Annotated in this window: 48 protein-coding genes, 2 tRNA genes and 1 pseudogene (1 of these 51 running past the window's edge); 38 read left to right on the top strand and 13 right to left on the bottom strand. The window is 27.0% G+C overall.

Annotation, left to right across the window (positions count from 1 at the left end; all coding sequences use genetic code 11):
* From T324_RS0104110 to T324_RS18030, 3 genes are all read left to right on the top strand, one after another.
* Positions 1 to 729, top strand: partial view of a class I SAM-dependent methyltransferase gene (locus tag T324_RS0104110; RefSeq protein ID WP_028329090.1) — the 3' portion only. The gene continues 570 nt to the left of window position 1, outside the view; only the last 729 of its 1299 coding nucleotides appear in the window; its start codon lies beyond the left edge, outside the window; its stop codon occupies positions 727 to 729.
* A gap of 188 nt (positions 730 to 917) precedes the next feature.
* A complete protein-coding gene (locus T324_RS17680) occupies positions 918 to 1721 on the top strand; it encodes an FkbM family methyltransferase (RefSeq protein ID WP_051436787.1) in 804 nt (267 codons plus the stop codon).
* Between the two features lie 7 nt (positions 1722 to 1728).
* Positions 1729 to 1878 carry a hypothetical protein gene (locus T324_RS18030; RefSeq protein WP_156920145.1) on the top strand — a complete coding sequence of 50 codons (150 nt, stop codon included), beginning with the start codon at positions 1729 to 1731 and terminating at the stop codon, positions 1876 to 1878.
* A 164-nt stretch (positions 1879 to 2042) separates the two neighbouring features.
* Here T324_RS18030 and T324_RS0104095 read toward each other — a convergent pair whose 3' ends face one another.
* Entirely contained in the window at positions 2043 to 2957 is a 915-nt protein-coding gene (locus tag T324_RS0104095; protein WP_028329089.1) for a DUF4340 domain-containing protein, read from the bottom strand.
* Positions 2958 to 3250: 293 nt separating this feature from the next.
* On the opposite strand from T324_RS0104095, the gene T324_RS0104085 reads away from it, so the two are divergent.
* From T324_RS0104085 to T324_RS0104075, 3 genes are all read left to right on the top strand, one after another.
* Entirely contained in the window at positions 3251 to 3532 is a 282-nt protein-coding gene (locus T324_RS0104085; RefSeq protein WP_028329087.1) for a Bor/Iss family lipoprotein, read from the top strand.
* Between the two features lie 62 nt (positions 3533 to 3594).
* Positions 3595 to 4230 (top strand): hypothetical protein, encoded by a 636-nt coding sequence (locus tag T324_RS0104080; protein ID WP_028329086.1) that lies wholly within the window; start codon positions 3595 to 3597, stop codon positions 4228 to 4230.
* A gap of 2 nt (positions 4231 to 4232) precedes the next feature.
* A complete protein-coding gene (locus tag T324_RS0104075; RefSeq protein ID WP_028329085.1) occupies positions 4233 to 5231 on the top strand; it encodes a hypothetical protein in 999 nt (332 codons plus the stop codon).
* A gap of 120 nt (positions 5232 to 5351) precedes the next feature.
* On the opposite strand, the gene ruvX is transcribed toward T324_RS0104075, so the two are convergent.
* Positions 5352 to 5768: a Holliday junction resolvase RuvX gene (gene ruvX / locus T324_RS0104070; protein ID WP_028329084.1), complete on the bottom strand. Its 417-nt coding sequence runs from the start codon at positions 5766 to 5768 to the stop codon at positions 5352 to 5354.
* Between the two features lies 1 nt (position 5769).
* Entirely contained in the window at positions 5770 to 7002 is a 1233-nt protein-coding gene (locus T324_RS0104065) for a peptidase U32 family protein (RefSeq protein WP_028329083.1), read from the bottom strand.
* A gap of 148 nt (positions 7003 to 7150) precedes the next feature.
* Between T324_RS0104065 and T324_RS0104060 the strand changes: the two genes are divergently transcribed.
* The 6 genes from T324_RS0104060 (at position 7151) to groL (ending at position 11310) form a co-directional block, all read left to right on the top strand.
* Positions 7151 to 8041 (top strand): hypothetical protein, encoded by an 891-nt coding sequence (locus T324_RS0104060; protein ID WP_028329082.1) that lies wholly within the window; start codon positions 7151 to 7153, stop codon positions 8039 to 8041.
* 44 nt (positions 8042 to 8085) lie between these two features.
* Positions 8086 to 9021, top strand: a complete 936-nt coding sequence (locus T324_RS0104055; protein ID WP_028329081.1) for a hypothetical protein — start codon at positions 8086 to 8088, stop codon at positions 9019 to 9021.
* A gap of 51 nt (positions 9022 to 9072) precedes the next feature.
* A tRNA-Met gene (locus T324_RS0104050) sits at positions 9073 to 9145 on the top strand.
* Positions 9146 to 9179: 34 nt separating this feature from the next.
* Positions 9180 to 9253, top strand: a tRNA-Met gene (locus tag T324_RS0104045).
* Between the two features lie 20 nt (positions 9254 to 9273).
* Positions 9274 to 9492, top strand: a complete 219-nt coding sequence (rpsU, locus tag T324_RS0104040) for a 30S ribosomal protein S21 (RefSeq protein ID WP_245580622.1) — start codon at positions 9274 to 9276, stop codon at positions 9490 to 9492.
* Positions 9493 to 9678: 186 nt separating this feature from the next.
* Positions 9679 to 11310 carry a chaperonin GroEL gene (gene groL / locus T324_RS0104035; protein ID WP_028329079.1) on the top strand — a complete coding sequence of 544 codons (1632 nt, stop codon included), beginning with the start codon at positions 9679 to 9681 and terminating at the stop codon, positions 11308 to 11310.
* 92 nt (positions 11311 to 11402) lie between these two features.
* Here groL and uvrB read toward each other — a convergent pair whose 3' ends face one another.
* Positions 11403 to 13457 (bottom strand): excinuclease ABC subunit UvrB, encoded by a 2055-nt coding sequence (gene uvrB, locus T324_RS0104030; RefSeq protein ID WP_028329078.1) that lies wholly within the window; start codon positions 13455 to 13457, stop codon positions 11403 to 11405.
* Between the two features lie 127 nt (positions 13458 to 13584).
* A complete protein-coding gene (locus T324_RS0104025; RefSeq protein ID WP_028329077.1) occupies positions 13585 to 16764 on the bottom strand; it encodes an efflux RND transporter permease subunit in 3180 nt (1059 codons plus the stop codon).
* Between the two features lie 319 nt (positions 16765 to 17083).
* On the opposite strand from T324_RS0104025, the gene T324_RS0104020 reads away from it, so the two are divergent.
* From T324_RS0104020 to T324_RS0103955, 14 genes are all read left to right on the top strand, one after another.
* Complete coding sequence (locus T324_RS0104020; RefSeq protein WP_028329076.1) at positions 17084 to 17671, top strand: TetR/AcrR family transcriptional regulator C-terminal domain-containing protein; 588 nt, start codon at positions 17084 to 17086, stop codon at positions 17669 to 17671.
* Between the two features lie 143 nt (positions 17672 to 17814).
* Positions 17815 to 18345: a hypothetical protein gene (locus T324_RS0104015; protein ID WP_028329075.1), complete on the top strand. Its 531-nt coding sequence runs from the start codon at positions 17815 to 17817 to the stop codon at positions 18343 to 18345.
* 13 nt (positions 18346 to 18358) lie between these two features.
* Positions 18359 to 18874 (top strand): hypothetical protein, encoded by a 516-nt coding sequence (locus T324_RS0104010; protein ID WP_028329074.1) that lies wholly within the window; start codon positions 18359 to 18361, stop codon positions 18872 to 18874.
* Between the two features lie 89 nt (positions 18875 to 18963).
* Complete coding sequence (locus T324_RS0104005; protein WP_028329073.1) at positions 18964 to 19296, top strand: STAS domain-containing protein; 333 nt, start codon at positions 18964 to 18966, stop codon at positions 19294 to 19296.
* Between the two features lie 79 nt (positions 19297 to 19375).
* Complete coding sequence (locus T324_RS0104000; RefSeq protein ID WP_028329072.1) at positions 19376 to 26305, top strand: TolB-like translocation protein; 6930 nt, start codon at positions 19376 to 19378, stop codon at positions 26303 to 26305.
* 103 nt (positions 26306 to 26408) lie between these two features.
* Positions 26409 to 27134 (top strand): hypothetical protein, encoded by a 726-nt coding sequence (locus tag T324_RS0103995; protein ID WP_028329071.1) that lies wholly within the window; start codon positions 26409 to 26411, stop codon positions 27132 to 27134.
* 821 nt (positions 27135 to 27955) lie between these two features.
* Entirely contained in the window at positions 27956 to 28765 is an 810-nt protein-coding gene (uppP, locus tag T324_RS0103990) for an undecaprenyl-diphosphatase UppP (RefSeq protein WP_028329070.1), read from the top strand.
* A gap of 21 nt (positions 28766 to 28786) precedes the next feature.
* The gene (locus T324_RS0103985; RefSeq protein ID WP_038375017.1) at positions 28787 to 32275 is read left to right on the top strand and encodes a DNA translocase FtsK; all 3489 of its coding nucleotides are present in this window, start codon (positions 28787 to 28789) and stop codon (positions 32273 to 32275) included.
* Positions 32276 to 32460: 185 nt separating this feature from the next.
* Positions 32461 to 33474 (top strand): PTS sugar transporter subunit IIB, encoded by a 1014-nt coding sequence (locus tag T324_RS0103980; RefSeq protein ID WP_051436786.1) that lies wholly within the window; start codon positions 32461 to 32463, stop codon positions 33472 to 33474.
* A 61-nt stretch (positions 33475 to 33535) separates the two neighbouring features.
* Entirely contained in the window at positions 33536 to 34645 is a 1110-nt protein-coding gene (locus tag T324_RS0103975) for an ABC transporter ATP-binding protein (RefSeq protein ID WP_028329067.1), read from the top strand.
* Between the two features lie 67 nt (positions 34646 to 34712).
* Positions 34713 to 36599: a hypothetical protein gene (locus T324_RS0103970; protein WP_028329066.1), complete on the top strand. Its 1887-nt coding sequence runs from the start codon at positions 34713 to 34715 to the stop codon at positions 36597 to 36599.
* A 2-nt stretch (positions 36600 to 36601) separates the two neighbouring features.
* A complete protein-coding gene (locus T324_RS0103965; RefSeq protein ID WP_028329065.1) occupies positions 36602 to 37759 on the top strand; it encodes a hypothetical protein in 1158 nt (385 codons plus the stop codon).
* Positions 37760 to 37800: 41 nt separating this feature from the next.
* On the top strand, positions 37801 to 38502 hold the full coding sequence (locus tag T324_RS0103960; RefSeq protein ID WP_028329064.1) for a hypothetical protein: 702 nt from the start codon (positions 37801 to 37803) through the stop codon (positions 38500 to 38502).
* A gap of 17 nt (positions 38503 to 38519) precedes the next feature.
* A complete protein-coding gene (locus tag T324_RS0103955) occupies positions 38520 to 39203 on the top strand; it encodes a hypothetical protein (RefSeq protein WP_028329063.1) in 684 nt (227 codons plus the stop codon).
* 11 nt (positions 39204 to 39214) lie between these two features.
* Here T324_RS0103955 and T324_RS0103950 read toward each other — a convergent pair whose 3' ends face one another.
* Both T324_RS0103950 and T324_RS0103945 read right to left on the bottom strand, forming a co-directional pair.
* Positions 39215 to 40222 (bottom strand): aldose epimerase family protein, encoded by a 1008-nt coding sequence (locus T324_RS0103950; protein ID WP_028329062.1) that lies wholly within the window; start codon positions 40220 to 40222, stop codon positions 39215 to 39217.
* A 306-nt stretch (positions 40223 to 40528) separates the two neighbouring features.
* Complete coding sequence (locus tag T324_RS0103945; RefSeq protein WP_028329061.1) at positions 40529 to 40924, bottom strand: secondary thiamine-phosphate synthase enzyme YjbQ; 396 nt, start codon at positions 40922 to 40924, stop codon at positions 40529 to 40531.
* A gap of 156 nt (positions 40925 to 41080) precedes the next feature.
* On the opposite strand from T324_RS0103945, the gene T324_RS0103940 reads away from it, so the two are divergent.
* The 5 genes from T324_RS0103940 to T324_RS0103920 all read left to right on the top strand — a co-directional run bounded on the left by T324_RS0103940 (position 41081) and on the right by T324_RS0103920 (position 46175).
* Positions 41081 to 41572 (top strand): pyridoxamine 5'-phosphate oxidase family protein, encoded by a 492-nt coding sequence (locus T324_RS0103940; protein WP_028329060.1) that lies wholly within the window; start codon positions 41081 to 41083, stop codon positions 41570 to 41572.
* An 11-nt stretch (positions 41573 to 41583) separates the two neighbouring features.
* A complete protein-coding gene (locus T324_RS0103935) occupies positions 41584 to 42972 on the top strand; it encodes a TldD/PmbA family protein (RefSeq protein WP_038375016.1) in 1389 nt (462 codons plus the stop codon).
* Positions 42973 to 42974: 2 nt separating this feature from the next.
* Positions 42975 to 44327 (top strand): TldD/PmbA family protein, encoded by a 1353-nt coding sequence (locus T324_RS0103930; protein ID WP_028329058.1) that lies wholly within the window; start codon positions 42975 to 42977, stop codon positions 44325 to 44327.
* A 105-nt stretch (positions 44328 to 44432) separates the two neighbouring features.
* Entirely contained in the window at positions 44433 to 45230 is a 798-nt protein-coding gene (locus T324_RS0103925; protein WP_028329057.1) for a transketolase, read from the top strand.
* A 27-nt stretch (positions 45231 to 45257) separates the two neighbouring features.
* Complete coding sequence (locus T324_RS0103920; RefSeq protein WP_028329056.1) at positions 45258 to 46175, top strand: transketolase family protein; 918 nt, start codon at positions 45258 to 45260, stop codon at positions 46173 to 46175.
* A 63-nt stretch (positions 46176 to 46238) separates the two neighbouring features.
* On the opposite strand, the pseudogene T324_RS16690 reads toward T324_RS0103920, so the two are convergent.
* From T324_RS16690 to T324_RS0103900, 4 genes and pseudogenes are all read right to left on the bottom strand, one after another.
* Positions 46239 to 46402, bottom strand: a pseudogene (locus T324_RS16690) ((2Fe-2S)-binding protein).
* Positions 46395 to 46607: a (2Fe-2S)-binding protein gene (locus T324_RS0103910; protein WP_028329055.1), complete on the bottom strand. Its 213-nt coding sequence runs from the start codon at positions 46605 to 46607 to the stop codon at positions 46395 to 46397. Before T324_RS0103910 ends, T324_RS16690 begins: the two are co-directional and overlap by 8 nt.
* Before the next feature lie 72 nt (positions 46608 to 46679).
* On the bottom strand, positions 46680 to 47210 hold the full coding sequence (locus T324_RS0103905) for an HdeD family acid-resistance protein (RefSeq protein WP_028329054.1): 531 nt from the start codon (positions 47208 to 47210) through the stop codon (positions 46680 to 46682).
* A gap of 88 nt (positions 47211 to 47298) precedes the next feature.
* Positions 47299 to 47799 (bottom strand): DUF2147 domain-containing protein, encoded by a 501-nt coding sequence (locus tag T324_RS0103900; RefSeq protein ID WP_028329053.1) that lies wholly within the window; start codon positions 47797 to 47799, stop codon positions 47299 to 47301.
* A gap of 229 nt (positions 47800 to 48028) precedes the next feature.
* On the opposite strand from T324_RS0103900, the gene thrC reads away from it, so the two are divergent.
* Positions 48029 to 49084, top strand: a complete 1056-nt coding sequence (gene thrC, locus T324_RS0103895; protein ID WP_028329052.1) for a threonine synthase — start codon at positions 48029 to 48031, stop codon at positions 49082 to 49084.
* A gap of 2 nt (positions 49085 to 49086) precedes the next feature.
* Positions 49087 to 50052 (top strand): homoserine kinase, encoded by a 966-nt coding sequence (gene thrB / locus T324_RS0103890; protein ID WP_028329051.1) that lies wholly within the window; start codon positions 49087 to 49089, stop codon positions 50050 to 50052.
* 59 nt (positions 50053 to 50111) lie between these two features.
* Here the strand turns inward: thrB and recN are convergent, their stop codons facing one another.
* Together recN and T324_RS0103880 are read right to left on the bottom strand one after the other, a co-directional pair.
* Positions 50112 to 51833 carry a DNA repair protein RecN gene (recN, locus tag T324_RS0103885; protein ID WP_028329050.1) on the bottom strand — a complete coding sequence of 574 codons (1722 nt, stop codon included), beginning with the start codon at positions 51831 to 51833 and terminating at the stop codon, positions 50112 to 50114.
* Positions 51833 to 52720 carry an NAD(+)/NADH kinase gene (locus tag T324_RS0103880; protein WP_028329049.1) on the bottom strand — a complete coding sequence of 296 codons (888 nt, stop codon included), beginning with the start codon at positions 52718 to 52720 and terminating at the stop codon, positions 51833 to 51835. The genes recN and T324_RS0103880 overlap by 1 nt, the downstream gene beginning before the upstream one ends.
* 105 nt (positions 52721 to 52825) lie before the next feature.
* Between T324_RS0103880 and T324_RS0103875 the strand changes: the two genes are divergently transcribed.
* From T324_RS0103875 to T324_RS0103855, 5 genes are all read left to right on the top strand, one after another.
* Positions 52826 to 53563 carry a lysophospholipid acyltransferase family protein gene (locus tag T324_RS0103875; protein WP_028329048.1) on the top strand — a complete coding sequence of 246 codons (738 nt, stop codon included), beginning with the start codon at positions 52826 to 52828 and terminating at the stop codon, positions 53561 to 53563.
* A gap of 69 nt (positions 53564 to 53632) precedes the next feature.
* Positions 53633 to 53923: a hypothetical protein gene (locus T324_RS0103870; protein WP_028329047.1), complete on the top strand. Its 291-nt coding sequence runs from the start codon at positions 53633 to 53635 to the stop codon at positions 53921 to 53923.
* Positions 53920 to 54237: a hypothetical protein gene (locus tag T324_RS0103865; RefSeq protein WP_028329046.1), complete on the top strand. Its 318-nt coding sequence runs from the start codon at positions 53920 to 53922 to the stop codon at positions 54235 to 54237. Before T324_RS0103870 ends, T324_RS0103865 begins: the two co-directional genes overlap by 4 nt.
* A 79-nt stretch (positions 54238 to 54316) precedes the next feature.
* On the top strand, positions 54317 to 56473 hold the full coding sequence (locus T324_RS0103860) for an ankyrin repeat domain-containing protein (RefSeq protein ID WP_028329045.1): 2157 nt from the start codon (positions 54317 to 54319) through the stop codon (positions 56471 to 56473).
* A 57-nt stretch (positions 56474 to 56530) separates the two neighbouring features.
* Complete coding sequence (locus T324_RS0103855; protein ID WP_028329044.1) at positions 56531 to 57415, top strand: Rpn family recombination-promoting nuclease/putative transposase; 885 nt, start codon at positions 56531 to 56533, stop codon at positions 57413 to 57415.
* The last annotated feature ends 256 nt before the right edge of the window (positions 57416 to 57671 follow it).

The following is a 57671-nucleotide window of genomic DNA, read 5'->3' as shown; positions in this document are numbered from 1 at the left end:
ATGATTTTCTTAGAAGTACCAAATTCTAATAAGTATATTGAATTTTATCAATACCCGTATCATTTTTTTAATTATGAACATATAACGCATTTTACTTATACATCAATTTATAATTTAATAAAAATACTTGATTTACAAATAATAGATTCTATGGAATGTTTAAGTTTAAATTTTCCATCTATTAGATTTATTATCAAAAAAAATAAAAAAATTATGCAAAAGTCAAATAATAATGAATTATACAAGTATATAGAAAAATCTAAATCTTCAAATAGAATTATAGAAAAATTTATATTTTCACATGAAAAAATTATATTATGGGGTATAGGTTCTTCAAGTTTACAATTATTATCATTAGGATTAGAAAAATGTAATATAGTTAATATAGTAGACTCTTCACCAACAAAACAAGGAAATTATATTTTAAATTATAAAATCAATTCACCTGATAGTATATTTGATTATCCAGATGCTACAATATTAGTTTTGCCAAGTGTATATTCACTTCAAATTATGGAGCAAATAAAAGAAATGGGATTAAAAAATAAAGTTAAATTTTTAACAGACAGACAGACAGACAGACAGACAGACAGACAGACAGACAGACAGACAGACAGACAGACAGACAGACAGACAGACAGACAGACATGTAAAGAATACATATACTTAAATAATAATATATTAACAGATAAATTACAAGCTATGCGACAATATTATAATGCCGCATAAACTTTTTATTTTTTATAAAAGTAATTAATATAAAAAATTATAATATTAATATCAAAGGATAACATTATGAATTTTAATATTCGAAAAATATATCATAACGAAATTAATAAAATTAATAATTTAATAGATAAAAATACAAGAATAGCTTTTTTGGAGCTGGAGCATATGGTAAATTATGCCTATCATATATGCAAGAAAATAATTACAATGTTGTATGCTTTATAGACAATGATAAGAATAAACAAAACTCATATATAGAGAACATTCCTATTATATCTATGAATACTACATTTGAGTATGATATTATATTAATAACATCATTTTCTATTAATATAATAGATGAAATATTAAAATATAAACTGGATAAACCAATAATATCATTTAATAAATGGTTTATTTTCAAAAATATTGATTTATTTACTGAATTAAGAAATATTTTATATGATGATAAGTCAATAAAAGTACTTGATTCATTATTATATTCCAAAATAGAGAATGATAATAAAGTTATATATAATATTTATGAAGATAAACAATATTTTGCTATACATAATTTTTTATGTTCTAATTCTAATTCTAATTCTAATGAAATATTTTTAGATGCAGGGGCTTATGTTGGGGATACAGTTGAAAAATTTATATATAGTATGGATGGAATATTCGATAAAATATACGCTTTTGAGCCAGGTGAAAAACAATTTAAAGCGCTTGAGTATAGAACAGATAGACTTATAAAAGAATGGTCTATAAATAAAAATAATATCATTTTACAAAAATATGGATTATCAAATTATAATGGGGAAAGTTATTTTAATGAAACAACCCAAATAGCTATTAATGCTATAAGCAAAATAAATACAAATAATAAAATAGAAGTAAAAACTATAGATAGTTTCTTAAATGGCGATTCAATAACATTTCTAAAAGCTGATATAGAAGGTGAAGAATTAAATATGTTTAAAAGGAGCAGAAAATACTATAACAAAATATAAACCTAAAATGGCTATATCTGTTTACCATAGACCTGATGATTTATTAACAATACCAAAATTTATTAAAGAACTTGTTCCAGAATATAATTTAGCATTAAGGCATCATTCTGTAAAATTATCAGAAACAGTTCTATATTGCTGGACAGTCCAGTATTAATATGTAGAGAATACATATATCTTAATAATAATATAAGAATAATAGAAAAATTACAACCTATGTTTCAAGATAAACTTGCAGCATAGTTTTTTTATAGGCAAAAAAACTATTACATGTAAATATATTTTGTTAAATATAAGTTAGGATTTATTAATAAAAATTAATCATAAAATCTTATTAATAGCTTCAGCAAAATTATTAAAAGAAGCTTCAGATAAATAGTATCTATTGCTGTCATTTTCTAATGTAATTTCATAGTTTCCATTATCCATTTTGTTTAGAATGCTATATGATAAAGCAGTACCTTCTGTTGTTTGTATAGTTATTTTGTATATAGGCTGATTTTTAGATGCATTATTATCGTCTATTAAACCGTCAGCTTTTAAGTTAGCCATTAGAAATACACTTGAATAGGCATCATTTAAAGAAATTGTGTTATTATTCCATGCTTTAACCCAACTGTTTTCATCATCTTTTGATTTTTCTAAAGTGTATGAGTTATTATTATATTTAATAGTTATTTTTTGTATATTATCATGGCGTACAGAAGATATTGTCTTATTTATAAAATCATTTTCAGTTTTATCGAATGCATCTTTAGGATTTGAAGATGTATTTCCAAGTAAATATATGTTTTTATCATTTCCTATTTGTCCGTAAACAGTGTTTCCAATAGTAGATTTCATTCCAAACTTTATATTTCTAACCTCTTTTGAAGAGCTGTCCAATGCTGTAACAGTTAATATTTCATCATCAGATAATTTATATTTCTGTAAGGCTTCAGCATCCCCTCTTGAAACTATTTCTACAGGCTGTATAGTATTTAATATATTAGTAATAGATTCTATTATAGAATTATCTGCATTATATTTGTCATTTATAGTCCATTTATCATCTGTTAATTTTATTGATATATTTTCTTTATTTGCTCTGTTTATTGTAATCTCTGTTATATTTGAGTTTATTGCTTTTAAATTAGGTAATGAATATCCTTTATTTTTTAAGAATATAGTCGTTATTAATATTACAGTTAAAATTATTATTATAGATATTAAAATGGTATATTTTTTATTTATCATTTAAATATTTTCCTTTTTCTAATGATACATTATACTAAAAAAGATATAATTGTAAAGTATTTTAATTATAAAAACAGTATTTATTAATAATAGTAAATTCAAATTATTAAAAAATAATATATCATTTTTAACCATAAAAATTCTTTTAATATAAAAAATCTCTAATTTACTGTATATATCACCATATTCATATATATAGTGCATTGTTTTTTGATCCTCTTTATATGTTTAACATTTTTTGTCTCTGAATATAAAATTAAGATATTAATAAAAAGGAGAGAGCAAATGAAAAAATGCTTGTTTTAGTATTTATAGTTGCTTTGTTTGCTACATTATGTATAGCACAGCATAAGCACGTAGTTGGAAATGGTCCTCAAACAGGAGTATCAGTATCAAGAAAACAGTGGTATGCATTATGGGGATTAGTTCCAGTTGGTTTTGTTGATACACATCAATTAGCCGGAAATGCTCAAAACTATGAGATATATACCAGATCAAATGCTGGCGACTTTTTCTTAAATCTTTTAACTGGAATAGTATCTTTCACAAGCAGAACTGTAACAGTTACAAAGTAAAAATCAATCATAATTTCATGAGGGCTATTATAATTTAATAGCCCTAAAATAAACGGATGTATATGAATAAATATTTATTAATTTTAACTACTTTACTATTTGTGTTATTTACAATAAGATGCCATGATAAAAAAGATGGTATTACAGATAATAGTTTATCTTCTTATGATTCTAAATATATCTTTTCAAACAGGGATATCACTTTTAAAAACCTTGAATTGGAGGAAGATAATAATTCAATAAAAAATACTAATGAATATTCTGTTACAAATGTTGGAGTTAGATTTTCACCTCCTATAAATTGTATAAGATTATCAGATAAAGAGAAAGAAGATATAATATCTCAAACAGGATATGGCAAAGATTATTTTTATACAGACAGTATGTTTATAGATGAAAAAATCAAAATAACATGTTTGGCTGCTTATATGAAAAAAGATGATTCTTCATTGGATAATTTCATTAGCTTTATTAGAGCTATGAAAAATGGTAATAACTTTACAGAAGAATATTATATAATAAATGGCAGAAAGAATATTCAATTTAAAATCAATATGGATAATAATACATTTTTATTGTATACAATTTTTGAGTCTAAAAATGATTATTATTTTATATTGAATTATACTTTTCCAGTATCCTATTTACAGGATTCAGTTATTAGAATAGGAAATTCTTTAAATTCAGTTAGATTTTAATTATGAAATATAAATTTATAATATTATTAATATTAATATTTGCAAGTGAATTATATTCTCAAAGTAATTCATTTAAAGATAGAATGGATTTGCATTCGCATGAAGTAAAATCTAAATGGAGCTTTAATCCTTTAAGAGTTTACGATACTGATAAATATTTGTACGGCTGGCTTGACCCGGAAGTTTATAACTGTAAATATTGGATAGGGGATATATTCAATGTGGATGAGATGTATAATAGAGGAAATTACCGTTTTGATAAAATGTCATTTTTTCATCAGCCGAGTTTAGCTACCGAAATAAATCCTGTAGTATTTGATTATAAAGACAAGCATAGATTCAAAATAGGAGTGGGTTTTTTAACACAATTTTTTTTATCAGTTTATAATCCAGACTATAAAATATTTTATGGTGAAAGTTTATTCTATGGTACCTATATGCAAGTAGAAATGTACTTTGATTATATATACAATGAAGTTTTGAGATTTAGATTTACACCAATACGTTATATATGTACCCATATAGGAGGCGACATATTAGGAGATAATGAACTTTATGATAAAAATATTGAGGAGTTTAGAGATTCTAGTATAGAGTTAATGCATTTTTCTCTTCATTATAAATATGGCTATTTTACATTTTATGGAGGATTATCATTTGCTATGACTGGATTTGATGAATCTAATTTTATAAATCTATTTGGAATGTATTACGGTACAGATTTTAGATATCCATTATGGGGAGAAATAAGTTTAATAACAGGTTTTTATTTAGGTGCAAGCTATGACAGAATTAATACTGTAGAGAGAAAAAATAATATGGATGGATATAATATAATAAGCAGTTATGATAAATGGTTTCCTTCAATTTCAGTTGGTATAGGTATAGAGATTTATAGATTTGTAATAGGTGTAAAATATGAATATATGCGTTCAAGACAATTATATTCATATAGGAAAATGGAAAACAAATTGGGTTTGGAAGTATCTCTTTTCTTTTAATTTACTTATTTGAAAACTTATTATATACTTTTTAATTATGATTGATTAATGATAAAATAATACAAAGCTCTTTATTAATTTTTTAAATTAAAACACTATAATAATTAATTTAATTTTTTATTATAGTGTTTTATTTAATGTATTTAAATAATTTTCTAATATTAAGACAGCTGCAATTAAATCATTAGCCTTTTTTTTAACATTTTTCTTTTTACCTCTAAGTATAAAGTCTGCTTCCTTAGAAGTTCCATACTCATCAACAAATATAATATTAACTTTTACACTTTTTAAAAGAAATTCAGAAAAACGCCTTATCTCAGAGCACCATTCGTTTTCTTTGCCTTCATCAGATAAAGGAATCCCAAAAACAACAGTATCTATTTTTTTTTCTTCAATTATATCCATCAAAGCACGCTTTACTTTTCTAGCATTGCTTTCCTCTATAAGTCTGCATGGAAATGGAATTTTTATTTCCATGTCCATAAAAGCAGTTCCTGTTCTTTTTCTTCCAAAATCTACACCAAGTACAGTTCCCATATTATTCTTCTATTGTTATTATATCGTATTTTTTGAAATCATGAGCACCAGATTTTATATAAGCATTATCTATGTTTCTGATATTATCAACTTCTATAAATTCATTTTCTTCTGTTTTTATAAATAGTTTAAATCTGTTATCATTATGATTAATGAAATCTTTTCCTATGTATACTAAATTATCACCGTTTTTTATAGTGTTGTATACTGTAATTTTTGCATATTCTTCGCTATCATCAGCAATCATACCCATAAGTCTTCTGCCTTTTAGATAACCTTTAAGTGTTGGTTTTATATTATCTCTTCCGAAATAGAATCCTGTATCGCTTTCTCTTCTGCTTATTGTGTCAAGCTCTTTCAAGTAGCTTGCTATAGGCTCTTTCTTTATTGCTTCAGGATATGATTCATAACCAATTCTATCAAGTAAGTCTAATAATACTCTATAAACTCTAACTGTATTTGCTACATAATAAACACTTTTCATTCTTCCTTCTATTTTAATAGAGTCAATTCCTGCTTTTTGAAGTAAATGCAGATATTCAGCCATTTGTAAGTCTCTGCTGCTTAATATCGTAGAATGATCATCTCCTTCTTCTATCTCCATAAATTCTCCAGGTCTTGTTTTCTCTTCTATATATGTTTTGAAATTCCATCTGCAAACCTGAGAGCATTCTCCTCCGTTAGCATCTCTATTGTTTAAAAAGTTAGAAAGAAGACATCTTCCCGAATACGACATACATACTGCACCATGCACAAAACTTTCTAATTCTAAATCAGTATTTGCTCTAATCTCTTTTATCTCATCTAAAGAAAGTTCTCTAGCTAATATTATTCTGCTCGCTCCTAGACTTTCATACATTTTGCATGAATAGCTATTTGTAACAGAAGCCTGTGTGCTTATATGAATAATAGCTTCAGGTATTGTTTCTTTTACTATTCCAAGTACTCCTAAATCAGATACTATGAATGCATCTATATTTAAATTTTGTATTTCTTTTAGATATGCTTTTAAATTATCTTTATCATATTCATGCAGGAAAGCATTTAAAGTTAAATACATTTTTTTATTTAACTTTTTAGCAAGTTCGGCACATTCAGCAAGTTCTTCTATGGTTGTGTTTTTACTTTGATGCCTTAAATTAAATAATGCTCCTCCTATATAGGCAGCATCAGCTCCGTAATGATATGCTACTTCTAATTTTTCTTTATTTCCAGCAGGTGCTAAAAGTTCCATCTTATAATATATCCTATTAGTTTTATTTCAATCATTCTATATTAAAATCTATAAAAAGTATATATCAATTTAAAATTATTACATATACTATTATTTTTAAATATATTGTATAATATATTTAAATGAAATTTACAATTTGGGGTTGTTTATGGATGCTAAAGAGATAAAACATTTAAGGGATGAGTTATTTAATGGTGAATATTCAAATATATTAAAGCCATTATCAGCTGGTAATACTTTCTTAGCTAGATCTACATTAGAATCTTATATAAGAGAGTTTACATCTAAAAGAAAATTGCATGCTATAGAATTATTCACCTCTGAGAATTCAAAATTAAATTATGAGGATGATGGAAGTGTTTTGAGAGTTATAAAAGAATTAATAGATAATAAAAATATATCAGGTATTGAAAGTATTGATTTTGATTTAACAGCTAATAATGCTCTGCTTTATGGTGATTTTGTAAGGTTTATTTATGCTTTTTATTTTGGAGGTTATAAAGAAGAACTTAATTTATTAGTGAAAAGTGTGTATGAGGCTATTTCAAAAATATCTCATAATTTAGTAAGTAATTTTCTTGATACTAATTATATTAATAGAGTGAGTATAGTTATAACTTCATCAATATATAGAAGTATATTAGATGTATTATCTGATTTTTCAGAAATTGCAGGGGATGCAAGATCTAGGGCAGAAGTCATGTATTATAAAAGTTATATTACATGCAATGTTATGGCTAATTACAGAGGTTTGGTTGGTCCTGATATGATAAAGACGGGATTGTGTTTTGAAGAGATAGAAGATTTTGAAAAAGCAGAAAATATATATGAAGCTATTATAAGTGATTTTGAATGCGTATTATCAGGTATTACATATAAATTTGATACTTATGACCCAAAAGATAAAGCAGAGGATTATGTTTCTCTAGTTTCATTGTGGCAGGCTTGCGATGGTATAAATAGAATAGAAAATATTAATAAATATGATGCTAAAATGGAAGCTATAGAAGAAGCTATAAAGAAGCTTAATACTATATAAAATTTCATATTGATATATAAGCGTTTTTGTGTTAATATACGTACATGTTCAACAGATTTGATATAAAATTGTTTGATAATATAAATGTGCTGAAGGAATTGGCTAAAACTTGGCATGCATATTATAATTTCAGAATGTCTTGTTTATCATTAAAAAATTCAGAATATCTTTTAAGTATATTATCATTGATACTTAATCCTGCAAATCATTATGAATATAAAGATATTGGCATGATATCATATAATATTTTGGAAGAGTATCATTCTAAACATAAAGAATTTGCCATATTAAAAGAATTTTTAGATTCAGAATATAATTCGGTAATATTTTCAAAGATAGTCAGTTTATTAGAAGGCAGAGATGTAGCTATTGATAAAAGTTATGATGAAGATATTAATTATATAGATAATTTGGATTTAGATCCAATACTTAAATTATTAGTATATCAAAAAATATCTTATGAATATGTAAAAGATTACCAAAATAGTTTTATAATATGCAGAGTTATATTTAATATATATTCTTATAAATTAAAATTATTAGATACTCCAATATTATATCCATATCAATTTTTTAAGTCTACTATGTATGATTCATCTAATGAAGAATCTATAATAAGATATTTAAAATTTTTACGCGGTATATGCTTGTATGCTGTAGATACTATTAGTTTTGTACATAAGAATTTATCAATATTAAAAAACAGATTATTACTAAATAAAAATTTTAAGAAATTAACAGATTCTAATGTATTTTCTATTATTTTTATAACTCCTTATATAAGAATAGTAGATTTAATGAATATGTTTGATTGGAAAAGGGATAAGGCGGCAAGGTTATTATCAAAATTGAGAGAGGAAGGATTATTTATAGAAACAAAGGCTAAAAAAGAAAAAATATTTTTTAATAAGTATATAATAAGTTTATTTGAATCAGGAGAAAATATCAAACCGGACGAGTTTTTGAGTAAGTTTGTATAAAAACACTTGACATTTTTTTTAAAACATGTAGAATAGATTAAACATTTATATCGCGGGGTGGAGCAGTTGGTAGCTCGTTGGGCTCATAACCCAAAGGTCGTAGGTTCAAGTCCTGCCCCCGCTAATAGCCGAAAAATAGTTTAGGCTTATTGTTTTTTGGCGGCGTGGCTCAGGTGGTTAGAGCATGCGGCTCATATCCGCAGTGTCAGGGGTTCAAATCCCTTCGCCGCTAATATTTTTATAAAAAGGCAGGTGAGTTACTTGGTACGTGTTTTCGCTAATGAAGGTGAGCAAATAGAAAGCGTTATTAAAAGATTCCGTAGAGCTTGTGAGAATGAAAGTATTTTACAAGACTTAAAAGAAAAACAATTCTACAAAAAACCTTCTCTTGAAAAGAAACTTCAAAGAGAAAAAGCTCTTAAAAGAATGAAAAGAAAAATTAAAAAAGAACGCAGACTTGGTTTGCTTTAATTTTCATCTATCTTTTTATATAAAAGCATTGATATTTCATTATATCAATGCTTTTTTAATTTAAGTATTGCATACTTGAAAATATTTGTATTTAGTGTATAATTGATACAATTTTAAAATGAAATAATTTTAAAAGTTTAATATGTTAATAATTTTTATTTATAATATTTTAAGGAGAGAAAAAATATGGCAGCAAAACAGCTATTATTTGATGAAGAAGCTAGACGTGCCCTTATGCGTGGGGTTGATGCTTTAGCTAATGCCGTAAAGGTAACTTTAGGACCTCGTGGACGTAACGTTGTTATAGACAAAAAATTCGGTCCTCCTACTATAATAAATGATGGTGTAACTATCGCTAAAGAAATAGAATTAGAAGATCCATTTGAAAATATGGGTGCTCAAATAGTTAAAGAAGTAGCTACTAAAACTAATGATGTTGCTGGTGACGGTACTACTACAGCTACAGTTTTAGCTCAAGCTATGGTAAAAGAAGGTTTGAAAAATGTAACTAGCGGTGCTAATCCTATGCTTATTAAAAGAGGTATAGAAAAAGCAGTTAATGAAATAGTTGCTCATATTAAATCTGAAGCTAAACAAATTAAAGGTAAAGAAGAAATTGCTCAGGTTGCTACTATTTCTGCTAATAATGATAAAGAAATTGGTACTTTAATCAGCGATGCTATGGACAAAGTTGGTAAAGAAGGTGTTATTACTGTTGAAGAAGCTAAATCTTTAGAAACTAGCCTTTCATTAGTTGAAGGTATGCAGTTCGACAGAGGTTATATTTCTCCTTATTTCGTAACTAACGGAGACAGTATGACTGCTGAATTAGAAGATGCTTTACTTCTTATCTATGATAAAAAAATATCTAATATGCAGGAACTTCTTCCTATACTTGAAAAAATAGTACAAACTGGAAGACCATTCTTAATTCTTGCTGAAGACATTGAAAATGAAGGATTAGCTACTTTAGTATTAAACAAAATGAAAGGTGTTTTAAAAGTTTGTGCTGTTAAAGCTCCTGGTTTCGGCGACAGAAGAAAAGCTATGTTGGAAGACGTTGCTATTCTTACTGGCGGACAAGTTATCAGTGAAGATTTAGGTATGAAGCTTGAAAATGCTACTATAGAACAGCTTGGTAAAGCTAAAAAAATCACTGTAGATAAAGAAAATACTACTATAGTTGAAGGTGCTGGAAGCAAAGCTGATGTTCAGGCTAGAGTTGCTACTATTAAAAAACAAATAGAAGAAACTGACAGCGATTATGACAGAGAAAAATTACAAGAAAGATTAGCTAAACTTTCAGGCGGTGTTGCTGTTATCAATATAGGTGCTGCTACAGAAGTAGAGATGAAAGAGAAAAAAGCTAGAGTAGAAGACGCTTTATCTGCTACTAGAGCTGCTGTTGAAGAAGGTGTAATTCCTGGCGGCGGTATCACTTACTTACATGCTCAGCACAAATTAGAATCTTTAACTGTAGAAAATCCTGATGAACAAGTTGGTGTTAATATAGTTAAAAGAGCTATTGAAGAGCCTATAAGAATGATAGCTACAAATGCTGGTTTAGACGGTTCTGTTGTTGCTATTGAAGCTAAAAAACAAAAAGGCAATATGGGTTTCAACGCTCTTACTAATGAGTGGGTTGATATGTTAAAAGCTGGTATTATTGATCCTGCTAAAGTTTCAAGAAGTGCTTTACAAAATGCTGCTTCTATTGCCAGCCAAGTATTAACTGCTGAAGTTATTATTACTGATATACCTGAACCTGAAAAACCAATGCCTCCAATGCCTGGCGGCGGAATGGGCGGTATGTATTAATAAATAGCCTGTTTTATATTAGAATAAAAAATTATAATATAAATAAAAAAGCCTCAGTATTATTACTGGGGCTTTTATTTTTTTACTAAAAATTACTTTTTATGTTGTTTTCCATTAGGATTTTTGGAAGTTACGTTTTTATGAACATTTTTCTTTTGAGGTTTTAATTGTTTTAGTTGATTTATTTTCTCTCTTATTTCAATAGCCTTTTCAAACTCTAAGCTGTCAGAAGCTTTTTTCATTTCTTTTTCAAGCTCTTTTATATAATCATCACTTTTCTGCTCTGGATCGATTTTTACTCTTTCATTGAATCGTCTGAAATCAAAATGAAGTTCATAAGATGTTTCAACTTTTTCTTCTCGTTCAATTATATCCTGTATCTTTTTAATGATTGTTTTAGGAGTTATATTATGTTCTTTATTGTACTCCATTTGTATATTTCTTCTTCTTTCCGTTTCTTCTATAGCAACTCTCATAGCATCGCTTATACTGTCAGCAAACATTATAACTCTGCCGTTAGCGTTTCTTGCAGCACGTCCAATAGTTTGTATTAGGGTAGTGGTGTTCCTTAAAAAACCTGTTTTATCAGCATCAAGTATTAATATGAGAGATACCTCAGGTACATCAAGTCCTTCTCTAAGTAAGTTAATACCTACAAGTACATCGAAAGCACCAAGCCTTAAATCTCTTATTATTTCAACACGTTCTACTGTTTGTATATCAGAATGCAAATATCTTGTTCTTACTCCATTTTCATTTAAATATTTTGTAAGATCTTCTGCCATTTTTTTTGTAAGAGTTGTTATGAATATTCTTTCATTATTTGAAACAGTCTTTTTTATCTCTTCAAGTATTCTGTCTATTTGTCCGTCAATAGGGTATACTTCTATAATTGGATCAAGCAATCCTGTAGGACGAATTATCTGCTCTACAACCTGACTGCTTTTCTTTAATTCATATTCTGCAGGAGTGGCGCTAATATATATAGTGTCATTGGTAAGTTTTTCAAATTCTTCAAAAAATAATGGCCTGTTGTCAAGTGCTGAAGGAAGTCTGAAGCCGTACTTTACTAAAGTTTCTTTTCTGCTTCTGTCTCCGAAAAACATTCCTCTAATCTGAGGCACACTTACATGCGATTCATCTATTATAGTTAAAAAGTCTTCAGGAAAATAGTCTATCAAACAAGCAGGTCTGTCTCCTTCTTTTCTTCCTGATAATGGGCGTGAATAATTTTCTATACCGGCACAATATCCAACTTCTCTAAGCATTTCTAAATCATATTTTGTTCTTCCGTATATTCTTTCTGCTTCTACTAGTTTTCCCTCTGATTTGAATTTATTATACTGCTCTTCAAGTTCTTCTTCTATTAATTTTATACCTGCTGCTAATTTATCTCCTCCTGTAACGAAGTGCTTTGCCGGATATATAACAACTCTGTCCTGTTCTGCTAATTTTTGTCTTGTTATAGGATTTATTTTCATTATACGTTCAACAGTATCTCCGAAAAATTCAACTCTTATAACTTCATCAGAATATGCACTCATTATTTCTAAAGTATCGCCTATTACTTTAAATCTCGCCCTTTCAAGTACATCTTTTACACGTTCATATTGTATTGAAACCAATTTTTCAATTATTTCATCTCTGTCATACTCACCGTCTTTTTCTATTGAAATATATAATTTTCTGTAATCTTCAGGAGAACCCAAGCCGTATATACATGAAACAGAAGCCACTATTATAACATCTCTTCTTTCAAGTAATGATGTAGTTGCTTTAAGTCTTAATCTGTCAATTTCATCATTAACAGAAGCATCTTTATCAATATATAAATCCTTTGCAGGAACATAAGCTTCGGGCTGATAATAATCGTAGTATGAAACGAAGTATTCAACAGCATTGTTTGGAAAAAAATCTTTAAGCTCTCTGTAAAGCTGAGCCGCCAAAGTTTTGTTATGAGACATTACTAGAGTAGGGCGGTTAGCTTTTTCTATAACATTTGCTATAGTAAATGTTTTTCCACTTGCTGTAACTCCCAAAAGAGTTTGATATTTATTTTTATTTTCTAAACCTTTTACTAGAGATTCTATAGCTGTTACTTGATCTCCAGAGGGTTTGAAATTTGATTCTATTTTAAAATTTCCCATACTTTGAATTGTACTTTCCTTATGAATAAATATAATAATACATCGAAATTGTATACTATTTTAACTATAGTATATAATATTTTTTATTTTAAGTATAGTTTTATTTTTATAGTGAAAAATAAAACTATTATTTCAATTTTATTAATTTAAAATCTATTGCAATCATAAAGACACATGGTAAAAATATTAAAGTTATAAGTGTAGAAAATATCAAACCATAAGCCAAACTCATAACTATAGGTACTATCAAGTCAGCACGTCCTCCTATACCGTACACTGTAGGAAGAAGTCCGCCGACAGTTGTTATAGTTGTTAAAAATATTGGAAGAAGTCTTTGAGTTGCACCTTCTACTATTGAATTGAATGCAAATTTCTTAGGGTTATTTAAAGCATCTGGATTTGTTTTTCCTGATTCAATTATCTTATTTATTAAGTCTATCATTATTATTCCGTCATTAACAAGAACTCCGCATAATCCGACTATTCCTATAAATCCTATAAATGACATAGGCATACCATGTACATAAAATGCTATAAATACTCCAGTTAATGTAAATGGTATCAAAAACATTATCATTAAAGGCTGAATAAATTTCTTGAATTGCAGTAACAGTATTAAATATATTAACACTATGGCTATTAATAATGTAGCTGTAAGTCCGTCTAATGCTCCTACAGTTTGGTCAGCTTCACCGCCAAAACCTATTATTATACCTGGATACTTTTGACTAATATCTTTAAATTTATTTTGTATTGCAAACATAACCTGTATTGATGTATTTTTACCTTGAATTAAATCGGCTGTTATGGTTATACATCTTTGTCCATTATAGTGTCTTATAGCAGATACTCCGTTTGTATTGATTATATTGGCAACATTTTTTAAATATAAAAGTCTATTATAAGTATTTGGTATAACTAGATTATTCAATACATTAGTGTCAAATATATAATTTCTATCCAACTGCACTCTAAAATCTAATCTGTAATCTAGTTCCTGAATATATGTAGCAACTGTTCCGCTGTATGCAGTTCTTAATTCGTTTGCAACATTGGCAACATTCATTCCTAATTGTGCTATTTCATCATAATTGAATATAACTCTTAATTCATCTTTTCCTATTTTATCATCATCATAATAATTTATTACTCCGTCTAAGCTAAGCAAATAAGCTTTTACTTCATCTCTAACTTTTCTAGTTTTTTCTATATCATTTCCTACTATTTTTATATCTACTGCTTTTCCAGGATCCATTGGAAGTTTAACAGATACCATTAAAGCATCTAATTCCTTTCTTAAACTTGTTTTTTCTATCTCCGCATTTATATCATCCATTATATCATATGCTGTTTTTTTTCTTTCTGTTGATGGTATTAGATAAACTGTTATACCAGCAAGATTCGCAGATTCCTCTGAAATATCAACTATGTTTTGATTTACTTGTTTTCCTACCACACTATTAACTGCAATTAAGTTCTCAGGATCAACTGATTTGTATATTATATTTTCTATTTGTTCAACGTATTTCATTGTATTTTTGATAGAATTTCCTATTCCAGAGTCAATATTTATCATTATACTGTCAGAGCTTGTATCATATATAAGTATGAATTTCTGCAGACTTTCTTTAGCCAAAAAAAATGAAAATATTAAAAGAACTACAAAAAATAAAACGACTAAATATCTGAATTTTAATAATATTTTTAATGCCTTATTAAAAGGATTTTTCATTGCATTAAAAAGTTTTTCTTTATCGAAATCTAATGGATTTTTAATATTCTTAAAAAAATTAAATTTTGAATTTTTCTTTGTTTTGTCCTGCAAATTGTTAGGGAGAATAAATATTGCTTGAAATAAACTAGCAAGCAAAGCTGCAACTACAACTTTAGGAAAAGGTGCAATTAATTTACCTACAACATCTTTAGTTAAAAGCATTGGTATAAAAGCAACAACAGTAGTCATTGTAGCAACCATTATAGGACTTACAACATCTCTTACAGCTTCAACAGTTCCTTCTAATCCTGTTTTTCCTGATTTTTGAAAATCATATATGTTTTCGCATACTACAATACTATTATCAACAACCATTCCTATAACAGTAATTATTCCAGCAAGGGATATTATATTAAATGTTAATTCAGAAAAATGTATATATGAAAATGTTATAAATATTACAACTATCATTCCTATGCTTGTGAACAATGCACTTTTGAAATCTAAAAATATTATTAGAACTATTAATATTATTATAAAGCCGAATATTAAATTGCTTGTAGCTACATTAGTTAATGCTAATACCATTCTTGAAGTCTCTCCCATAGTGGTAACTTCTACATTTTCAGGTATTAGATTTTTATTATTTTTTAGAAATTCATTTATGTTTTCTGTTGTTTTAACTATATCAGCATTTTCTTTTTTCAGTATATTTAATGAATATCCTTCTACACTGTTTATTCTTACATAAATAGATTTTTCAACAAAACCTCTATCTACTTTTGCCAAATCTTGTATTCTTACCCTTTGTCCATTAAAAGTGGAGCGTACTACAACATTAGTAGCTTCAATAGGGTCATCAAATTGTCCCATTGTAACAACAGTTTTTTCTTCTTCATTTTCTTCTAAATCCATGTATAAAGGTTTTTTGAAATCTCCGCTTGTTGCTCTTATATTTCTTGCTGAAAGAGAATTGACTATATCTGTAAGAGATATATAATATTCCTGCAATTTTTTAGGGTCTGCTAATATTTTTATTTCAGGATCCGTTCTTCCTTGAACTCTTATATCAGCAACTCCGTCTACATATTTTAATTGTCTTTCTAATTCTTTACTAAAATCATATAAAATCTTTTCATCTCCATTATATCCTTTCTTAAAATGAATGCCTATATTATATATTGGAGTTAATTTTGGGTTTATGTCTGTTATTTCTATGGTTTCGACTTCTTCCGCCATATCAGGTACACTTTGCATTTTTCTGAAAATATCATCTTTAGCTTTACTTGTATCTATTTCCATATCTAATTGTACAAATATTATAGCAGCATTTTCTGTTATTATTGATGTAAATTCATCTATACCAGATATAGTTCTTAATTGGTCTTCTATTTGTATAACAGCATTTTGTTCAACATCTAATGGAGATGCCCCAGGATATACAACTTGCAAAATCATTAATTCTAAATCAGTAGATGGGAATGATTCTTTATCTATATTATAATATGAATATAAACCTAGCATAATGGAAACAAATATGATAATGTTTACAAGCATTCTATTATTAGCAAAAAAATATATTAAATTTTTCATAGTATAAAAAATCTCTAAATAATTATTCCTATTAAAATAGTATAATAAATTTTTGTATGAATTTATACCTCTTATTATTAAAAAAAATATTATGTTATTGTTTTTATATAATATTTTTATAAATTAGTATGTTTTTTTACTAATTTATAGACATAAATATTATAGTGTTGATTATATAAGCATTATAATATAATTTTTTTTTCATTTATCATTTATTATTGTTATATTAACAGTTTACATTTTACAAGATTATAATATAATATGATGTAGTATTGAAAATTAATTATATTTTCGTTTATAGTTTATAGGAACATTGTATATGAAAAATGATTCAAATAAAAATAATGCAAGAGTAAGAAAAACTAAAAAATTACTTGAAGATTCTTTAGGACTATTATTGGAAGAGAAACCTTTTGAAGATATTAGAGTAATAGATATATGTGCAAAAGCTAATATGCATAGAAGCACTTTTTATACTTATTACAATGATAAATATGAACTATTAAAGTCGAAATTAGATGAATATGAAGCTAAGTTCTTGGAAGATTTAAATAGATATAAAATAGAAAATAAATTAAAAGATTCTCATGTAGATATAATGGAAAAAATACTTCAATATTTTTATTTGAATAGAAAATATTTAAAGATCATATTTAAAAATAACAAAGATGGTAGCATTACAAAAATTTTACGGGAATATTTAGCCTCTTATGTTATAGAAGGTATAAAAGATTTCAAAACTATACGTCCTGATAAAGAAAATGTTATGAGAATAATGGGCAGTTTTTATTCAGGAGCTTTCATATCAGTTCTCACAGATTGGATTTTAAATGATTGTTTTATATCTGTTGAAGATTTGGCTGTATACATATCAGATATAATAATGCAGAGAGTTTTTGCTGAATAAATTATAATCAATTTAAATTAAGATGTCTATATTGTATTAAATTTGTCGATAATATAAAAAGATTAAAATAATTATTTTACATTTATATCTTTTAATTTGATTTAATAAATTAGGTATATTTGTAAAAAGGAGAATACCAAATTATGAAGAAAATAATAATATTATTTATATTATTGATATTATCATTTAATTTATTGAACGCTCAAAATATTACTAAAGATAGTGATTATTCAAAAAATTGGGTTAACTTTGTTTTTAAGAAAACAATAGATATGAAAGGTGCTTTATATGAGGGAAGACCAGGAGGTGATTTAGAATTAATTTCTGGAAGAACTCCTATGCTGCTAGTAAAAATGTATAAATTTTTAGGTGCAAGATCTGATTCTCATGCTTATTATACTCATCAAGTTCCTATTTCTATGTTCTATGATAATGCTCCTGCTTTAGGTGTTAATTTAGTAGAAGGTTATTCTATTGAAGATGGTAAAGTTATGAGATATTCAAAATATATAAGAAGTTATCAAGGTAAATTGGATTCATGGAAAAAAGCTAATTCTACTTTTACTAATGAAAGATGGGTGGCAAATTCTGATGCAGATTGGGATTCTTATCCTGTACCACAGCCTGAAGATGTTAATTGGTCTGAAGGGGAATATGCTGGAGAGTTATATTAATTAAAAACTGTAAATGCAATATATTTTTATTATTTTATCTATTGTATTGCTTCTTGTAGTTTTATTATTTATAAGTAATAAGAAAATTATATCTTATGATAATGAATGGGTAAAACTTGTAAGAAATAGAACTGTTAATGCTGATAAACGTTATTTGTTTAAAGATGATGCTGAGCTTATAATAGATAATAAAAAGAAATTAACATTTATTAAAGCTAAATATAATAATATGGCTGTATATAGTAATACAGATTATTTAAATAAATTTATGTTGATTTTTTCTGGTTATTCTTCCATAAAGGCTACTTTTATGGAAGGATATATTGTTGAAAATAATAAATTGTATTACACTTATGCTTATAAATCGTCTTATTATGACAGACTTCATAATTGGATGGAGCTTAATGGTGTTTTTCAGTCTAAAGAAGTTTGGGTGGCTAAAAAAAATATAAAATGGAATACTTTTCCTTCTCCTCAGTATAACGATATAAATTGGGAAAAAAAAGCAATGATTGGAGTATTATCATAAATAATAATATATTAATATTCTAAATATTGACTTAAACATTTTTATTTGTTATAATTTTAAAAAGTTATAATTATGAAGAAGGAGTATATATGAGTTTAAATATAGAAGATAAAGGTAAAGCTAAAGTAATTAGACTAGAAGGAAAGTTGGACGTTAATTTATCTATTTCTATAGAAACAGAATTAGAACAATTAGTTGAATCAGGTTCTAATAAATTAATATTAGAATTGTCAGGTGTTGAATATTTGAGTTCCAGCGGAATTAGAGTATTCATTTCTATAATGAGAAAAATAAAATCAAAAGATGGAAAATTAGTATTGGCTTGTGTTCCAGATATTATTAAAAAAATCTTAAAAACTGTAGAATTAGAAGATTTATTTGAAGTTTATGAATCAGTAGATGATGCATTAAATGCATTTTAATTTTTTGTAATATTGCTTTATTAGTATTTTTTTGTATAATATAATAATATATAAAAAAATACTAATATTAGAATATTTTATGAAGATAATAAATTTTGTAGAATTTAAGATTTTAATTTTGATTTCTTTTGTACTATTTGCATGTGCATCCAGTCAAAAGAATTCAGACTCAGTATTCAGCAGCAGACCATTTTTAAGAGAGTATAAGAGATATTCTCTTACATCAGGAGAGTCTAATCCGGCTTTAGATGCTGTAATAGATAGAGAAGGTACTTGGATATATTATGCAAGAGAAAATGCAGGAAATACTGATATTTTTGCAGTAGATTCGTATACTCTTGAAGATTACAGACTTACTAGAAGTCCTGGTATAGATACTTCTGTTTCCATTGATGATAAATCTAGATATTTAGTATTCTCTTCTACTAGAGATGATGCATTTGGAGATATTTATCTATATAAACTAGTAAATATTTTTGGTGTAAGAACTGCAAAAAAAGATTTAGAAAATTTAGAACAAAATATTGTAAGACTTACAGATTATAAAGGTTATGATGAGGATCCAGTAGTTTCACATAAAGGAAATATGATAGCTTTTGTATCAGATAGGGACGCTGGAACTAAAAAGTTATTTACCATGAGAGCTAATGGTAAAGAATTAAAGAAATTATCAGATATAGAGGCAAGTTCTCCAACTTTTTCTTTTGATGATAGTAAAATAGCTTTTATAACTTCAAAAATAGGAGAGAAACATTCTCAATTAGTTGTTTTAGATTTAAATGCTGACACTAATGCAGAAACAAATTTAACTATTCTTACTGATACTAAAACATTCAAATTTAACCCTACATTTTATAATGATGACACAATAATATTCTTTGAAATAGAAAGAGATTCAGACAGAGACGGTAATTTAACTTATTATGATAAAAGACGTCTAATGTCATATTCTTTATCCACTCATCAGTATTATGTATTGGATGAAGATACAAAATTGAGTACTTTTAATGTAGCGTATCCTTCTGCTTTAGTAGGAGCTTATGTTGTAAGTGAAGGATCTACAAGTATAGTAACAATGGGTTCTACAAAAGAGTATTTTATAAAAGATGCCAATGCTAATACTATGTATAGTACATTTACAGAACTTCCTTATGAAAGAAAACTTGATGTTATAGATAGATTTTCAGAATATTTTCCTTTTTATGATGATCAAAGCAGTGTAGCCAAGGCGTATTTTAATATAATGATATCATCATATACAAATACAAATACTACTGAATATAATAGAGCGGTTAAAGTGCTTACAGATGAATATCAAGAAACTTTTGCAGGATTTTTAGCATCTAGAATAAATCAGAATTTTAATACTAATGATAATTGGCTTGATATAAAATATTATACTAATGATTACTTTTTAACTAATAACGGTAGTGATGAAATTATTAATTTCGTTTCTTGGGCTGGATACATATCAGCAAATGAAAAATATAAAGCTAATAATAGAAATGCAAGTACATTAACTATGTTGAGTAATATTATAACATTAAATACTCAAAAAGATTTATACATGCTGATAGCGAAATTATATTCCCGCTCAGCTGAAGGTAATGGATATAAATATCCTCTTAATGAAAATATTTATAATAATCCTTATAGAAGGAAAGATTTAATATTTTCTGAAAGATTAGAGATAGCTAAAGATTTTATAAAAGATACAAAAATTCCTTATGATTCGATATTAACTAATGCGCATCCTTATGCTCCATTATCAGTTGCAGCAAGACTAAAATATTTAGATAGTTTAATACTCTCAAGAAACTATAATGATGCTACAAATTTATTTAAACCTTATATTGAATCCAGAAATGATATAATGCTTGCTTTAGGATATTATGCAAATGCTAAAGTTCTTTTGGCACAAAAAGATGATGGTTCTTATGCTTTGTTTAAGAATGCTTTAACTTCAGGAGGAAATAATTTTAATTCTACATCTGAAGCTAATGAATGTAAAATTATTTTAGCTAATTATTATAAGTCATTAGCAGATAGTGCATACAATGAAGGAAGATATGCAGTTGCTTATGATAATTATCAGGAAGTATTAAAATATAATCCTAATGATGCTTCTTCATCATCAAAATTAATAGAAAGCGGACTTAGGGCATATAGTACTATAGATTCTCTTGAAAAAACTATTGTCGAAAGAGAAAAAAATATCATATCTACAAGATATTCGGATCATGAGGCACATGCTGAGCTTGCTAATGCCTATTATTATTTAGCTAATAGATATTATTCTATGGCTATAGGAAAACAATATAGTCCTGATAGATACGTTTTAAGTGAGAAGAAAAGAGAAGATGGCTTTTATTTGTATTTGAATAAGTCTTTTAATGCTATAGTTGATAAGGCTAAATCATATATTGATTTTGCAATATTCTTATATCCGGATAATGAAGATTATTATATAAAAAAAGCTGAAATGCTTACATTTGCACAAGCATTGAAGATGCAGGTTTTACAGGATCAGAAAACATATAAGAGTGTAATAGAACTTGTACCTGCATATAAAGATGATGCTGTAACCAATGATAAATATATGGGTTATAACATGCTGGCATTTCAAACCGCTAATTTAGATTCTGAAATAATAGATTCTCTTATAATGGCTAAAAGTAAGGTTAGAACTAAGCCTAATGTGGTTTCTCTAATGCTTGCTAACTCATATTTAATAAACGGCAGATATTCGGATGCTGCTAATGAATATAAAGAGGCAGAAAAATTAATTAGACAAGCTGGAAGTGATAAAAGTATGGCTTGGTATCATTTCTTCCATGGTTATTCGCTTTGGATGAATAATGATGTAAATGGAGCTTACAGAGAATATGAATCGGCACGTAAATTATTTGAAAAATTGGGCGATAAAGAGTCTGTTTATAAAATAGTAGGATATACTTCAATAGCAGCAATAGAGCAGGAAGATTATAAAAAAGCTATAGAGTCTTTATTAGAGAGAGATAAGCTTACACAAAATGATGTTGATAAAAATGAACTTAATCAGCTATTGCTTGCGGCATGTTATTTAAAATTAGAAAATTATAATAATGCATTAATGTATTGCGATAATGTAAAAGCTAAAATTGACAGTTTAGATTCTTCTTTATATACTCCCAATTATTTGAGTATAACTTTTTATGGTGCTAATATTAATATAATAAATTTGGGTTTGGCATCTTTAGGAGGATATATACCTGGAGAACCTTTGAATGTTGATAAACAGCAGATGCTTTATTCTATATACCAGGAATTGTATGAGAAGATGGGCAGATATTCTGAGGCAAGAGAGGCTTTATCTTCTTATAGAAATTATATTATTAAAGATAAGCCTAAAAAATCTATTCAGCCTTTGATGTTAGCTACATATTACAATAATGAAGGTTATTTATATTATCAGCAGGGCGAACAGTCAAATTCTATTATGTCTTTCAAGGCTTCTATAGAAGAGTATAAAAAAACTTTGGATGAAAAAACACTTGCAAATAATCCTAGTTTGCAGTATCAAAATGCTGAGAATGATGCTAAGAATTATCTTAGTTTATCATCTTTATATTTAAGATATTTATCAGAAAATGATTTAACTTCTATTAGAAGAGAATTTTTTATAGAGCTTTTTAATACCACAAAAACTCTTCAAATATTGTCAACTAATAATTCCGTAAGTACAAAAGATAGATTATTATTATATTCTCATATAGCAGCATTTAAATATATAATGGCATTTAAACTTACAGCGGATAATAGTATAGAATATAATCGAAAGAAAAATGATGACCCTACAGATATGACGGATTATGACATAAATATACAAAGATTATCAATGCTTAAAGATGCTATTGACAGATATAAATATATTCTTTCCTCAAATTCTAATTTTCCAGTTGATTTGAAAACAGAAATAATAATAAGATATAATTTAGCTAAGGCTTATGAGCTTGCAGGTTATATTGAAGAGGCAGCAAGGGAATATATGTCAGCATTCTCTAAGGCACAGGTTTCTGCTTTTGCTGTTGAGGAAATAGCTATTCTTACAACATTGATTGATTTTAGTACTAAATATAGAGATAGATATCCTGATAGTTTGGATTATCCTGTGCAGTATGTATTTAGAATACTTCAAAGACTTAGAGAAAGTGTATTCATGATAACTTTTGTTGAAGGAAATAATTTTATATTAAGACAAGCAAAATATAAAGTTATAGAATTCCTTCAAGATAAATACCCGGATGCTAGTTTGAATATACTTGCCATGTTTGATGCTATTGATATGAGAAGAAAGTTTTTGGATAGAAGACTTTATACATTAGGAGAGAATAATTATTATTTAAGAGAATACTATAAACTTTATGAAAAAGCTCTTTATTCATATCAAAGATATTTAAATGCTGTGGCAACTCCTTATGACAGTAAAACAGAGTCTGCAATGCTTAAAGAAATTTTGAGTTATGAAAAAGAGGCTATATCGCAATTTTCTGGTACTCCTATAGAATCAATAGTTATATGCGATGTTAAGCCTGAAGATATTGACAGATCTATGCGTAAAGATGAGACTTTAATTTGGGATACTTATTTAGGATATAGATTTGTAAGAGAAAATGGAAAAACCTCATTCTATATACAGAGCAATGCTATGCCTAAGACAAAAAATTATGTTACTCATATAGGATTTAGACCTATTAGTATAAGTAATAGAAATATTTTTGTAAGGGAGCTTTATGATTCTACAGAGTATATGCTTCCTCCTAAAACTGCATATATAGATACTAAATTAATCTCATTCTTTAGAACGGCAAGAAATACTGAAAAAGAAATAAATACTATGAGTATGTCAAGTAATACTAACTCTACAAATAATACTTATAGTTATAATACTAATAATTTAGCTGTGAATGTAGCTTATAATAGTGATACCAATACTGTATCTTCAAATGATTCTGCATCTACTAATAGAAGGAGAAGAAGAGGTAATTTTAAATTTATAGAACTTAAAGATATAGTTACAAATTCTTATGTTCCTTTAGTTGTTGATATAACAGGTGCGAGTGCTTCTGATATATCAAATGTTATGAGTAAGAATCTTTATATTGTATATAGTGATAAGGAAACATTTGATAAAAATAGAAGAGTTTTGAGAAATATTAATAATATAGCTTTAGTTGTTGGTAATAGCGGTAAAGATTCGAGAATGATGTTCTATACAAATTACTTTAGAAGATTATCAACTAATTCATTAGAAGAAACAATGAAAGGATATGATAATAATTTATTTACTATATATGGTAAACCCGATTATAGTATGTCATCATTGTCTAATGCAGCTTATGAATTTAAGACAAGACTTTATACATCTTATGATAATAATGCCAATCCTTCTATTACTATGATGTCTAATGTTATAGCATATTCTCAAAGCGATGATGAGAAAATGTTTAATTATGCTAAGATTGTTGAAGATAGATATAATGCAAAAGATACAAACACAGCATACATATTTTCTGAAGAAGGATACAAATTCTTTGCTAGTTCATATAGTAATATAAGTGATTCAAATGCTTATAAATTTATTAAATCGATGCTTCCTGTTTATAGAAGAATGGGAGAAGAAGGTGCTGTTAAAGGAGCAAACAGAGCATTGCATTTTATATATTTATATACTAATAACAATTATGATTTGATTGATGAATATTTTACTCCTAGAACTTTATCAAGATTCTTGAAAGCTAGAGATAATGCAAAAGAAAATGTAAGATATTTAAATTATATAGCAAATAAAGTTGATGGAGATAATAAAGATAAAATTCTTGAAGTTGCTGTTCTATATGATTTGATATATGCTAAGACACCTATTGATACAGTAACTAATTTCTTGAGCAGAATGAAAAATACTAATGAGATATTAACAGTTGCAAATACAATATTAGATAATAAAGTTACAAATGAGAATGATATATTCAGAACAATGAATTATATTTATGGAAATCAATATATATTTGAAACAGAAACCGTATCATCATTTGCCGATAGATTCTATTCATTATATAAAACTAATTCGGCGTATATATACGGTCTTTTGAATAAAATAAGAGTTCCTGAGAGTGACTTTGATAATAATATAGAAAATGCTTATGAAATATTTTCTAATGAGAATACTAATACAATGTTTATATTCTATGCTTATGAGAATAATAAATATGTTGCTTACAGTTATGTTGTAGGTGATTCTGAAGTTAAGAAAGCTAATTTAATTGATATGAAAAAATTAGGCAGTTATTTAGAAAGCTTTACTAATGCTTCAAAGGCAAGGGATAGAAGAAATGCATTAAAATCTATTGAAGGCGGAATGCTGTCATCAGATATAATTAAAGATTCTCAAAGAGTAGAGAGAATTTATATAACAGGTTCTTATGCTAATTTATTTACAGTTCCTTTTGCATATTTGAATGCTTTTAAAAATAATGATGTAATAAAAATAAGAGAGTTTAAATATTCTCCTAGTTATATTTTAAATATTGGAAAGCCTACTGTTAAATTGAATATTGGAACTAATTTCTATACCTCATTAGAAACTGCAGCAGTTCAGTCTTTTAATGAACCTAAAGGAAATATTGGATTAACTCATTACATAGGTATAGATACTAACAGAAATAAGCCTTTTAATGATATAGATTTATTCTTATCTCCTGCTAGAAATGCTGATATTTTTGGATATTTAAGAGCAAGAAGTGAAACTAAACTTATGTTTACTTATACAACCAATAATTCAGGTGATTATTATACAGTTATGAAATACCTATATAATAATTTTGGAGACGGAATAATAGATGCTTATAGATTTATAAAAACTAATAGAGTTCCTATAAATACTATAAATACAAGTGATAGAAATATGCTTTATATGGCTAATTATGCCTTATTTGATTATATATTACCCGGAATACCAAGAGATAAATAATTTTTACATTGTGTATTTTTTAGTAAAAATTATTTACTTTTTCTTGACATTTTGTTTACAATATATTATAATATAAGTATAACAAATGAATACGGGGGATATTATGAAAAAGATATCTATTATAATCAGTATAATTTTTTTAACCCAAATATCAAATCTTTTTGCAGATTTTAATGCAGGAATAGGTTTGTATATACCGCTTGGGGCATCTATTTCACAGAGCTATCAGGATTATAAATTAGGTGTTAATAATAATGATGGTAAATTAACATCAGGAGCTGGCTTTGAATGGGGTATAGGAATAACACCTGGTATTTATTCTGGATTTGATGATTATATGGGATTTTCTGTAGCATTAGATATAGCTTATCATAGAGATGTTTATTCATATAAAGAAAGTAAAGCTGCAGGTACTGGAGGAGCATATCAGTCAGTTAATACATCATACTATTTTGATAGCTTGCTTATAGGTATTTTGCCTAAATTTAATATAGCTAACTTTTTTATAGGAATAGGTGCTGGAGTAAAAATTCCATTAGCAGGCGGAGAATCAACACAAAATTATAATACTACATATAATCAATTTGAAAATGCTAATTATTATTATAATTTGAGTGCTTTAAAAGGCAAATATTCTAGTTCTGTAATACCGTATATTAAACTTACTTTAGATTATTTGTTTTTCTTTAGTGATGATACAGCTATGGGCATTGGATTTTATGCTGGGTATGATTTCGGACCAAAAATTAATGATTCAAGATTTACTAAAAATGATTTAGGAGCTGTTGATTTAGGAGGTCAAATAAGTTTCTATTTTGTTGATAATTAATTATATATCTTATAAATAGTTTAAGGCTTTCTCTTTATTAGAGAAAGCCTTAATTGTTTTTATGCTGTTTTTTAAGTATTTTACAAATGTTTTATTCTATACAATTGATTTTGTCAAGTACTTTTGAAAAAGGCCTAAAAAATAAAAAATGTCTTGAAAAAAATAAAAAATGTATTATCTTATAAAGAAGTTATTTGATATTTGTATGTAAACTACACAGTAGATAGGAAAAAATATAATCGCTTAAAAAAGCGGTATTGATACCCTGTTGCTTATGGCTTAAAGAATGGTTTTATTGAATTTTTCTGGATATACAGGAAAGCAATATTCAGTCTCTTAATCCTGATATAATTATGTCTAGATACCCTACTCAAAAGTTTGTGCCTTTGGCTATAAAAAAATAAGCGGATGATAACTTTATCTTTCAGTGATATTTTTTTATTAGTTATGTAGGAAAGCTGGATTTCGGTGGCTAGGAAAACATGCTTTTTCCAGGTCTCGATACCCTGTTGCTTATGGCTTAAAGAATGGTTTTAGTGAACTTTTCTGGATATACAGGAAAGCGGGATATAAACTATTTTCAGTTTTATGCTTAAATATTTATTTATTGTATTTTACATACAAATTTCTCTTATAATTAATATTTCATTATAAATTGATTAAATAATAACTATAATCATATTGTTAATATAATTGAAAAGTTATTTCAAAACATATATAAGGTAACTTGTTCTAATGTAGTTGACATAATTTTTTCTATTGCTTTTTTAAAACTATCCGAGAATTATTATAGTATTATGTAAACAAAACGGGGTAGTTTAATGATTAAAGCGATAATTTTAGGTTTGGTGCAGGCTATAACTGAATTTTTACCGGTATCAAGTTCCGGGCATCTAAGAATAATTGAGCATTTTCTTAATTTTCATGCAGAGAATATATTATCATTTGAGGTGGCACTTCATTTTGGAACTTTCTTAGCTACTTGTTTTATATTTCATAAAGATATCATAAAAGCTATAACAGGTTTTTTTACAGGTTTAAAAGATGTTAAGAATTCCAGTAAAAATGATGAAGGATTTAGAACATCGCTTATGGTTATTATAGCATCTATTCCAGTTGCTATAGTTGGACTTCTTTTAGAAAAGTATTTAAGCAATTTAGAATTACAAAGGATAGGACTTAATCTTATAATAACAGGATGTATACTTCTTTTAACTAGAAAATTGGATAAAAACACTTACAGTAATGATTTAAAAAATATATTTACAATGACATATTATAATGCATTTGTAATAGGTTTAGCACAGGCAGTTGCAGTTTTTCCGGGTATTTCAAGATCCGGTATGACCATAAGTGCTGCTTTATTTTTAGGATTAAATAGAGATTTGGCTGGTAGATTTTCATTTTTAATATCTCTTCCTGCTATATTTGGAGCTTTGCTTCTTTCTATAAAGGATATTGCTGATTTTAACCTTACTTATGCTTTAGTAGGATTTATTACAGCATTTGTTTTTGGTATTATAGCATTGAAGTTTTTGCTTGTATTTTTGAAAAAGGGTAAACTTTTCTGTTTTGGTTTTTACTGCATGATAGTAGGAATAGCTGTTTTTCTATATTTCATAAAAGTGTGATTTAGGTATTGGAGTTTTATTATGGGATTATTTAAAAGAAAATTAGCAATACAAAAAAGAGCCGAAGAAAAAGGACTTGAAAATAAATCTTTTGAAGAAGAATATGAAAATAGAAATATATTTTTTGATATAGTCGGTTTTTTATGCCTTTTATTTGCAGGAATACTTCTTCTTTCATATTTTAGTATGAATATGGAGGATTTAAATTCTGGAAAAGATATAACAAATTTATTAGGAATATTTGGTGCTTATATATCTTCTTATTCTTTTTTAGCATTTGGTTTTTCATCATATATAATACCAGCATTTTTTATATATGCGGGTGTTAATATTATATTAAAAAACTCTGCTGATAAGGTGCTTATATCTGCATTATCGTCATCTGTATTAATGATACTTCTTAGTGTATTATTGAATATATTTTTAGGTGATTTAGATTTTTATAATAAAGGCGGTATGATGGGAGAGTTTATTGGAGGCTCTTTGGTATCTATATTTGGAAAAACAGGCGCCTTTATGATAGTAATATCAGCATTATTAATAACTGCTATAGTATTTACTAAAGTGTCTATAATGGATTTGGTAAATTATTTTAGAAATATGCTTAAAAATGTAGATTTAGAAAAAATAAAAGATATAGAGAAAAAAGTTGTTAATGGAATAAAAGATTTAGAAATAAAAAATACTAAAACTAAAGAAAATAATAATATAGAAAATAATAATGATGAAAAATTTTATACAAAAGATTATTTGCCTTTATTTTATACTAAAGAGGTAAGCGAATTAGAGTTTAAAACTACACCTTTTATAGAAAAAAGAGATGCAAATTATTATGGTTTTGATGAAAAAAAATATAGGGAAGATTTATCTAAAAAAAGCAGTATTATGAATGATTTTTTTAATAAAAGTGATTCAGAAAATAGAGAAATAGATAATATAGTATCAAATTTAAAAAATAGTCATTTTACCGGTATCAATGTAAATATAATGGAGACTAAAGAGGAAGATTTAGGATTAACTTTAGCAGAAACTGTATTTGGAAGAGAGAGAGTGCATAATAATAGTAGTTATAATACGCCAGTGTATGAAAGTTCTATGGAAAAGGAAGACAATTTTTATAGAGATTATTATAATGACTTTATAAATAAAAAAAAAAATGAAGATGTAGAAGAATATATTGGCGAACTTGATTATAATATAAATTATTTAAGAAAATCTGATTTTAAAAGAGCTGCTTATGAAGATTCTGTTGACAATTATGCTAAATATAATGTAGGAGAAAAATATATAAAATATAAATATCCTGAAGAAGAAAATCTTGAAATAGAAAGAATTATTGAAGCTAAAGAAGATGAGAAAGAAGAAAATAATCAATATATAATAAATGAATCATACGAATTAAATGAAAATAATAAATTATATGAAGATGAAAAAATAATAGAAGAAAATAAAAAAGAAGAATATGTTTCCGCATATAATAAAGCACCTGAAATAAATAAAAAGAAGAGAGAAGCATTTGAATTTGGTATGGGTTATGCTTCAAAAAGAGAATACAACAGAGCGGATCATATACCAAATTATAATCATTATACTGACAGTAAAATAGATGAATTTGATTTAGATGAAGAAGAACTTTACCATGCTAATGATGAGGATATTGAAGATACTAGAATTAATTATGAATCTGATAATTATATAATAGATGATGATATGTATTCAGAATATTTGAATAATTTACAAGAGCATAATAAATTAGAAAACATTGCTAATATAAATAAAAATTCAGAAAAATATGAATCAGAAATTATCAAAGAATCGGAAGAATTAAAAAATATAGAACCAGCAGAAAAAAGCGAAGAAGTAAAAGAGATAGAAGAAACAAAAAAAACAGAAGAAATAAATAATTCTGCAGAAGAAGCATCAGGTTTTATAAATATGGAATCACCAAAGACTGTAGATACATTGCAAAAGCCTAAGAAAGTTATAATTGGTACTAAAAGTATTAAAAATATGGATACAGAATGTATACAGTCTAATTTTGATACTAAATATGTTGATAAACATTATAAGCATCCGCCTTTTGATTTATTAAATAGATCCATACCTGTAAATGACGGTGCTATGATGGAGTCTATTAAACAAACAGCAATGCAGCTTGAACATACTTTATTAGACTTTAATATTGAAGCAAAAGTAACAGGAGTATCAAGAGGACCTGTTATTACTAGATATGAACTTGAGATTGCATCCGGAATAAGAGTTTCAAAAATTTCTAACCTTACAGATAATATTGCATTAGCTTTAGCATCCGAAAGTGTAAGGATAATAGCACCTATACCAGGACGTTCTGTTATAGGAATAGAGATACCTAATAAAGTTAGAAATGCAGTTTTCTTAAGAGATGTTTTAGAAAGTACTGATTTCAGACAATCTAAATTAGATATACCATTCGTACTTGGAAAAGGTATTTATGGTAATAATGTTGTGTCTGATATGTCAGAAGCTCCTCACTTATTGGTTGCTGGTACTACAGGTTCCGGTAAAAGTGTTTGCTTATCTACAATAATACTTTCACTTTTATATAAGTTTAGACCGGATGAACTTAAATTTATATTTGTTGATAAAAAGAGAGTAGAGCTTTCTATTTATAATGGAATACCTCATTTGATGTCTCCTGTAGTTTCTGATGAGAAGAAAGCCACAATAGTATTAAGATACATTGTAGATATAATGGAAAAGAGATATGAGAGAATGGAAAGATTCTTTGTTAGAAATGTTAAAACTTATAATGAAAAGGTAAGACAATTACTTAAAGAGGGTGAAACAGAATTTAACGGAGAGCCTTTAGAGTTGTTCCCATATATAGTGCTTGTAATAGATGAGCTTCATAACTTAATGGTTGTTGCTTCAAAAGAGGTAGAAGATTTAATATCACGTTTGGCTGGTATGAGTAGAGCAGTTGGTATACATTTAATTATAGCTACACAAAGACCTTCTGCTGATGTTGTTACAGGAGTTATAAAAGCTAATCTTCCAACAAGAATAGCATTCCAAGTACCTAACAAAACAAACTCAAGAATTATAATTGATATGTCAGGTGCTGAACAGTTATTGGGTAAAGGAGATGCTTTATTCTGTGCTTCCGGAAGTCAAATGCCGGATAGAGTACAGGGTGCTTTTGTTTCTGATAATGAAGTTAAAAAGGTTGTTGATTATTTATCCGGACAAATGTCGCCTATGTTTGATGAGAGTTTAATTGCTGCTTTAGAGGGTAGTGATGCTGATGATAAAAATACAGATGAGGAAGATATACTTGATGAAGAGCTTTGGGAGGATGCAGTTCAGTTGGTTGCTAGAACAGGTAAAGCTAGTGCTTCATTCTTACAACGCCGTTTAAAAATAGGATATAACAGAGCTGCTAGAATAGTAGAGATAATGGAGCGTCAGGGAATAGTTGGACCAGAGAATGGAAGTAAGCCTAGGGAGGTTTTAATAACTTTAGATGAATAATTAATATAGAAACTATCAAATTTATATATATGTTTATACCTATCTACAAAAGACAGGAGAGTTAAGTAATTAATTCTCTTGTCTTTTATATTATTTACTTCGAATAAAATTATTTTTTATTTAAACTAGAAAAAAATTAATATTGTGTTAGTATTATAGCGTTATAAAAATTATGAGGTTTAATAATGTTATTTAATTTATTTAATAAAAAAGAAAAAACAGATGGTCATTCTAATGAAGAAGAGGTGAGTTTTTTAATACCATTAATCGGCGGAAGAGAAAATATTGTAAAAATAAATAATTGTGCTACTAGGTTAAGATTAGTATTGAAAGATACTAATAAAATAAATACAGAAGAAATAAAAAAATATTACCCAGCAGTACAAAAGATTGATGATAAAGAAGTGCATATAGTTGTTGGTACTAATGCAAGTATTATCGCAGAATTATTAAGAAAGATTATAGATTCAGATGACAGCCCTTGTAATAGAGCATTAATGCTTATTCCATTAATTGGCGGAAGAGAAAATATTATAGAGATAAACAATTGTGCTACTAGATTAAGATTACAATTAAAAGATGTTAATAAAATAAATACAGAAGAAATAAAAAAATATTATCCTGCAGTACAAAAAATTGATGATAAAGAAGTACATATAATTGTTGGTACAAAAGCTGATTTTCTTGCTGAGGAATTAAAGAATTTAGTTTCAAATAATACATCTGATTTTAATAAAGCATTATTGATTCTTCCTTTATTAGGCGGTATTGATAATATTATAAAGGTTGGTTATTGTGCTACTAGATTAAGATTAGAAGTAAAAGATGTTAATAAAATAAATGCAGATGAGATAAAAAAATATTATCCTGTTGTACAAAAGATTAATGATAAAGAAGTGCATGTAGTTGTTGGTACAAAGGCTGATTTTCTTGCTGAGGAATTGAAAAAGTTATTAGGAAGTCAAAGCATTAAAACTTCATTGATTCTTCCTTTATTAGGTGGTATTGATAATATTACAAAAGTTGGTTATTGTGCTACTAGATTGAGATTACAAGTAAAAGATGCAGATAAAGTAAATACAAAAGAGATAAAAAAATATTATCCTGCTTTAGAGAAAATTAATAATAATGAAGTACATATAGTTGTTGGTACCGATGCTAATTTGCTAGCAGATGAGTTTAAAAAATTTGTTATATGATTTAAAAATTAATATACCTATCATATTTTAATAAATTAATTACAATATAAAGAAGGAAGTTATGTCAAGCATTAAATTTGAACATATTAGAAAGGTATATGATAATAATGTTGAAGTTGTTAAAGATTTCAATTTATATATAGAGGATAAAGAATTTGTAATATTGGTAGGTCCGTCAGGATGCGGTAAATCCACAACTTTGCGTATGATAGCCGGACTTGAAGATATAACAGACGGCAGGCTTTATATAGGTGATAAATTAGTAAATGATACGGCACCTAAGGACAGGGATATAGCTATGGTTTTTCAAAATTATGCTTTATATCCTCACATGTCTGTATTTAAAAATATGGCTTTTGGTTTGGAGCTTAGAAAAACTCCGAAAGAAGAGATAAAGAAACGCGTTGAATGGGCTGCCAAAGTTCTTGATATATCTCATTTATTAAACAGAAAACCTAAAGCATTATCCGGAGGTCAGCGTCAGAGAGTAGCTTTAGGAAGAGCTATGGTAAGAAATCCGTCAGTATTTTTATTGGATGAGCCTTTATCCAATCTTGATGCTAAATTAAGAGTTCAAATGCGTACAGAATTAATTAAACTTCATAAGCAGCTTCAAACTACTTTTGTATATGTTACGCATGATCAAATTGAAGCTATGACGATGGGTACTAGAATCGTTGTTATGAAAGATGGGGATATAATGCAGGCTGATGATGCTAAAACTCTTTATAATAGCCCTAAGAACTTATTTGTAGCAGGATTTATCGGTGCACCTCAAATGAATTTTATTAATGCTTTATTAAATAAAAATAATGATAAGTGGCATGCGAATTTTGAGGGGTATAAAATAGAATTGAATAATGATAAAATATCTAAATTAGATAATTCATATAGTGGAAAAGAAGTTATATTAGGAATAAGACCTGAAAATATTACTTTATATAAAGATAACTCTTTAGCATCTTCATCAAATATGATGGAGGGTGTTATAGATGTTATAGAGATGATAGGCTCTGAAAGTTACTTATATATGAAATTTGGAAATTCTCAAATAGTCATACGTACAAATAGTTCTGATGATTATCAAAGAGAACAGCATGTTTTTATTGAATTTGATTTAAATAAGATTCATATTTTTGATAAATATACAGAAGAAAACATTTTAATATAAAAATTATCTATACTTGTAAAAAAGTATTTTATATATATAATAGTACAAACATTTTATTGGGGTTACTATGTTTAAAAAAGTATTTTGTATAGTTTCTATTGTTATTTTGGTATTGGTTTTTCATGGATGCAAAAATGCTGCTAATGATTCTGAAAAAGAAAATTTAAGTTTAAATAATGGAAAAAAGAAATATACATACTTTTTTGATATGAAATATGTTTATAAAGCTGTTAGAGGAGATAAAAATAATTTCACTAATGCACTTACTAATTATTATTATGATGAATCTTACAGCAACATTTTAAATAGAAATAAAGACTTTCTTAATAGGAAACTTGTCGGCGATAATGATATAAAAAAATATTCAATAGATTTTATATCTAATGCCTATCATAATCAATATGAAGCTAAAATAGATGGATTAGATTTGTACGGGGATGATTTTTCTTCATATTATGCTTCCGAATATATATATGTTGAAAGAAATTTGGCTTTGAAAAAGGCAAGAGATTTACTTTTAACTATTAAAAATAAAGATGCTGATATTTATTTTGCTTTATTTTTATCTCATATGGCTACAGATTCATTATATTATTTTTTAGATATTCAGAATTATTTAAAAGAATGGAAAAAATCAGGCGGTACTAATATTAACATGATGGTCGGCATAGTTAATGAACATGATAATATAAATGAAGTTTATTCTAATAAAATGAATTTAATTAATTATATAATAGAGGCACCGGAAGATTTAAAAGTTGAACAATTAATTGCTGATGCTTATGAAAAGAATTTTCTAAAATATATATATAAAACAGCAGGTTATTTAGATGTTTATAATGAGAACAATTATAATCTTGCTTCTATAATTTATGAAGGTACAGCCCATATTTCATATATTGGTGTTATAAATGATACTGTTAATACTAATATAATGAATAGATATGTAAAGACTTATATTCCAAGAAGCAGATCATCTAACTATAAAGATTTTTATAATCTTGAGAATTCATCTCCTAAAGAAAAGTATGATGAATTATCAGATTTATATTTTTTAGAGTTTAATAAGAATACTTTTGTTTATGCTGTTTACGAAGATAAATTAAAAGAGGTATATTGTTTTAATCCTATGTATATTGGAAATACAAGATATGCATCTTATGATACAGAAGAAACATTTAATTTTAGATTGGGAGATGATAAAAAATTAAATTCAGCTAATATAACTATGATAAAAACAAATGATTTAAAAGATTTTGTTACTAATTCAAAGTTTATATCTAATGGAAAATTTAACAGAGATGAATACGCTGAATATTTATATGATATATTATATTTCCCTATATATTATCCAAACTTTTTCTTATGCGATATAAATAATGACGGTAAAGAAGAAATAATGCTTACAGGTACTTATGAACATTCAGGAGGAAGAGGAGGTACAGCATCATATACCGTACTTTTGAAGGATAATTTAGAATTGGATTTGGAAAGCGTATTAGGAAAATCTTTAAATGGCAGCAGCAGACAAGGATTAAATACTTCTCAAAGATTATATGAAGAGAATGGAAAAAATAAAATACTTCTTATTGATATGTATGCCAATATGGCTCAGGATATATTTTCTGAAAATGGTGTTGTTAATGTAGATGAGTTTGCGTATAAGACTTATAAGTTTAAACCGAAATCATTATGGAAAGAAGATATGCTTTACGGACTTTTGAAAACTGATGCTGGTTTCGATATGCTTCATTTAGCAAATAATTATGAAAAGGCTGTAATATCAGATAAAACTTTGAGAATAGCGGATAAACTTTATTATCAAGAACTTGAAAAATCTAATACTGATAAAGATGATAAAGCTTTAGAAGATAAATATTCTCAGATTAAAGATAGTTCCGATATAATGCAGATAGAAAATGAAATGATTAATATATTGGGTATAGATAATTAATCGTGAATAATATAGATGTAAATAATACCAATACTATTGCCTATAAAAATATAGTTAGAAATTTTAATATTATTATAGGTATTAGTTTTATAGTGATTATATCTCTTATATATATAATATCCTTATTTAATATTAATATTCCAAATTTAAATTATAATACAGATTTATCATCATTAGAAAATATTGTTAAAGAAGATTTTGTATTTTATATCAGAATATTATTTTCTTTTTTAATACCTTTAACTTTTTTTATATTTATTTTTCTTTTTGTACTTAATCCAATTAGTATTAAATCAATATTAATATCATTTGTATTAATATTTTTGACTGCTTTTTATTTGTATAAACTTGATTATAATATATTAACATATCCATTTGATGATTTAAATTCTTTTATTAAATTAATAATACATATAGTATCAGCTAATTTTATTATGCTTTTTATATCCGGTATGGCGTACATAAGATATAATATAAAAAAAATGCACACTTTGTACGATTTTTATACTATGATTGCTGAAATGATTATATGGTCTTTTTTAATATTTTTTATTATTTCTTTGATAATGCTTTCAATATTTGCATTTTTTTATTTTAATGGAAAAATAGAAATAAGAAGGCTTATAAGATTTTTTATTAATGATAATATGAAAAAATTGAAAATAAGCATTTCTATTTTTATAATTTTAAAAACTTCTGTGATATATTTTTCTTATGTTATTTATAATAAAATGATTAATACGAAATTATCAGTTAGTGTTTCTAGGGTATTAACATTATTTTTAAGTATTATATCAATTTTTATGATTATATATTACTTTATGAATGATAAGCATTCATCTTTTTTATTATTAGGTTATTTTATATTTTCTGTAATTCTTTTAGTTAATATATTTCTATTTAGAATAGATAAAGAAAACAATAAAGTGTATTTTATTATATATATTATTTCAAATATAATAGGCTGTTTATTTTCTATATTTTGTTTCAAAGAATGTATGGCCAGATTTTCTAATATATTTTTTAATATTTTGAACATTATAATGATTATTAATTTTATGTATAATATAGCATTTAGCATTATGAAAAAATGTAGTAAATTTATATTTTTTTATAATTATTTATATATTATATTTTTAATAATGTTATTATTATATTGACTTTATAATATCTTTATATTATACTATATAAGGCTACATAAATGGAAGATATGATGAAATTAAAACTAAAAGTATTATTTATAACTTTTTTTATATTAATTATTCCTTTTCATAATTTGAAGGCAGCAAATCTAGCAGTAGGATTTATAAGCCAGTTTGCATTAAGCGGAGCTAATACAAATGCATCAAAAGTTTTTCCTTCAGGTTTTAGAGATTTTGATTCCGGATTTGCATTTTTCATAGGGGTAAATCAGCCTATAAACTCATCATCAATGTCTTTTTCTGTTCTTCTTGATTTAGGATATTATCATGATTCTTATGATTTAAGATACACTGTAAATGGAAAAAGAGCAACAGAAAATTATCAGTTTGACAGTTTCCTTATAGGAGGATATGCTAGATTTAATTTTAGTTTTATATCTTTAGGTGCCGGCGGAGGAGTTAAGATACCTGGTTCTGCTACATATAAATTAGATTCATATAATAAATACAGATTTTATAGATTTAGTTTTGGAGATTTGAGCGATATATTTGAGAGTGCTGTTATACCTTATGTAAGATTTTCTATTGATTTTAGTATATTTAACTATTGGATGATTGGAGTGTACGCTAATTATGATTTCCCTTTGCATTTTCAGCATAATAACTACATAAGCGATACAATTATTAATAATAATTCTCTAAGTGCTTTGGATATAGGTATTCAATTCGGATATTATATAAATATTGATTTTAATAAATAAACTAGGGGTAATAAAGTATGAAAAATAAGTTTTTTTCATTATTTTTTGTTTTATTTTTTGTATTATCAATTAACAATTTGTACGCTGCAGATTTTATTGCTGGATTTGTAGGACGTTTAGGGGCAAGCAGTGCTACAACAGATAGGAGTAAAGTATTTACTTCAGATTTTAGGGATTTTGATAATTCTTTCTCTTTTCAGCCTGGTATATTTTGGGGTTATGGTGATACTTTATCAAGTGCTTTTTTATTCGATATAGGATATAATAAGGATAGATATCAAATAAAGTATAATATAGAAGGAAAAAGAGTTGTTGAAAATTATAACTTCAGCAGTTTTTCATTCGGATTATTTCCAAGACTTAATATAGGGTTTTTCTCTATAGGAGTGGGAGGAGGAATAAAATTACCTATATCAATGACTTATAGTTCTAAAGGAAGAGGTGATTCTAGTAAATACCGTTTAGATTTTGGTGATATAAAAGATTCTTTTGAAACTTGTTATATACCTTATGTGAAAGTATCAATGGACTTTTTAGTAAAAACTAAGGGTAAATTTATGATGTCGTTTGGCGTATATGCTAATTATGATTTTCCTATAGATATAGATAAAAATGGAATATTAAAAGATTTTACTATTAATCAAGATTCTTTAGCTTCATTTGATATAGGATTCCAATTTGGTATGTATTTTATAAAATAATTTTATTTTTATTAAATTAATCCAAATTTGTATATTGTTCTATGATTGAATTCTCTATCTGGATATAATATAATACTTGGAAAATGATTAAAGTTTAAAGAACATGAAAAATATTGGGCTTCCAAACAAAATGCCTCATGCTTATTAAGTACTTGATTTCTTACTTTCATGTCATTTAAATAATTAGCGGTGTAGAATAATACCGAAGGCATTGTAGTAAACATTTCTAAACTTATTGAGCTGCTTCTTGATATTACTTTAACTCTCTTCTTATTTATATCATTATCATCAAAAATGAAGCAATTATCGCATCCATTTTTAAGTTTTATTATTTCGTCCATTTTTTTTGCTGATGTAAAATCATAGGGAGTATTTTTAGTTTTTAATATTTCACCTGATGTTATACCGTTTTCATCATCTCCTAAATAATATTTTGCATCTATAAATATTTCATGATCATTTATTTTTCCCCCTCCATTTAAATTAAAATATGAATGATTCATAATATTTAAAGGAGTAGCTTTATCTGTAGTAGCTATATAGTCTATTATTAATTCATTTTCTTCAGTGATAGTATATTTTACTATTAAATTAACGTTTCCAGGATATCCTTCCTCACCATCTTTTGAAATATAAGAAAATAATACTTCATTGTCTTTCTTTTGTATTGAATTATATATTACATAGGAAAGTCCATTAACACCACCATGAGTATGGTCAGGAGATTTATTTGGCGTAATATTATACTCTATGTCATCTATTTTAAATTTTGAATTCATTGTGCGTCCTGCAACTCTTCCTACTGTAGCACCCATATGTCCATTTTTTGCTTTATCAGTATAAAATTCTATATCATCAGAACCAAATGCTACTTCAATTTCTTTATTATCTTTGTTTTTAAAGAAAATTCCAGTTATAGAAGCGCCAACTTCTGCTAATTTCACTTTTAACCCATTATCATTTTCTAAAGTATATACAAATGAATTTTTTCCAAAATCCTCTTTTTTAGATTTGAACATATCTATATCCTTAAAGTAATTTATACACTAATTATATACTATTTTTTTATTTTTTTATATATAAAAAAATAAATATTTTTTTAATACATATCATGGGTATGTTGACAATTATAGAATTTTGTATATACTATTAATATATAGATAAAGGAGGTATTATGTGATTGATAATAGAGCTAATTAGTTCAATTAGCAATTTTATAAAAGAAAAATTCTTAAAAAACAAAAAAATTAAACAGTAGTTGATCGGCATTTAATATAATAGATTTATCCCTGAACAGATAGCGAGGAGAGTTCCTTCCTCTCTATTTATTTTCCAATTATTTGAATATGTACCTTTCTATTTCTTGCTCCATCAAATTCAAAGAAATATATATCCTGCCAAGTACCTAATACAATTTTTGAATTTTCTATTATAACAGTTAAACTTGGAGCTACTAAAGATGATAAAACATGGGCTTGAGAATTACCTTCTGAATGTTCATAATTGTCATGCTGCGGTACTAATTTATTAAAAGCATTCTTCATGTCAAAAACTACATCAGGGTCAGCATTTTCATTTATACCTACAGCTGCCGTTGTATGAGGTACAAATATTACAGCTATGCCGCTTTGTATTTTTTCTTCATTTACACATTTTTGAACTTCATCTGTAATATCAACTATATCAAATCTTGATTTTGTTTTTACATTAATAGTATACATTTATTGTCCTTTTATTATTTATATATTTAATACTATTAATACTATATGATAATAAAATGATTGTCAATTGATTATTTTTTTATAAAATATATAATTTATAATATTTTATTATTCTAACAATATATATGTTTTATATTAATTATAGGAATAATTTTTATGTTTAGAGAAATGAGAAGAAAAAAACAACTTTTATCAAATGAAGAAACTATAGCAATATTAGAAAAATGTACATCAGGAGTATTAGCTCTTTTAGGGGATGATAATTATCCTTATGCTGTACCATTAAGTTATGCTTATTATGATAATAAAATAGTTTTCCATTCGGCAAGAAATGGTTATAAATTGGATGCTATAAGAAATAATAATAAAGCTTCATTTTGCGTTATAGAAAAAGATGATATTAAACCGGAAGAATATACCACTTACTATAGAAGTGTTATTGCTTTTGGTAAGGTTTTTATAATTGATGATGAAGATAAAAAAAGAGAAGCTATTGAAAGACTTTCTATAAAGTATCATCCTTATGATAAAAAAGAAAATAGAGATTATGCTATTGATAGAGAATACAATGCTTTATGTATGATTGAACTTTGCATAGAGCATATTACAGGGAAAGAGGCTATAGAATTGGTTAATGGTAAAAAATAATAGGGGTATTAATGAAATATTTTAATTTTGACAAAAATTTTTTGCATACTGTTTTACAAGAGGCTTTAAAAAATGGTGGAGAATATGCTGATCTATTTTTTGAAGATACTAAAATTAATTCGGTAAGTTATTTAGATTCCAAAGTAGATGATATGAATTTGGGTATTAATTATGGAGTTGGTTTAAGAGTTATATCTGATAAAAAAACAATATATTTATATTCTAATGATACAAGCAATGATAGTTTAATTAATCTGGCTAAGAGTGCAGCTTCTGTTGTGAATAATAAGAAATATATAGTTAATGATTTTATTGAATCTAAAGAAAATAATAATCATCCTTTGCATATAGATCCGTTTTCTATTAAATTTGATGAAAAAATAGATGTTCTTTCATATTTGGATAAAACAGCCAGAGGAGTTTCTGATAAAATAAAACAGGTAAGCGTACGTTATAATGAAAAACAAAGAAATATTTTAGTGTGTACAAGCAAAGGTATTTTGAGAGAAGATTCTCAAATTTACGTTAGACTTGTTATGATGTCAATGGCTTCTGATGGTGCTAATACTCAGACAGCAAGCAGAACCAGAGGTGCTTTAGACGGATACCAAGTAATAAAAGACATTAATTTAGAAGATATGGCTAAAGAAACTGCTGAGTCTGCAATTAAAATGCTTAATTCTAAGTATCCAAAATCAGGAAAGTATCCGGTAGTAATAGATAATGCATTCGGAGGTGTAATATTCCATGAGGCTTGCGGACATGCTTTAGAGGCTACTGCTGTTGCTGATAATGCAAGTGTATTTTGTAATAAATTAGGTGAGAAAATAGCTTCAGATGCTGTTACTGCCATTGATGACGGAACTATAAAAAATGCTTGGGGAAGTTATAATATTGATGATGAAGGTAATGATGCACAAAGAACAGTTTTAATAGAGAATGGTATATTAAAAAGTTATTTAGTTGATGAGCTTGGTTCTATGAAGATGAATCAAAATATTACAGGAAGTGCAAGAAGAGAAAGTTATAAATATCCTCCTACATCAAGAATGAGAAACACATTTATAGATAAAGGAAATTCAAGTTTTGAAGATTTAATTTCCAGTATAGAGTATGGACTTTATGCTAAAAAAATGGGAGGAGGGTCTGTTGATCCTGCAACTACTGATTATAACTTTGCTGTTTCTGAAGGGTATTTGATAGAAAATGGAAAGATTACAGAACCTGTAAGAGGTGCTACGCTTATAGGACGCGGAGATGAAACACTTATGAATATTGAAGCAGTATCATCTAATTTGGAATTAGCAGATGGTATATGCGGAAGTGTGTCTGGGTCTGTACCTACTACTGTGGGACAGCCTGCTTTAAGAGTTAAAGAACTAACAGTAGGAGGCAGATAATAATGTCTGATAGTATGGATAGATTAAAAGAAATTTATGATTCTGTTAAAAATAAAGCAAATGGTATTGATAAAATAGAAATTTATATGTCTAAAAGTGCAGAAGAAGAATTTACAGTAAGAGAAAAAGATTTAGATAAATATACCTTTGCTGAATCTGGAGGAATTGGATTGAGGCTTATAGATAATGGAAAAGTAGGAATAAGTTTTACTGAAAAAATTAATTCTAATGAGTCTATTGAAAGTCTTGTTAATAATGCAAAAAGTTCTTTAACTTATGCAGCCTCTGAACCTGATTTTAATGTATTAATAGAAAAAGATGAAGATAATAAAAAAAGTTATGATATGATAAATAATGATATAGTTAATTTATCAAGCGATGAGCTAAAGAATATATCTCTTTCAATAGAGGATAAATTATATTCATTAGATAAAAGAATAGTCAATGTTCCGTCAGCAGGATTAGCTAGGTATAGTTTTAATAAATGTATAATTAATAGTAATGGTGTATTTAAAGAAGAGAATAAAAACAGTATAATGTATTATGCTGAGGTAATAGCTAAAGAGGCAGATATTACAAAAACATTTTTTGATGTTTATTCATCTGTAGATTCAATGTTTGATATAGATTATTTTGCAAAAAATATTGTTGATAATGCAGTAAGTAAATTAAGTGCCAAGCCTATATCAAGCGGAAAGTATAAAACAGTATTTACAAGCAAAGCAATGAGAACAATTATAGCTGCATATTTGGGGCTTTTTTCATCAGAATCTGTACAGAAAAAATTGTCTCTTCTCCAAGGTAAATTAAATCAAAAAATAGCAAGTGATATAATAAACATTAAAGATATACCAGTATTCGATAAGGGCTTAGCTAATACTCATTTTGACGGAGAAGGTTCTGCTACAAAAGATTTGGATATAATAACGAATGGAATATTAAACAGTTATTTATACAATAATTATACAGCAAGAAAGGATAATAGAAAAACTACATCTCATGCTTCAAGGAGTTTTAAATCATCAATAGGAATATCATGTCATAATTTTATTTTAGAAAATGGTAAAAACACTCAGGAAGAGCTTATTGATCAAATAAAAGATGGAATATTGGTAAATTCACTTACAGGCACTCATTCTGGGGTTAATGCTGTAAGTGGAGATTTTTCTTTACAGGCAGAAGGAGTCAAAATAGAAAATGGAAAACTATCATATACTGCAAGCCCTTTTATAGTGTCAGGTAATATATTAGATTTTTTAAGTAATGTAGAAATGCTTGCTAATGATACAGATTATAATCATTCATCTATTTATACACCAAGTGCTTTAATTAGAGAATTATCATTTGCCTCATAAAGATATTATTATGTAATAAAATTTTTAATAATAAATACATATTTGACAATACTGTAATTTTGTAGTATCATTATTTACATAAAATTTATTTTATAAGGAATTATTATGTCTTCTTTAAATACTCAAATAAGAAAAGATATAGTAAGTATGGTTTATAATGCTAATTCAGGGCATATAGGCGGTTCTTTATCATTGGTAGAGATAATGCATACACTATACTTTAAGATTATGAATATAGACCCTAAGAATCCTAAAATGGAAGGAAGGGATATACTTATAATGTCTAAAGGGCATGCCTCAGCTGTACTTTATTCTACATTGGCACATAGGGGATATTTTTCAACTGATGAACTTATGACTTATAGAAAGTTAGGTTCAAGACTTCAAGGACATCCTGATAAAAAGCATTTGGAAGGAGTTGAGGCTTCTACAGGTTCTCTTGGTCAAGGAGTTTGTATAGCTTTAGGAATTGCTTTAGGATATAAGCTTGATAAGAAAGATGGTAAAATATTTGCTATTGCTGGAGATGGCGAGGCACAAGAAGGAACTTTTTGGGAATCGGCTATGGCAGCAGCCAATTATAAATTGGATAATTATACTCTTATAATAGACTGGAATGGTTTACAGATAGACGGAAAAAATGATGAGGTTATGAGTTTGGGAGATTTAGAGGCCAAAATGAAAGCATTTGGTTTTGAGACATTTATTGTTGATGGACATAATGAGGCTGAACTTGAAGAGGTATTTAAGAAAAAGGTATCTGGTAAACCTAAATGCGTTATGGCTAAAACTGTTAAAGGTAAAGGAGTTTCATTTATGGAAAATGCTGTAGGCTGGCATGGAAAAGCTCCTAATAAAGAAGAGTATGAAAAAGCTATGGAAGAGTTAAATAGACTTGACTAAATAATTAAAAATTGAGGAATAAGTACTATGGAAAAAAAGGCAATAAGAAATGCTTACGGCGAGGCTTTAAAACGTCTTGGCGAAATAAATAAAAATGTAGTAGTTTTAGATGGAGATTTATCTGGTTCTACTATGACAAAAACTTTCAAAGCTGCTTTTCCGGAAAGATTTTTTAACATGGGAATAGCAGAACAAAATATTATGGGAGCTGCTGCTGGATTTGCTATAGATGGTAAAATACCTTTTGCTTCTACTTTTGCTATGTTTGGAGCAGGCAGGGCTTTTGAAATAATTAGAAACTCTATATGTTATCCTAAGTTAAATGTTAAAGTAGCTGTTACTCATGCTGGTATATCTGTAGGAGAGGACGGAGCAAGTCATCAATCTATAGAAGATATATCTATTATGCGTTCTATACCAAATATGACTGTAATTGTTCCATGCGATGCGGTTGAGGCTGAAAAGGCTGTGTTTGCTGCTGCTGAATTTGATGGTCCTTGTTATTTAAGAATGGCAAGACCTGCTACAAATATTATTACTAATAATGATACTCCTTTTAAAATTGGTAAGGCTAATGTATTAAGAGAAGGTAAGGATGTATGTATATTCGCTTGCGGTATAGTTGTTCCTGAAGCTTTAATAGCTGCTGAAATGGCTGAAAAAGACGGTATATCTGTTACTGTTGTTAATATTCATACAATTAAACCAATAGATAGAGATATTATTGTTGAAATGGCTAAAAAACATAAGAAATTGATTAGTGTTGAAGAGCATTCTATTATAGGAGGACTTGGTTCTGCTATATCTGAGGTATTAACTGATGAGTATCCTAGTAAATTAATAAGACTAGGTCTGAAAGATACATTTGGTGAATCTGGTACAGTTGATGAGCTTATGAATAAATATAGATTGAATGCTGCTTCTTTGTATGAAGCTATAAAATAATAATGTTATTATAAATAAAAAAGGAATAGGCTTTTAAAAACCTATTCCTTTTTTATATCAAATTTATTTAAAAATCTCTTTTAGTTTGTTTCGACATCCTCCGCAGGCTGTCTCTACCTTTGTTTTTTTACTAATTCTTTTAAAGTATCTATGCTGTACTCTTTTTTTAGTATTTCTATTTCTTTCAATGATAGTTCTTTACATTGACATATAAACTTATTATTCATTTATATCTATATCACCTGTTTTATTATATTCTTCTAATAGATCCTTTATATCACCTCTGCAGCTCCAACATGTAATACCGGCTTTTGTAGTATGCATAACTTCTTCAAGAGTTTTTAAATCCTTTTTTTTGATGGCATTGACCACATCTTTGTACTTTATATTTTTACAAAAACATAAAGTACTATTGGCATTTTTTTGTAACATAATTTTCTCCCCAAATATTAGTATGAAAAACATTGATTAATTTTAACAAAATGAAAAATAAAATCAATAATATTATATTTTAAAAAATTTTCCATACGCAAACCATAATTGAAGTGTTATAATTCCATAAAGTATTAAACATAATCCAAGTACAACACTTACATAAATAGCACCTAAAATAGGGTTGAAAGTTAATATTATACCAACTATTAAAGTAAGTATACCGCTTAACATAGCTAATCCCCATTGATTATATCCATGCTTTTTTAATTCTATAGAAGATGATATAGATACAACTCCTCTTACTATTACTAAAAATGCTACCATATAAGGAATAAATGCTCCGCTTATAGCAAGATTAGAAATTATAATGATACCACATATAGTAGATATTATACCATCCAATAAAATTAAACTTGAACCTGATACATGCCTTATACTGAAAAAATAAACTATGGCACTGATTCCAGAAAATAGAGTTAAAAACCCTATCGTATATGCTAGTACTAATATGGTTTCTGCTGGATTAAACATTGTAGCGATTCCTGATATTATTAATAATATACCAAATATCAGCCATAATACTCTTCCTAATTTTCCCATAAAATTAATCCTTTAATAATATTTTATATAAATAATAATAAATTATTCAAAAAAAAACAATATTAATATTTACTAATTTTTGTAGTAATTATAAAGATTTGCCGTCTATAGTACGTAATTGATTTCTAGGCACATCATTGTATTTATTAGGAAGTCTAGTCCATTTTACAGTAGCACCTACAACTCCAGATTTATCTAATGATGCTTTAAGAAATAAAGTATTCTTATCTTCTGATAAACTTATATTAGCATAGAATGTGCTTCCTTGATCTGTATGATATATTTTTCCTGTTTGCCATTTTCCATTTTCAAATACTATATCATATATAAATATTAATCCTATAAGTTTTTTATCTCTTAAAGATTTATTTGGATTATGTATATCTAAATCATTTTTTACATCATCATGTAATTTTACAGCATATGCATAAAGATTATTGTTAATGACTATTATTTTTACTACTTCCATTCTGCCCTTTGGTTTCGCAGGCATTAGCCAAAAACCTTCAGCATCTTTTGAATTATAGGCATAAATCAAATTTGTTAAAAATGTGAAAATAATTATTATAAATAATATATTTTTTTTCATATTAAAATCTCTCTATTTTTTTATTTTAACACTTTAAATATTATTGTCAATTTTATAAGAATTATTTTGATTATAAAAAATTATAATATATAATAAACATATAACACTTTTTAATCACAAAAAAGTTTTTCTATAAATATAAAAGTATTGAAAAATTATTCTTTATACTATATTCTATAATGGATACTATTTATAATAATTTGTTTATTAACAAAAAGAGGATAATATTATGAAAGCATGGAATGGACTTTTAAGAGAATACAAAGAGTATTTGCCTATTACAGATAAAACCCCTTTAATTAGTTTACATGAAGGAAACACCCCTTTAATAAAAGCTGAAAAAATAGGAAAAGAACTTGGAGGAATAGAGTTATATTTCAAATATGACGGGCTTAATCCTACAGGCTCATTTAAAGACAGAGGCATGGTTATGGCTGTTGCTAAAGCACTTGAAGAAGGTTCTAAGGCTATAATGTGTGCTTCTACAGGTAATACTTCTGCATCTGCTGCTGCCTATGCGGCTAGAAGCGGTATTCAATGTATTGTAATTATACCAGACGGAAATATTGCTTTGGGAAAATTGGCACAGGCTTTAATGTATGGTGCTAAGGTTATAGCTATTAAAGGCAACTTTGATGAGGCATTAAAAGCTGTTATTGAAATTACAAATAAATATCCTATAACATTGGTAAACTCTATTAATCCTTTCAGACTTCAAGGACAGAAAACTTCTGCTTTTGAAATTTGCGATACTTTAGGAAAAGCACCTGATTATTTGGCTATACCTGTAGGAAATGCTGGAAATATATCTGCATATTGGATGGGATTTAAAGAGTATAAAGAAAATGGCAAGTCATCTAATTTACCTAAGATGATAGGTTTTGAGGCTGAAGGTTCTGCTGCTATAGTGCAAAATAGGGTAATAGAAAATCCTCAAACTATTGCTACTGCCATAAAAATAGGAAATCCTGCCAGCTGGAAATTGGCTGTTAATGCTGCAAATGAATCAAATGGTTTTATAGATTCTGTTACTGACGATGAAATATTGGAAGCTTATAAAATGCTTACAAGAGAAGAGGGGATATTTGCTGAACCTGCTTCTGCTGCTTCATTAGCTGGTATAATCAAAACTTATAAAGCTGGTAAATTAAATAAAGGAGATACTGTAGTTTCTGTACTTACAGGAAATGGACTTAAAGATCCTGATAATGCTATTAAAGTTTGCAATGCTCCTATAAAAGTTGATAACAATATAGAAGAAATAAGGAATGCCATAGGAATATAATTATGAATAATGTTAAAAAGGTGAAAAATAATAAAACAGTAATGAATAAAAAATTAGTAACTTTCAAAATACCTGCTACTTCTGCTAATATTGGTTCTGGTTTTGATAGTGTAGGACTTGCTTTAGATTTGTACAATGAAATACATATTTATTCTAATGAAAATTCTAAAAAGATAGAGTTTGAAATTAGCGGAGAAGGTGAAAATGAAATATCAAAAGATGACAATATGATACTTGATGCCATGAAATTGGTATATAAGAGATTAAAAGCAAAGCCGGATAAAGGATATATAATAAAGTGTATAAATAGAATACCTCTTTCACGTGGACTTGGAAGCAGTTCTGCTGCCATAATAGGAGGACTTCTTTCTGCTAATTATATACTTGGTAATAAGCTTTCTATAGAAGATGATATATTAAATATGTCTGTTCAATTAGAAGGACATCCTGATAATGTATCTCCTGCCATACTTGGCGGTATAATATCTGGTGTTGTTAGAAAAAATGAAGATTTTAAATATGTTAAAATTAATCCTCCTAAAAATTTAAAAGCAATAGTAGCTATTCCAAATTTTCATTTAAGTACGGAAATTGCTAGAAATGCATTGCCTAAAGAGATAAGTTTTAAAGATGCTATATTCAATATTTCAAGAGCAGCACTTTTAACATCTGCTTTATCTTCAAATAGGCTTGATTTACTTGAAGTGGCAACAGATGATAAACTGCATCAGGATTATAGGGCTAAATTTATACCTGGGCTTAAAGATTTATTCAAACAGACAAAAAATGCTGGAGCTTATTCTGTTACAATCAGCGGTGCCGGTTCTTCAATACTTGCATTAGTTAAAAATGATGAGAAAATAATTAAAAAAGTTTCTGAATCCATGAAAAATAGTTTCTCTAAAAAGAAAATAGATTCTGAAATAAAAGTTTTAAATATTCCTGTGAAAGGTATTTTAATAAAATAGATTTTCATTTTATAACATGCTGGTATTTTTTATCAGCATGTTTTTTATTATTAGTATAGTTATGATATTATAGATTTTTTTGCATGTTCTAATAATTCTTCAGCATGTTTAATACTTGCTTCTGTAATTTCTTTACCAGTAATCATCCTAGCTATTTCTTTAATACGCATAGAATCATCAAGTTCTTCAATTGTAGAAGTTACTATATCTTCTCCTTCATTTTTTGTAACTTTAAAATGATTATTAGCGTATATTGCAATCTGTGCTAAATGTGTAACACTTAAAACCTGTTTTCTTTTTGAAAGGGATGCTATCTTTTCTCCTATTACTTCAGCTATTCTTCCGCCAACTCCTACATCAATTTCATCGAATACGCATGTTTCACAGTAATCTCCTATTGATAATACGCTTTTTAATGAAAGCATTATTCTTGATATTTCACCGCCGGAAGCTATTTTTCTTAAAGGCTGGAACATACTCTGTTTATTTGGTGCTATGATAAATTCTATATTATCTATACCGCTTGATGAAGCTTTTACATGTGAGCCGTCTATAACAAGTATTCCGTCATCATCTTCATCAAGTGTTATTTCTACATCAAATTTTGTGGATGACATTCCTAAATCATTCATTTCATTTTCTATAGCTTTTATAAATTCGTCTTTTCTATTATGTCTTATTTCAGAAATTTCTTTTGCAAATAGGGAAGTTTTTTCTCTTAATGATTCAATTTCATTTTTGAGATTTTGAATATCATCTTCAGAAAAATTTAATGACTCCAATTTTTCTTTGGCTTCTTTTGCATAATTTATAATGTCTTTTATATTTGATCCATATTTTTTCTTTAATGTATTTATAAAGAAAAGCCTTTCATTTAAAGACTGCATTTCTTCTGGATCAAATTTAGTTTTTGCTCTTATTTCTGTCAATACGCTTTTTATATCTTCAAGATTTAATGTTATGCCTTCTATTTGAGAAGCCATATCAGAAAGTCTGTTATCATATTTTGATACAGCCTGCAATGCTGATATGCTTCTAGTAAGTTTTATATATGCTCCGGATTCGCTTCCAAATATATCTTTGTTAATAGAAGATAATGAAGATGCTATACTTTCAGCATTTGACATCATTGTTATATCATTCTTTATATCTTCATCTTCATTAGGCTTTAATTTTGCATTCTCTATTTCATCTATAGCATATTCCAAAAAAGATTTTTCTTTTAGAATTGTATTTTTATTTTGTGATATTTCGTTATACTGTTTTATAAGCTTTACTAATTTATTGTAATGCTCTTTATAATTTTCTAATTTATCATCAATATTTAAATAGCTGTCATAAAAATTTAAATGGTTAATAGGATTAAACAATGACTGATGTTCATGCTGTCCATGTATATCAACTATTAAATCTCCAAGTTCTTTTAATTCTGCAACTTTTACTCCGACATTATTTATGAATGATTTGCTTTTTCCATCTTTTGTTATTTCTCTTTTTATATTAAGCTCATCATTATTTATTTCTATATTCCATTCTTTTAATTTTGATTTTACTATACTTGATGATGACTGCAGGCTGAAGCATCCTGTAACTATTAATCTATCTCCGTTTGCTCCAACCATTCTAGTTGAACCTTTTTCTCCTGTTATAAGTTCTAATGCACTAATAATTATACTTTTTCCTGCACCTGTTTCTCCAGTTAATACATTAAATCCATTATTAAAATTTATTTTCAATTTATCTATTAGTACAAAATTTCTTATTTCAAGATATTTGAGCATTATCTACCCCAATTAAGTTTATTACGAAGTATATCATAAAATAATCTATTGGCACTTTGGAATATATAGCAGCTTCTATCACTGATTTCTGCTTTAACAATATTATTATTATCAAATTTACATACTTCATAACCATCTATAGTAATCATAGCTTTCAATGAATTGTTAGCTAATTCTAATTGTATGCTGTCTCCTTTAGGTATTACTAAAGGTCTAAATGTTAGAGAATGAGGAGCCACTGGTACGAATGAAATAGCATCAATAGTAGGTGCTAGTATTGGACCTCCTGCACTTAAAGCATAGGCAGTAGAACCTGTAGGTGTAGCTATTACAACCCCATCTCCAACAATAGATGATATCATTTTGCCGGATATTTTAATGTTTATATAAATCGCTCTTCCTCCGCATTTGCTTAGAACTAATTCATTAACAGCAAAATATTCTTTTACTTTTGAGTTTTTAGTTGAAGATATTCTAACTGATAATAATGTTCTCGGTTCTATTTCATATAATGTTTTTCTATTATCAAAGTATTCTTCTAATATAAGGTATGCTTCGTCCGGAGGAATTTCTGATATAAATCCTAATGTTCCATTATATATAGGAAGAACAGATATATCATATTTTATAGCTATTTTTAAGGCAGATAATAAAGTTCCATCTCCGCCTATTGATATAAGCATTGATACATCTTTTAATTGTTTTATTGCTTTAATGATATTATAATATGTGGATATATCATAATCTACAACTATATCTTTTATATTATGTTTTTTTAATATTTTTTTAATATTTTTTACTATGATATTGGGGTCACCTCTCATTTTATTAACGATAATCCCAACAGCATTTTTATTTTTTTTGTTGTTTTTTATATTACTTTCCATAATAAATTAATCTATCATTAAAAATAAAGCATAATTATAACAAACACTCATTAATATATCAAGGTATATATTGATAATTTTTAAATTTTGTATTAAACTGTCAATATGGTTTTATTTAGTATAATTTATTTTTTGATATCTATTACTTTTACATTGATATGTGTTTTGGTATTATTTTTATTTTACCCATTTGTTAGAATATTCGGAAGAGTATCAGCTATAAATTATGTTCATTCTATAGCTAAGCTTTGGGGAAGCGTAATAATGCGTTTAACTTTAGCATCTTTCAAAATAGAAGGAAAAGAAAATTATGATCCTAACAAAACTTATTTATTAACACCTAATCATCAAAGTTCATTTGATATATTCTGCTGTTTTACAATATTTAAAAAATCTTATGCTTTCGTTTCAAAAGACACTTATGGAAAAGTTCCGTTTATAGGTAAAGGAATGTCTCTTGCTAATTATATATTTGTAAAAAGAGGTACTGTAGGAGCGGCTAAGTCAATAGATGATATGGAAGAAAGGCTTAAATCAAATACAAGCATTATTATATATCCTGAAGGAACTAGAAGTGATAGCGGAGAAATAAAAAAACCTAAAAGAGGAATATTAAAGATAGCAGAAAGATGTCCTGATATTGCTGTCCTTCCTGTTGTTATATGCGGTACTAGAAATATTATGAAGGCTAGAAGTTTGAAAGTTTCTCCGTTTAGAAAAATAACAATTAGATTTTTGAAACCTTTTTATTTTAAAGAGATAGAAGGCGATGATAATGCTAAGTTAGATTATTGGTATGATGTAATGTCAAAAAATTATAATGAGTTAAAATCTGAAAACTAATTAATAGGTATTTACAAAGTTAAAATTATCTGTATAATATCAGCGATTAAATTATATGAGGTAAAATAAATGTCTGTAAAATGTGTTTGGTGCGGTAAACAAATAGAGGAAGTACAAGGTCAGGCTACTATGGATACCTGCGATGAATGTGAAGATTTTTTTGAAGAACATATTGATGATATATCAGATTCTTTAAATGAACTTCTTAAAAAAAATGAATCTTCATCATCAAAACCTACAGATAAAAAGGCTTGGATTAGTTACTCTCTTATAACTGCCATTCACATGTTAAGTTCAAAACCATATATAGAGTTTAAAGATTCTAAATATAAAGATTTACTTTCGGATAATAAAAAATGAGAAAATTATACATAATAACTTTTATATTTTTTTGTTTTACTGTAAGTTTAGTTCCTAAATCCCATGAGAATTTTTACTGTGAATATTGCGGCAATAGATTTAATTCTGTAACAATATTAACATCTCAAAACTGTATGCGTCATCCTAACGGCAATTATAAAGGAAAGCATAAACTTTATGAGGGCAGCGAAAAAGATGAGTATACATGTAAATATTGCGGTAATAAATATAAAACTTTAAAACAATTGACTTCTGCAAAATGCATGCGTCATCCTAATGGTAATTATAAAGGATATCATGCTCCCGCTTTATAATTTAGCTAAAAATAAATTGACTATAAATAATTTTTAACATATAATCTAATTAGATGCTACAAGCATTAGAGGGGTATATATGAAAAAAGTATTTATTTTATTATTCTTGTTTAATATTCTTTTGTATTCTAAAACTTTAGATGAATCGTTATTTTCCGCTGTAGAAGATAATAATATAAAAAAAGTTAAATCATATTTAGAGCAAGGTGCAAACTGTAATGCATTAGATTCTTATGATAGAACAGCTTTAATAAATGCTTCTGTAAGTGGATATAATGATATAGCAAAATTGCTTATAGAAGAAGGTACTGATGTCAATATTCGAGATAAAGCAGGTGCTACAGCATTAATGTATACTGCTAGAGATACAAATTATGAAATGGTTGAATTTTTATTAAAAAATGGTGCTGATGTAAACATTAGAGATACAGCAGGAGATACTGCATTATATTATAGTATTGAGCATAATAGTCGCGGACAAAAAAATGAAACAGAAAATGCTATAAAAATACTTAATTTATTAATAAAATACGGTGCTGATGTAAATACTAAAAACGATAAAGGAACATCTCTTCTTGATGTATCCTATAGAATTTCAGAATCTTTTGATAAAAATAAAGAAATGTTTAAAATATTAGTTGAAAATGGTTTTGATTTAGAATCAAGAATAAAGGCGGATAGATCTGATTATGATTATACTCCTTTAATGATTGCTGTTTATAAAAAAGATTATGATATGGTTAAATATTTACTTGATAAAGGTGCCAATCCTAATACAGCAAATAATGAAAACAAAACAGCTTTAATGATTGCTATTGCTAATTATAATTTTGATATTTCAAAATTACTTATACAACAAGGTGCCAATATAAACACAAAAGATGAATATGGTTATACAGCATTAATGAGAGCTGCTATGATAGGAAGCTATGAAATGGTTAAATTTTTATTAGAAAATGGTGCTGATGCAAATACTAAAGACAATTATGGAAACACTGTATTATATCATAATATTCTCTATTGTCTTTACGAAGAAGAAGGACTAGAAGATGCTAAAAAAATATTTAATTTATTAATAAAATACGGTGCTGATGTAAATACTAAAGACAATGATGGAGCATCACTTCTTGACATATCTTATAGACCTTCAACAGCCTTAAAGCAAAATAGAGAAATGTTTAAAGTATTAGTAGAAAATGGTTTTGACTTAGAATCAAGAATAAAGGGTGGGAATGATTATCCTGAAGATTATGATTATACTCCTTTAATGATAGCAGCTTTAAGAAATGACTATGATATGGTTAAATTTTTAGTTGAAAAAGGTGCCGATGTAAATGCCAAAACACATTCTGAATATAGCTCAGTAGAAACTCCCCTATTACTCTCATTAGATTATGAACATATTGACTTTATATATGATGAAAATTCATCTGTTGCAGAATTTTTAATAAATAATGGTGCTGATATAAATGTAAAAAATAATCATGGAGAGACACCTTTAATGTATGCTTCCAGAGTTCATAATATAAAAGTGGTAGAACTTCTAATACAAAAAAATGCTGATATAAATGCTTTCAATAATTATGGAAATACAGCCTTAATGTATGGTGTAAATAATTTAGTAACAGTAAAATTATTAGTGGAAAATGGTGCAGATGTAAACTTTTATAAAGGAGGAAGTACTGCTTTAATATCAGCATGTGAGTATAGTCATGAAAGAAATATAGATGTAATAAAATATTTAGTTTCAAAAAATGCCAATATAAATGCCCAAGATAATGAAGGAGACACAGCTTTAAATAAAACTCTTGATACTTTAGATGAAGGCAGTATTGATATATTAGACTTTGAAATAGCTAATTTTTTAATAGAGCAAGGTGCTGATGTAAACATAAAGAATAAACGAGAATATACTCCTTTAATATATCTTGGTATGGGTGAAGGTAATTTTAATAATAAAAGTTTTCAGGAATATCGTATAAAATTAGCTGAAGTTTTATTAGAAAAAGGTGCAGATATTAATGCAAAAGATTATAATGGATACACTTCTTTAATTTGGGCTTGTTCATCATCAGGATCAAGGTTTGCTGAACCATATGTTAAATTTTTAGTAGAAAAAGGAGCTGATGTAAATATAGAAAATGACTATGGAGATACTGCTTTAGATATAGCAGAAGATCTTAAACTTAGAAAAATTGCAGGTATTATAAAAAAAGCTCAAAGAAATAGAAAGTAAATTTTGATGATTAAACTTGTAACTTTACATTTATAGTTAATTTAGTATAATAAAGTTATGAGAAATATTAATGTTTTGAATGACTATTTTGTGAGATATTTATTTTCATCACCAGACAGTAATTTAATATTGCTTGACTTTATTAATTCTATAATGCTCGATTCTAATATGAAGACATTTAGAAGTGTAGAGATTTTAACCCCATCGCCGAAGGCGGGCAGTCGCCTTAATTATAAGGAAAATTATCAAGATAAAGAAACAATAGCAGATGTTAAATGCATAACTCAAAATGGTACAGTTGTCATTATAGAAATACAGTTACAAGGTAATTCAAGATTTCCAGAACGTATATTATATTATTGGGCTTCAAATTACAGCAAACTTTTGAAACATGGAGAAAAATACGATGCTTTAACTCCTGTAATTAGCATAAACTTACTTAACTTCAATTTAGATGATAATAATTCCATAAATTCTTGCTATATGATTTATGATACAAATAATAAAAGATTACTTACCGATCATTTACAAATTCATATAATTGAACTCAAGAAATTTAAATATAATATATTACAGCCAGATTTAAACTGTTGGCTTAAATTTTTTACTATGAAAGAGAAAGATAATAAGGGGGAAATTATGTCAGATTTAGTAAAAGAAAAACCTATAATGGAAGAAGTACAGAAAAGATACAATAATTTTATTAAAGATAGATTAATGATGAATGAGTACGATAAAAGAGAAGCTTATCTATATGGCAATCAAATAATGCTTGAAGAAGAAAGGAGATTAGGAATTAAAGAAGGTCTTGAAAAAGGAATAGAACAAGGTGAAAGAAATAAAGCAATATCTATGGCTAAAAATATGAAAAAAGACAAATTAGATTTTAATACTATTTCCAAATATACAGGATTAAGTATACAAGAAATAGAAAAACTATAATAAAAAAAACTTGCATATATTTTTAGTGGACAAATTTTTTATATAAATAAAATATAAAAGCTATAATAATGAAATAAATATTATATATTTTAACTTTATATTTGAAAAAATGTATTTTTATTATATAATTATAATAGTATATTTAAGAGTAACTCTAAACTAGTTTAAAGTTTAAAGTTTAAAGTTTAAAGTTTAAAGTTTAAAGTTTAAAGTTTAAAGTTTAAAGTTTAAAGTTTAAAGTTTAAAGTTTAAAGTT

It is taken from the genome of Brachyspira alvinipulli ATCC 51933, from assembly GCF_000518245.1.
Taxonomy (GTDB): Bacteria; Spirochaetota; Brachyspiria; order Brachyspirales; family Brachyspiraceae; genus Brachyspira; species Brachyspira alvinipulli.
Note: the sequence above shows the minus strand (reverse complement) of the source record. Positions and strands in the feature narration are given on the sequence as shown.

What these genes read in the sequence shown, in the direction of transcription:
- groL (WP_028329079.1), top strand. Translation starts at nt 9,679, where the DNA reads ATGGCAGCAAAACAGCTATTATTTGATGAAGAAGCTAGACGTGCCCTT.
- T324_RS0103995 (WP_028329071.1), top strand. Translation starts at nt 26,409, where the DNA reads ATGAAAAAGATATCTATTATAATCAGTATAATTTTTTTAACCCAAATA.
- T324_RS0103910 (WP_028329055.1), bottom strand. Translation starts at nt 46,607, where the DNA reads ATGTTACAAAAAAATGCCAATAGTACTTTATGTTTTTGTAAAAATATA.
- ruvX (WP_028329084.1), bottom strand. Translation starts at nt 5,768, where the DNA reads ATGGGAACTGTACTTGGTGTAGATTTTGGAAGAAAAAGAACAGGAACT.
- T324_RS0103920 (WP_028329056.1), top strand. Translation starts at nt 45,258, where the DNA reads ATGGAAAAAAAGGCAATAAGAAATGCTTACGGCGAGGCTTTAAAACGT.
- T324_RS0104065 (WP_028329083.1), bottom strand. Translation starts at nt 7,002, where the DNA reads ATGGAACTTTTAGCACCTGCTGGAAATAAAGAAAAATTAGAAGTAGCA.
- T324_RS0103955 (WP_028329063.1), top strand. Translation starts at nt 38,520, where the DNA reads ATGAAAAATAAGTTTTTTTCATTATTTTTTGTTTTATTTTTTGTATTA.
- T324_RS0103945 (WP_028329061.1), bottom strand. Translation starts at nt 40,924, where the DNA reads ATGTATACTATTAATGTAAAAACAAAATCAAGATTTGATATAGTTGAT.
- T324_RS0103960 (WP_028329064.1), top strand. Translation starts at nt 37,801, where the DNA reads ATGGAAGATATGATGAAATTAAAACTAAAAGTATTATTTATAACTTTT.
- T324_RS0103980 (WP_051436786.1), top strand. Translation starts at nt 32,461, where the DNA reads ATGTTATTTAATTTATTTAATAAAAAAGAAAAAACAGATGGTCATTCT.
- T324_RS0104060 (WP_028329082.1), top strand. Translation starts at nt 7,151, where the DNA reads ATGGATGCTAAAGAGATAAAACATTTAAGGGATGAGTTATTTAATGGT.
- T324_RS0103970 (WP_028329066.1), top strand. Translation starts at nt 34,713, where the DNA reads ATGTTTAAAAAAGTATTTTGTATAGTTTCTATTGTTATTTTGGTATTG.
- T324_RS0103950 (WP_028329062.1), bottom strand. Translation starts at nt 40,222, where the DNA reads ATGTTCAAATCTAAAAAAGAGGATTTTGGAAAAAATTCATTTGTATAT.
- T324_RS0104055 (WP_028329081.1), top strand. Translation starts at nt 8,086, where the DNA reads ATGTTCAACAGATTTGATATAAAATTGTTTGATAATATAAATGTGCTG.
- T324_RS0103865 (WP_028329046.1), top strand. Translation starts at nt 53,920, where the DNA reads ATGAGAAAATTATACATAATAACTTTTATATTTTTTTGTTTTACTGTA.
- T324_RS0103880 (WP_028329049.1), bottom strand. Translation starts at nt 52,720, where the DNA reads ATGGAAAGTAATATAAAAAACAACAAAAAAAATAAAAATGCTGTTGGG.
- T324_RS0104085 (WP_028329087.1), top strand. Translation starts at nt 3,251, where the DNA reads ATGCTTGTTTTAGTATTTATAGTTGCTTTGTTTGCTACATTATGTATA.
- T324_RS0104000 (WP_028329072.1), top strand. Translation starts at nt 19,376, where the DNA reads ATGAAGATAATAAATTTTGTAGAATTTAAGATTTTAATTTTGATTTCT.
- T324_RS0103975 (WP_028329067.1), top strand. Translation starts at nt 33,536, where the DNA reads ATGTCAAGCATTAAATTTGAACATATTAGAAAGGTATATGATAATAAT.
- T324_RS0103930 (WP_028329058.1), top strand. Translation starts at nt 42,975, where the DNA reads ATGTCTGATAGTATGGATAGATTAAAAGAAATTTATGATTCTGTTAAA.
- T324_RS0104075 (WP_028329085.1), top strand. Translation starts at nt 4,233, where the DNA reads ATGAAATATAAATTTATAATATTATTAATATTAATATTTGCAAGTGAA.
- T324_RS0103940 (WP_028329060.1), top strand. Translation starts at nt 41,081, where the DNA reads ATGTTTAGAGAAATGAGAAGAAAAAAACAACTTTTATCAAATGAAGAA.
- thrC (WP_028329052.1), top strand. Translation starts at nt 48,029, where the DNA reads ATGAAAGCATGGAATGGACTTTTAAGAGAATACAAAGAGTATTTGCCT.
- T324_RS0103875 (WP_028329048.1), top strand. Translation starts at nt 52,826, where the DNA reads ATGGTTTTATTTAGTATAATTTATTTTTTGATATCTATTACTTTTACA.
- T324_RS0103870 (WP_028329047.1), top strand. Translation starts at nt 53,633, where the DNA reads ATGTCTGTAAAATGTGTTTGGTGCGGTAAACAAATAGAGGAAGTACAA.
- thrB (WP_028329051.1), top strand. Translation starts at nt 49,087, where the DNA reads ATGAATAATGTTAAAAAGGTGAAAAATAATAAAACAGTAATGAATAAA.
- T324_RS17680 (WP_051436787.1), top strand. Translation starts at nt 918, where the DNA reads ATGCAAGAAAATAATTACAATGTTGTATGCTTTATAGACAATGATAAG.
- T324_RS0104005 (WP_028329073.1), top strand. Translation starts at nt 18,964, where the DNA reads ATGAGTTTAAATATAGAAGATAAAGGTAAAGCTAAAGTAATTAGACTA.
- T324_RS0104015 (WP_028329075.1), top strand. Translation starts at nt 17,815, where the DNA reads ATGAAGAAAATAATAATATTATTTATATTATTGATATTATCATTTAAT.
- T324_RS0103925 (WP_028329057.1), top strand. Translation starts at nt 44,433, where the DNA reads ATGTCTTCTTTAAATACTCAAATAAGAAAAGATATAGTAAGTATGGTT.
- recN (WP_028329050.1), bottom strand. Translation starts at nt 51,833, where the DNA reads ATGCTCAAATATCTTGAAATAAGAAATTTTGTACTAATAGATAAATTG.
- T324_RS0103905 (WP_028329054.1), bottom strand. Translation starts at nt 47,210, where the DNA reads ATGGGAAAATTAGGAAGAGTATTATGGCTGATATTTGGTATATTATTA.
- uvrB (WP_028329078.1), bottom strand. Translation starts at nt 13,457, where the DNA reads ATGGGAAATTTTAAAATAGAATCAAATTTCAAACCCTCTGGAGATCAA.
- T324_RS0103900 (WP_028329053.1), bottom strand. Translation starts at nt 47,799, where the DNA reads ATGAAAAAAAATATATTATTTATAATAATTATTTTCACATTTTTAACA.
- T324_RS0104080 (WP_028329086.1), top strand. Translation starts at nt 3,595, where the DNA reads ATGAATAAATATTTATTAATTTTAACTACTTTACTATTTGTGTTATTT.
- T324_RS0103855 (WP_028329044.1), top strand. Translation starts at nt 56,531, where the DNA reads ATGAGAAATATTAATGTTTTGAATGACTATTTTGTGAGATATTTATTT.
- T324_RS0104010 (WP_028329074.1), top strand. Translation starts at nt 18,359, where the DNA reads ATGCAATATATTTTTATTATTTTATCTATTGTATTGCTTCTTGTAGTT.
- T324_RS0104095 (WP_028329089.1), bottom strand. Translation starts at nt 2,957, where the DNA reads ATGATAAATAAAAAATATACCATTTTAATATCTATAATAATAATTTTA.
- T324_RS0104025 (WP_028329077.1), bottom strand. Translation starts at nt 16,764, where the DNA reads ATGAAAAATTTAATATATTTTTTTGCTAATAATAGAATGCTTGTAAAC.
- T324_RS0103985 (WP_038375017.1), top strand. Translation starts at nt 28,787, where the DNA reads ATGGGATTATTTAAAAGAAAATTAGCAATACAAAAAAGAGCCGAAGAA.
- uppP (WP_028329070.1), top strand. Translation starts at nt 27,956, where the DNA reads ATGATTAAAGCGATAATTTTAGGTTTGGTGCAGGCTATAACTGAATTT.
- T324_RS0103860 (WP_028329045.1), top strand. Translation starts at nt 54,317, where the DNA reads ATGAAAAAAGTATTTATTTTATTATTCTTGTTTAATATTCTTTTGTAT.
- T324_RS0104020 (WP_028329076.1), top strand. Translation starts at nt 17,084, where the DNA reads ATGAAAAATGATTCAAATAAAAATAATGCAAGAGTAAGAAAAACTAAA.
- T324_RS18030 (WP_156920145.1), top strand. Translation starts at nt 1,729, where the DNA reads ATGGCTATATCTGTTTACCATAGACCTGATGATTTATTAACAATACCA.
- T324_RS0103935 (WP_038375016.1), top strand. Translation starts at nt 41,584, where the DNA reads ATGAAATATTTTAATTTTGACAAAAATTTTTTGCATACTGTTTTACAA.